52 protein-coding genes (1 of these 52 only partly in view) are annotated in these 47,652 nt (G+C 69.7%); 44 read left to right on the forward strand and 8 right to left on the reverse strand.

Features of this window, described 5'->3' with window-relative positions:
- The 3 genes in view from AW270_RS35180 to AW270_RS35190 are tightly spaced (each overlapping or abutting the next) and all read left to right on the forward strand, a layout consistent with a single transcriptional unit that may run on beyond the window.
- Window positions 1-712 carry the 3' portion of an efflux RND transporter periplasmic adaptor subunit gene (locus tag AW270_RS35180; RefSeq protein WP_061300462.1) on the forward strand. It extends 557 nt beyond the left edge of the window, so only the last 712 of its 1,269 coding nucleotides appear in the window; its start codon lies beyond the left edge, outside the window; it ends in the stop codon at window positions 710-712.
- Window positions 709-1,389, forward strand: a complete 681-nt coding sequence (locus AW270_RS35185; protein ID WP_061300463.1) for an ABC transporter ATP-binding protein — start codon at window positions 709-711, stop codon at window positions 1,387-1,389. Before AW270_RS35180 ends, AW270_RS35185 begins: the two co-directional genes overlap by 4 nt.
- Entirely contained in the window at window positions 1,386-2,570 is a 1,185-nt protein-coding gene (locus tag AW270_RS35190) for an ABC transporter permease (protein WP_061300464.1), read from the forward strand. Before AW270_RS35185 ends, AW270_RS35190 begins: the two co-directional genes overlap by 4 nt.
- Before the next feature lie 8 nt (window positions 2,571-2,578).
- Here the strand turns inward: AW270_RS35190 and AW270_RS35195 are convergent, their stop codons facing one another.
- On the reverse strand, window positions 2,579-2,959 hold the full coding sequence (locus AW270_RS35195) for a tautomerase family protein (RefSeq protein WP_061300465.1): 381 nt from the start codon (window positions 2,957-2,959) through the stop codon (window positions 2,579-2,581).
- A gap of 64 nt (window positions 2,960-3,023) precedes the next feature.
- Between AW270_RS35195 and AW270_RS35200 the strand changes: the two genes are divergently transcribed.
- The 7 genes from AW270_RS35200 to AW270_RS35225 all read left to right on the forward strand — a co-directional run bounded on the left by AW270_RS35200 (window position 3,024) and on the right by AW270_RS35225 (window position 8,139).
- The gene (locus AW270_RS35200) at window positions 3,024-3,575 is read left to right on the forward strand and encodes a MarR family transcriptional regulator (protein ID WP_082802090.1); all 552 of its coding nucleotides are present in this window, start codon (window positions 3,024-3,026) and stop codon (window positions 3,573-3,575) included.
- Window positions 3,576-3,596: 21 nt separating this feature from the next.
- Window positions 3,597-4,781, forward strand: coding sequence for an acetoin utilization protein AcuC (locus tag AW270_RS35205; protein WP_061300466.1), 1,185 nt, complete (start codon window positions 3,597-3,599; stop codon window positions 4,779-4,781).
- An 8-nt stretch (window positions 4,782-4,789) separates the two neighbouring features.
- Window positions 4,790-5,560 carry a phosphatase gene (locus AW270_RS35210; RefSeq protein ID WP_082802091.1) on the forward strand — a complete coding sequence of 257 codons (771 nt, stop codon included), beginning with the start codon at window positions 4,790-4,792 and terminating at the stop codon, window positions 5,558-5,560.
- 303 nt (window positions 5,561-5,863) lie between these two features.
- On the forward strand, window positions 5,864-6,067 hold the full coding sequence (locus tag AW270_RS35215; RefSeq protein ID WP_030456159.1) for a helix-turn-helix domain-containing protein: 204 nt from the start codon (window positions 5,864-5,866) through the stop codon (window positions 6,065-6,067).
- Window positions 6,068-6,206: 139 nt separating this feature from the next.
- Window positions 6,207-6,305: a 30S ribosomal protein bS22 gene (locus AW270_RS38245; RefSeq protein ID WP_018654693.1), complete on the forward strand. Its 99-nt coding sequence runs from the start codon at window positions 6,207-6,209 to the stop codon at window positions 6,303-6,305.
- Between the two features lie 29 nt (window positions 6,306-6,334).
- Window positions 6,335-7,321, forward strand: a complete 987-nt coding sequence (locus AW270_RS35220; RefSeq protein ID WP_369409017.1) for an NAD-dependent epimerase/dehydratase family protein — start codon at window positions 6,335-6,337, stop codon at window positions 7,319-7,321.
- Complete coding sequence (locus tag AW270_RS35225; protein WP_061300469.1) at window positions 7,318-8,139, forward strand: lysophospholipid acyltransferase family protein; 822 nt, start codon at window positions 7,318-7,320, stop codon at window positions 8,137-8,139. Before AW270_RS35220 ends, AW270_RS35225 begins: the two co-directional genes overlap by 4 nt.
- Here AW270_RS35225 and AW270_RS35230 read toward each other — a convergent pair.
- From AW270_RS35230 to AW270_RS35240, 3 genes are all read right to left on the reverse strand, one after another.
- The gene (locus tag AW270_RS35230; RefSeq protein WP_061300470.1) at window positions 8,136-9,020 is read right to left on the reverse strand and encodes an HAD family hydrolase; all 885 of its coding nucleotides are present in this window, start codon (window positions 9,018-9,020) and stop codon (window positions 8,136-8,138) included. The two genes, AW270_RS35225 and AW270_RS35230, sit on opposite strands and share 4 nt — an antisense overlap.
- Before the next feature lie 57 nt (window positions 9,021-9,077).
- A complete protein-coding gene (locus AW270_RS35235) occupies window positions 9,078-9,764 on the reverse strand; it encodes a DUF5667 domain-containing protein (protein WP_061300471.1) in 687 nt (228 codons plus the stop codon).
- 81 nt (window positions 9,765-9,845) lie between these two features.
- Window positions 9,846-10,481: a sigma-70 family RNA polymerase sigma factor gene (locus AW270_RS35240; RefSeq protein ID WP_061300472.1), complete on the reverse strand. Its 636-nt coding sequence runs from the start codon at window positions 10,479-10,481 to the stop codon at window positions 9,846-9,848.
- Window positions 10,482-10,647: 166 nt separating this feature from the next.
- On the opposite strand from AW270_RS35240, the gene AW270_RS35245 reads away from it, so the two are divergent.
- Window positions 10,648-12,234 (forward strand): putative quinol monooxygenase, encoded by a 1,587-nt coding sequence (locus AW270_RS35245; protein ID WP_061300473.1) that lies wholly within the window; start codon window positions 10,648-10,650, stop codon window positions 12,232-12,234.
- On the opposite strand, the gene AW270_RS35250 is transcribed toward AW270_RS35245, so the two are convergent.
- On the reverse strand, window positions 12,224-12,463 hold the full coding sequence (locus AW270_RS35250; protein WP_061300474.1) for a glutaredoxin family protein: 240 nt from the start codon (window positions 12,461-12,463) through the stop codon (window positions 12,224-12,226). The two genes, AW270_RS35245 and AW270_RS35250, sit on opposite strands and share 11 nt — an antisense overlap.
- A gap of 157 nt (window positions 12,464-12,620) precedes the next feature.
- On the opposite strand from AW270_RS35250, the gene AW270_RS35255 reads away from it, so the two are divergent.
- The 13 genes from AW270_RS35255 to ccsA all read left to right on the forward strand — a co-directional run bounded on the left by AW270_RS35255 (window position 12,621) and on the right by ccsA (window position 25,731).
- Entirely contained in the window at window positions 12,621-13,319 is a 699-nt protein-coding gene (locus AW270_RS35255) for a redox-sensing transcriptional repressor Rex (protein WP_174549915.1), read from the forward strand.
- Window positions 13,316-14,596, forward strand: coding sequence for a glutamyl-tRNA reductase (locus tag AW270_RS35260; RefSeq protein WP_061300475.1), 1,281 nt, complete (start codon window positions 13,316-13,318; stop codon window positions 14,594-14,596). Before AW270_RS35255 ends, AW270_RS35260 begins: the two co-directional genes overlap by 4 nt.
- Window positions 14,593-15,498, forward strand: coding sequence for a hydroxymethylbilane synthase (gene hemC / locus AW270_RS35265; protein WP_275477797.1), 906 nt, complete (start codon window positions 14,593-14,595; stop codon window positions 15,496-15,498). The genes AW270_RS35260 and hemC overlap by 4 nt, the downstream gene beginning before the upstream one ends.
- Entirely contained in the window at window positions 15,495-17,075 is a 1,581-nt protein-coding gene (locus tag AW270_RS35270) for a bifunctional uroporphyrinogen-III C-methyltransferase/uroporphyrinogen-III synthase (RefSeq protein WP_061300476.1), read from the forward strand. The genes hemC and AW270_RS35270 overlap by 4 nt, the downstream gene beginning before the upstream one ends.
- A gap of 22 nt (window positions 17,076-17,097) precedes the next feature.
- Window positions 17,098-18,084, forward strand: coding sequence for a porphobilinogen synthase (gene hemB, locus AW270_RS35275; protein WP_061300477.1), 987 nt, complete (start codon window positions 17,098-17,100; stop codon window positions 18,082-18,084).
- A 100-nt stretch (window positions 18,085-18,184) separates the two neighbouring features.
- Window positions 18,185-18,820 carry a bifunctional DNA primase/polymerase gene (locus tag AW270_RS35280; protein WP_061300478.1) on the forward strand — a complete coding sequence of 212 codons (636 nt, stop codon included), beginning with the start codon at window positions 18,185-18,187 and terminating at the stop codon, window positions 18,818-18,820.
- 11 nt (window positions 18,821-18,831) lie between these two features.
- Entirely contained in the window at window positions 18,832-20,121 is a 1,290-nt protein-coding gene (gene hemL, locus AW270_RS35285; RefSeq protein WP_061300479.1) for a glutamate-1-semialdehyde 2,1-aminomutase, read from the forward strand.
- Window positions 20,122-20,310: 189 nt separating this feature from the next.
- Window positions 20,311-21,231, forward strand: coding sequence for a LysR family transcriptional regulator (locus tag AW270_RS35290; RefSeq protein WP_061300480.1), 921 nt, complete (start codon window positions 20,311-20,313; stop codon window positions 21,229-21,231).
- A gap of 39 nt (window positions 21,232-21,270) precedes the next feature.
- Entirely contained in the window at window positions 21,271-21,897 is a 627-nt protein-coding gene (locus tag AW270_RS35295; protein ID WP_061300481.1) for a histidine phosphatase family protein, read from the forward strand.
- Between the two features lie 77 nt (window positions 21,898-21,974).
- Entirely contained in the window at window positions 21,975-22,553 is a 579-nt protein-coding gene (locus AW270_RS35300; protein ID WP_061300482.1) for a TlpA family protein disulfide reductase, read from the forward strand.
- Window positions 22,540-23,268 carry a cytochrome c biogenesis CcdA family protein gene (locus AW270_RS35305; RefSeq protein ID WP_061300483.1) on the forward strand — a complete coding sequence of 243 codons (729 nt, stop codon included), beginning with the start codon at window positions 22,540-22,542 and terminating at the stop codon, window positions 23,266-23,268. The genes AW270_RS35300 and AW270_RS35305 overlap by 14 nt, the downstream gene beginning before the upstream one ends.
- Window positions 23,265-24,812 (forward strand): cytochrome c biogenesis protein ResB, encoded by a 1,548-nt coding sequence (gene resB, locus AW270_RS35310; RefSeq protein WP_061300484.1) that lies wholly within the window; start codon window positions 23,265-23,267, stop codon window positions 24,810-24,812. Before AW270_RS35305 ends, resB begins: the two co-directional genes overlap by 4 nt.
- Window positions 24,802-25,731 (forward strand): cytochrome c biogenesis protein CcsA, encoded by a 930-nt coding sequence (gene ccsA, locus AW270_RS35315; RefSeq protein ID WP_061300485.1) that lies wholly within the window; start codon window positions 24,802-24,804, stop codon window positions 25,729-25,731. The genes resB and ccsA overlap by 11 nt, the downstream gene beginning before the upstream one ends.
- On the opposite strand, the gene AW270_RS35320 is transcribed toward ccsA, so the two are convergent.
- Window positions 25,732-26,028, reverse strand: coding sequence for a PLDc N-terminal domain-containing protein (locus AW270_RS35320; RefSeq protein WP_061300486.1), 297 nt, complete (start codon window positions 26,026-26,028; stop codon window positions 25,732-25,734).
- A gap of 135 nt (window positions 26,029-26,163) precedes the next feature.
- Between AW270_RS35320 and AW270_RS35325 the strand changes: the two genes are divergently transcribed.
- Together AW270_RS35325 and AW270_RS35330 are read left to right on the forward strand one after the other, a co-directional pair.
- Window positions 26,164-27,048 carry a hypothetical protein gene (locus AW270_RS35325; protein WP_061300487.1) on the forward strand — a complete coding sequence of 295 codons (885 nt, stop codon included), beginning with the start codon at window positions 26,164-26,166 and terminating at the stop codon, window positions 27,046-27,048.
- A gap of 11 nt (window positions 27,049-27,059) precedes the next feature.
- Window positions 27,060-27,308, forward strand: a complete 249-nt coding sequence (locus AW270_RS35330) for a hypothetical protein (protein WP_061300488.1) — start codon at window positions 27,060-27,062, stop codon at window positions 27,306-27,308.
- Between the two features lie 85 nt (window positions 27,309-27,393).
- Here AW270_RS35330 and AW270_RS38250 read toward each other — a convergent pair whose 3' ends face one another.
- A complete protein-coding gene (locus tag AW270_RS38250; RefSeq protein WP_030456135.1) occupies window positions 27,394-27,618 on the reverse strand; it encodes a BldC family transcriptional regulator in 225 nt (74 codons plus the stop codon).
- A gap of 240 nt (window positions 27,619-27,858) precedes the next feature.
- On the opposite strand from AW270_RS38250, the gene AW270_RS35335 reads away from it, so the two are divergent.
- On the forward strand, window positions 27,859-28,065 hold the full coding sequence (locus AW270_RS35335; RefSeq protein ID WP_061300489.1) for a DUF4229 domain-containing protein: 207 nt from the start codon (window positions 27,859-27,861) through the stop codon (window positions 28,063-28,065).
- On the opposite strand, the gene AW270_RS35340 is transcribed toward AW270_RS35335, so the two are convergent.
- The gene (locus tag AW270_RS35340) at window positions 28,066-29,280 is read right to left on the reverse strand and encodes an NHL repeat-containing protein (protein ID WP_061300490.1); all 1,215 of its coding nucleotides are present in this window, start codon (window positions 29,278-29,280) and stop codon (window positions 28,066-28,068) included. It abuts the gene before it with no gap.
- Window positions 29,281-29,380: 100 nt separating this feature from the next.
- Between AW270_RS35340 and AW270_RS35345 the strand changes: the two genes are divergently transcribed.
- The 17 genes from AW270_RS35345 to AW270_RS35425 form a co-directional block, all read left to right on the forward strand.
- A complete protein-coding gene (locus tag AW270_RS35345) occupies window positions 29,381-30,109 on the forward strand; it encodes a demethylmenaquinone methyltransferase (protein WP_082802093.1) in 729 nt (242 codons plus the stop codon).
- Between the two features lie 180 nt (window positions 30,110-30,289).
- Window positions 30,290-31,555, forward strand: coding sequence for a geranylgeranyl reductase family protein (locus AW270_RS35350; RefSeq protein ID WP_061300492.1), 1,266 nt, complete (start codon window positions 30,290-30,292; stop codon window positions 31,553-31,555).
- A 53-nt stretch (window positions 31,556-31,608) separates the two neighbouring features.
- Window positions 31,609-31,968 (forward strand): NADH-quinone oxidoreductase subunit A, encoded by a 360-nt coding sequence (locus AW270_RS35355; RefSeq protein ID WP_061300493.1) that lies wholly within the window; start codon window positions 31,609-31,611, stop codon window positions 31,966-31,968.
- Window positions 31,968-32,519: a NuoB/complex I 20 kDa subunit family protein gene (locus tag AW270_RS35360; protein WP_061300494.1), complete on the forward strand. Its 552-nt coding sequence runs from the start codon at window positions 31,968-31,970 to the stop codon at window positions 32,517-32,519. Before AW270_RS35355 ends, AW270_RS35360 begins: the two co-directional genes overlap by 1 nt.
- A complete protein-coding gene (locus tag AW270_RS35365) occupies window positions 32,516-33,169 on the forward strand; it encodes an NADH-quinone oxidoreductase subunit C (protein WP_061300495.1) in 654 nt (217 codons plus the stop codon). The genes AW270_RS35360 and AW270_RS35365 overlap by 4 nt, the downstream gene beginning before the upstream one ends.
- Entirely contained in the window at window positions 33,166-34,482 is a 1,317-nt protein-coding gene (locus tag AW270_RS35370; protein WP_061300496.1) for an NADH-quinone oxidoreductase subunit D, read from the forward strand. Before AW270_RS35365 ends, AW270_RS35370 begins: the two co-directional genes overlap by 4 nt.
- A complete protein-coding gene (gene nuoE / locus AW270_RS35375; RefSeq protein ID WP_061300497.1) occupies window positions 34,479-35,132 on the forward strand; it encodes an NADH-quinone oxidoreductase subunit NuoE in 654 nt (217 codons plus the stop codon). Before AW270_RS35370 ends, nuoE begins: the two co-directional genes overlap by 4 nt.
- The gene (nuoF, locus tag AW270_RS35380; protein ID WP_061300498.1) at window positions 35,129-36,415 is read left to right on the forward strand and encodes an NADH-quinone oxidoreductase subunit NuoF; all 1,287 of its coding nucleotides are present in this window, start codon (window positions 35,129-35,131) and stop codon (window positions 36,413-36,415) included. Before nuoE ends, nuoF begins: the two co-directional genes overlap by 4 nt.
- A complete protein-coding gene (locus AW270_RS35385; RefSeq protein ID WP_082802094.1) occupies window positions 36,412-38,799 on the forward strand; it encodes an NADH-quinone oxidoreductase subunit G in 2,388 nt (795 codons plus the stop codon). The genes nuoF and AW270_RS35385 overlap by 4 nt, the downstream gene beginning before the upstream one ends.
- Window positions 38,796-40,136 carry an NADH-quinone oxidoreductase subunit NuoH gene (gene nuoH, locus AW270_RS35390; RefSeq protein WP_061300499.1) on the forward strand — a complete coding sequence of 447 codons (1,341 nt, stop codon included), beginning with the start codon at window positions 38,796-38,798 and terminating at the stop codon, window positions 40,134-40,136. Before AW270_RS35385 ends, nuoH begins: the two co-directional genes overlap by 4 nt.
- Window positions 40,129-40,644 carry an NADH-quinone oxidoreductase subunit NuoI gene (gene nuoI, locus AW270_RS35395; protein ID WP_082802095.1) on the forward strand — a complete coding sequence of 172 codons (516 nt, stop codon included), beginning with the start codon at window positions 40,129-40,131 and terminating at the stop codon, window positions 40,642-40,644. The genes nuoH and nuoI overlap by 8 nt, the downstream gene beginning before the upstream one ends.
- Window positions 40,637-41,389, forward strand: coding sequence for an NADH-quinone oxidoreductase subunit J (locus AW270_RS35400; RefSeq protein ID WP_061300500.1), 753 nt, complete (start codon window positions 40,637-40,639; stop codon window positions 41,387-41,389). The genes nuoI and AW270_RS35400 overlap by 8 nt, the downstream gene beginning before the upstream one ends.
- Complete coding sequence (nuoK, locus tag AW270_RS35405; protein ID WP_061300501.1) at window positions 41,386-41,682, forward strand: NADH-quinone oxidoreductase subunit NuoK; 297 nt, start codon at window positions 41,386-41,388, stop codon at window positions 41,680-41,682. The genes AW270_RS35400 and nuoK overlap by 4 nt, the downstream gene beginning before the upstream one ends.
- A 69-nt stretch (window positions 41,683-41,751) precedes the next feature.
- Window positions 41,752-43,596, forward strand: a complete 1,845-nt coding sequence (nuoL, locus tag AW270_RS35410; RefSeq protein WP_061300518.1) for an NADH-quinone oxidoreductase subunit L — start codon at window positions 41,752-41,754, stop codon at window positions 43,594-43,596.
- Window positions 43,596-45,107 carry an NADH-quinone oxidoreductase subunit M gene (locus tag AW270_RS35415; protein ID WP_061300502.1) on the forward strand — a complete coding sequence of 504 codons (1,512 nt, stop codon included), beginning with the start codon at window positions 43,596-43,598 and terminating at the stop codon, window positions 45,105-45,107. The genes nuoL and AW270_RS35415 overlap by 1 nt, the downstream gene beginning before the upstream one ends.
- Window positions 45,104-46,654 (forward strand): NADH-quinone oxidoreductase subunit NuoN, encoded by a 1,551-nt coding sequence (gene nuoN, locus AW270_RS35420; protein WP_061300503.1) that lies wholly within the window; start codon window positions 45,104-45,106, stop codon window positions 46,652-46,654. Before AW270_RS35415 ends, nuoN begins: the two co-directional genes overlap by 4 nt.
- 12 nt (window positions 46,655-46,666) lie before the next feature.
- Window positions 46,667-47,652, forward strand: a 986-nt coding sequence (locus AW270_RS35425; protein ID WP_061300504.1) for a polyprenyl synthetase family protein, incomplete at its 3' end; no start/stop codon positions are given.

Raw genomic sequence — 47,652 nt, forward strand, 5'->3', positions numbered from 1 at the left:
GAAGGCGGCGGAGGAGACCGTCAAGGGGCTCACGGTCAAGGCGCCGTTCAGCGGTGTCGTCACGCTCGGCGGGGGAGGCGGGGCGGCCACGCCGTCGCTGCCGGACCTGTCGCAGCTCGTCTCCGGCGGCGGCGTCCCGGCCCAGTCGACCGGCGGTTCGGCGGGGACGATCGCCGAGGGCGTCCCGGTGTCGCAGGGGGAGGCGCTGCTGACCGTCACCGACGTCTCCGAGCTGAACCTGCGGGCCGACGTCGACGAGACCGACGTGCTGCTCATCGAGGACGGCACCCGGGCCGAGGTCGAGTTCGACGCCGTGCCGGGCGCGGTCTACGACGCCGAGGTCACCGGGGTCGGGGTCACGCCCCAGGAGGGCGCGACGGGCGGTGTCAGTTATCCGGTACGCCTCCAGCTCGCCGATGGCCGCTTCGACGACGGCTCCGAGGCGCCCGACCCCAAACCCGGCATGAGCGCCGTGGTCCGCATGATCGTCAAGGAGTCGCCGCAGGCCGTCGCGGTCCCGGCCGCCGCCGTGGTGACCAGCGGGCGCGACACCGTCGTCTGGGCCGTCGTCGGCGGGAGGGCCGAGCGCCGGACCGTCCGGCTCGGGGCCGAGGGCGACGCCTTCGTCGAGGTCGTCTCCGGGCTGAACGTCGGCGACCGGGTCATCACGCGCGGCGCCGACGGTGTCCGCCAGGGGCAGGAGATCCCGTGACCGCCTTCGAGGCGGCGGCGTTGACGAGGTCGTACCACCTCGAAGGCGTGACCGTGGACGCGCTGCGCGGCGTCGACCTGACCATCGGCGACGGCGAGTTCGCCGCGATCATCGGTCCGTCGGGGTCGGGCAAGTCGACCCTGATGCACCTGCTCGGCTGCCTCGACCGGCCGACCTCCGGCGTGCTGAAGGTCGGCGGCGTCGACGTCTCGACCCTCGACGACACCAGGCTGGCCGAGCTGCGCAACCGGATGATCGGCTTCGTCTTCCAGTCGTTCCACCTGCTTGGCCGCACCTCGGCGCTCGACAACGTGGCCCTGCCGCTGGTCTACCGGGGCGTGCCCAGAGCCGAACGCCGCCGCCGGGCCCGGGAGGCGCTGGAGGCCGTCGGCCTGGCCCACCGCCTCGACCACCGCCCCTCGCAGATGTCCGGCGGCGAGCAGCAGCGCGTCGCCATCGCCCGCGCCCTCGTCGGCGACCCCCAGGTCGTCCTGGCCGACGAGCCGACGGGCAACCTCGACACCCGCAACGGCGACGAGGTCATGGGCCTGCTCGAACGCCTCAACGCCGACCAGGGCGTGGCGATCGTGCTGGTCACCCACGAACCCGAGGTCGCCGGCCGGGCCCGCAGGCAGATCCACGTCCGCGACGGCCTGATCGAACGGGACGTCGCGTGAGGACCGCCGAGGCCTTCCGGATGGCGCTCGAAGCGCTGCGGGTCAACCGGCTGCGCAGCGCCCTGACCATGCTCGGCGTGATCATCGGCGTGTCGGCCGTGGTGATCCTGGTCGCCATCGGGACCGGCGCGAAGGACGCCATCGAAGACGAGATCTCCGGTCTGGGCTCCAACATCATCCTGGTGGTCCCCGGCCAGCTCAACTTCCAGGCCGCCCCCACCCAGAGCCGCCTCGACCTGGCCGACGTCGCCTACGTGCGCCGGGTCGTCGGCGACCCGAGCCGCGTCACCGTCTCGGTCCAGTCGGGCGAGAGCATGCGGGTCGGCCGCAACGAGGCCTTCGTCACGATCGTCGGCACCGACGAGAACATCCCCAACGTCTTCGAACGCCCGCTGAAAAGAGGCCGCTACCTCACCGAGACCGACATCGACACCCGCCGCCGCGTCGCCGTCCTGGGCTCGGAGGTCTCCGGCCAGCTCTTCGGCGACCTCGACCCGGTGGGCAGGCAGGCCACGATCGCCGGGGTGCGGTTCCGGGTCGTCGGCGTGTACGACAAGGTCGGCGCCACCTTCGGAGTCGCGCGCGACCGTGAGGTCCACATCCCGGTCACCACGGCCCAGCGGCTCCTCGGCGTCCAGCGCGTCAACGGCATCGCGATCGGCGCCTCCGGCCCCGACGTGATCGACTCCCTGGGGCAGAAGGTCGTGGACGCCCTGGTCGCCCGCTACCCCGGCGAGAAGTTCTCCGCCGTCACCCAGACCCAGCTCCTCGGCACGATCGGCACCGTCCTGGGCATGCTCACCGGCGTGCTGGCCGCCATCGCGGGCATCTCGCTGCTGGTCGGCGGGGTCGGCGTGTCGAACATCATGCTGGTCAGCGTCCGCGAGCGGACCAAGGAGATCGGCCTGCGCAAGGCGCTGGGCGCCCGGCAACGCGACGTCCTGGGCCAGTTCCTCATCGAGGCCGTCCTCCTCACCACGATCGGCGGCCTGATCGGCATCGCCTTGGGCGTCGGCGGCTCCCTGCTGATCGAGGCCCTCTCCCCGGTGCCCGCCTCGATCACCCTCTGGTCGATCCTGCTGGCCTTCGGCGTCTCGGCCGTCGTCGGCGTCTTCTTCGGCGTGGCCCCGGCCCGCCGAGCCGGCCGCCTCGACCCGGTGGTGGCGCTCCGCTCGGAGTGATCGGGCGGTCAGGGGGCGAGGAGACCGCCGACGAAGGTCCGATCAGGAGACGAAGCGAGGAGTTCGACCGTGGTCCCCGGGCGGAGTTCCTCGCCGAGGACGGAGGTGACCGCGTCGGTGAGGGCGGCTCCGAGGCGCGTGGTGATCTCGGCGGCGTCGGGACGGTCGAACACCCCTGCTCGGACGCCCAGAGTGACCGAAACGCTGGTGTCCACGGGCGCGCCACCCTGGGCGAAGCGGCCTGCGGGGACGCCGGACAGTCGGATGCTCACCAGCGGCCGCGCCCACTCGCCGTAGACGTGGACGATCGCGTCGGTCAGAGCGGTCACGAGCGCGGGTTCGTTGCCCGTCAGCCGGGCTTCGGCGATGTGAGCGGTCAGATGCGGCACAGTAGACCTCGTTTGCTTTGACCTTAAAAGCTTTGGAATCAAAGATATCGATGGGGGTTCGCGGATGTCCACCGAGCCGGGCGGCATCGCCGTCAACGAGGCCGTCCGTACGCTGCTGCTGCTCATGCCCCGGCTCGTGGGCCGGGCCAAACGTCTGCCGATCCCCCCGGAGCTGCGGGACCTCGACCTTGCGCCCCGGCATCTGGCCCTGCTGGCCCACCTGCAATACGACGGCCCCGCCAGCGTGAACGAGCTCGCCGATCGGCTGGAACTGGCGCCGACGACCGTCAGCCTCATGGTCAGCGACCTGGCGCGGCCGGGTGTCCTGGAGCGGACCGCCGACCCCGCCGATCGCCGCCGCCGCATCATCGCCATCGCCCGGCCTTACGCCGAACCGATCCGCGCCTGGCTGTCCGGCAGCGCCACCGCCTGGGAACACGTGATGAGCGGTCTGTCACCCGCCGACCGCGCGACCGTCGTCACCGCACTCCGCTCATTCGAAGCCGCGCTGGACCACCGAGAGCGGCAACCGAACGCCGAACCGCAGAACGCGGGGGAGCGCGAGGGGGCGAAGGCCCCTTCGCAGCGGGGGGTTCGGGGGGTCGTCCCCCCGTGACCTGGTGATAATTTGCTGGCTATGAGCGACTTCGCGCGTGGCGCCTGCGGACCCGTGCGGGTCGTCTGGGACGACGCCCTGACGTCGTACGACTTCGGGCCGCACCATCCGCTCGCGCCGGTTCGGGTCGAGCTGACCATGGCGCTGGCGCGGGAGCTGGGCGTGCTCGACGCGGTCGAGGTGGTGCCCTGCACACCGGCCACCGACGACGACCTGGCGAGCGTGCACAAGCGCGACTACATCGAGGCGGTCAAGCGGGTCTCGGAGAAGGGGCGGCCCGACGTGCGGGCCGGTCTCGGGACCAGCGACAACCCCGCGTTCGCGGGGGTTCACGAGGCGTCCGCGCTGATCGCGGGGGCCACGCTGGAGGCGGTGAAGCAGGTCCACCAGGGCGGTGCGATGCACGCCCTCAACGTCGCCGGGGGGCTCCACCACGCCATGCCCGCGACGGCCAGCGGCTTCTGCGTCTACAACGACCCGGCGGTGGCCATCGCCTGGCTGCTCGCCCAGGGGGTCGAGAAGGTCGCCTACGTCGACGTCGACGTCCACCACGGCGACGGTGTGCAGGCCATGTTCCTCGACGACCCCCGGGTGCTGACGATCAGCCTCCACGAGTCGCCCCGCACCCTGTTCCCCGGCACCGGCTTCGCCGAGGAGACCGGGGCCGAGGGCACCGCCGTGAACGTGGCGCTCCCGGCCGGCTGTGGCGACGCGGGCTGGCTGCGCGCCTTCCACGCGGTGGTGCCGCCGCTGCTGCGCGAGTTCGCGCCCGACTTCCTGGTCACCCAGCACGGCTGCGACTCTCACGCGCTCGACCCCCTGGCCCATCTCATGCTGTCTCTGGACGGCCAGCGGGCGGCGTACCGAGAGCTTCACAAGCTGGCCCACGAGACGGCCGGTGGGCGGTGGCTCGCCACCGGCGGCGGGGGGTACGAGCTCGTCCAGGTGGTGCCGAGGGCCTGGACCCACCTGATCGCCGAGGCGGCGGGCGCTCCCGTCGATCCCGGCACCGCCACCCCCGAGGCGTGGCGCGACTACGTCAGGGAGCGGACCGGCGACCTGCCGCCGCTCACGATGACCGACGGCCGCACCCCCGAATATCGGCCCATCTCGGAGGGTTACGACCCGGCCGATCCGATCGACCGCGCGATTATGGCCACCCGGAACGCGGTCTTCCCCTACCACGGTCTGGATCCCCTGCCATGACATCAGGCATGACGCGCGAAGAGCTCATCGACCACCTCGTCCGCACCCGCATCGCCGGTGACGTGGCCACCAGCCGCGAGAACAACCTCGACCACTACCGGTCGCTCGCGGTGCGTGACCCCCACTACATGTTCGGGCTGACCTTCGAGGGCGCCTGGGCCTACCGCGACGTGCTCGACCTGATGGCCAAATCGGCGGGCGTGGTGGCCGATCCGTCCCACCGGTCGGGCCAGGACACGATCGATCCCGAGCGGACGCTGACGGCTCTGGAGGCGATGGGCGACCGGATCGCGGCGGCCCTCCGGCGGCCGAACCCGAAGATGATCATCGCGACGGGCCACCCGACGGGGCTGATGGTCGTTCACATGGCTATCGCTCGTTTCGTCGTGACTCAGGGGGCGACTCTTCTTACTCCCGCGGAAGGGTGGACCTACCTTCCCGGTTCCTTCGGCCGTCGCCGCGCGATCCGCTACATCGACGACGTCGCGCTCCTCGACGACGGCGGTGCCCTTGTGCACACGCACGACTCCGCTCCGATGCGGAAGATGCTCGAGGAGCAGAGACCGGATTTCGTCATCGCCGACCACGGGTGGGCGGGCGCGGCCGGGGAGGCCGGCGTCGAGACGGTCGGGTTCGCCGACTGCAACGATCCGGCCCTTTTCGTGGGAGAAGCCGAGGGGAAGATCGCGGTGACGGTCCCGCTGGATGACAACGTGCTGCCCAGGTATTACGGACCGTTGACCGACCACCTGCTCCGGCGGGTCGCCGCAGGCCTTTAAGGGCGTCCCATTTGTGGGTTTTCGCGCCCGCTTTTGCACTGGTGTGTCGACCGGTTGCCAACTTTTTGGTGATCCTGGGCGACTCTAATGTGAGAGAAGTTGGTCCGTTCCAAGATCAAGGCGAGGGGCACGGTCCGGCTGCTGGCCAGCGTTTTTCGTGGTTTCGTGGGCACGCTTCCCAGAAGGCTGATGAAATGGGGGGTTTGCCTCTGAGAAGTCCCGACTTACGCTGACAGCAGTACACGTGCGTGAGCAATGGCACCAGTGGGGATAACCCGGATACACGTGCGGAAGAGGCGTCCGATGGGTGCAGGCGAAAGACCTCTCAGCGAGGTGAAGTTCCTGACGGTGGCAGAAGTGGCCACCGTCATGCGGGTGTCCAAGATGACGGTGTACCGGCTCGTGCACTCGGGCGAGTTGCCGGCCATCAGGGTAGGCCGGTCCTTCAGAGTGCCCGAACAGGCGGTGCACGACTATCTGAGGGACGCTTTCATCGAGGCTGGATGAAGTTGACCACTAGCGACTAGCAACACCAAGGGCCACGCGGGTCCCCCCGGGGGAACGATCAACCGTGGATCGCCGGTAGGCTGTTGTGCCGGTGTGCGCTCGCGCACCGGTACGACTGCAACCTTCACCTGGGGGTCCCGTGGGCTCTGTGATCAAGAAGCGCCGTAAGCGCATGGCCAAGAAGAAGCACCGCAAGCTGCTCAAGAAGACCCGCATCCAGCGGCGTAACAAGAAGTAGCCACCCGCGGTCCCTGCGAGGAAGAGTCCATGAGTCCCGTGACCCGGACGATCCTGGTCACCGGGATATCCCGACACATCGGCGCTCGTCTGGCGAGCGTCCTCGCAGCCGACCCGGCGGTCAGCCGGGTCATCGGAGTAGACACGGTGCCGCCGGCTTCACCGACGCGTGATGGCGGCGCCCAACTCAGTCCTCTGGACCGGGTTGAGTTCGTCCGCGTCGACCTGCGCAGTCCCGACATCGCCCAGGTCATCGCGGCGGCCGACATCGACACGGTCGTCCACATGAGCCTGATGAGCGGGCCGGCCCGCAGTCGCTCGGCGATGAAAGAGCACAACGTCATCGGCACGATGCAGCTGCTCGCCGCCTGCCAGCGCTCGGAGACGGTGCGCCGGGTCGTCGTGCGCTCCACCACCGCCGTCTACGGCTCCTCGCCCACCGATCCCGCCGTCTTCACCGAGGACAGCGAACCGGTGGAGGTCCCCCACACCGGCTATGGCAAGGACGCCTCCGAGGTCGAGGGTTACGTCCGCGGCTACGCCCGGCGGCGGCCCGACGTGGTGACGACGACTCTGCGGTTCGCGAACTTCATCGGACCCAGAGTCGACTCCCCGCTGACGCGTTACTTCCTGTCGCCGATCCTGCCGACCGTGCTGGGCTTCGATCCCCGGCTCCAGTTCGTCCACGAGGACGACGGGGTCGAGCTGCTCCGGCGGGTCGCGCTCGACGATCATCCAGGTGTCTTCAACGTCGCAGGCGAGGGCGTGCTGCTGCTCTCCCAGTGCCTGCGGCGGGCCGGGCGGCTCTGGCTGCCGGTCCCGGCGCCGGCCTTCCGCTTCCTCGGCGAGGGCGCCCGCGCGCTCGGCCGGATGGACTTCACCCCCGACCAGCTCGCCCTCATGAGCCACGGCCGGGTGGTCGACTCGTCGAAGGTGACCCACGAGCTCGGCTGGGCCCCCAAGTTCACGACGGCGTCGGCGTTCGACGACTTCCTGCAGACCAGAGGCGGTCGATGAACGCCGAGGAGGCCCTCACCTTCGCCGCCCGGCGCCTGTCCGGCCGCTACGAGGTCGACGAGTTCGGCTACGACGCCGAGCTCACCGACAAGGTCGTGCTCGAACTGTTGCGCCCGCTCTACCGCCACTGGTTCCGCGTCGAGACCGTCGGCCTCCACCACCTGCCGCCCGACGGCGCCCTCGTGGTCGCCAACCACTCGGGCACGGTCCCGGTCGACGCCCTGATGCTCCAGGTCGCCCTCCACGACGAGGCCGGCCGGGCGATCCGGCTGCTCGGCGCCGACCTCGTCCACCGGCTGCCGGTGCTGGGCCACCTGTCCCGCAAGACCGGCCACACCCTGGCCTGCAAGGAGGACGCCGACCGGCTGCTGCGCAAGGGCGAGCTCGTCGGGGTCTTCCCCGAGGGCTTCAAGGGCATCGGCAAGCCGTGGGACCAGCGATACAGGCTCCAGCGCTTCGGCCGGGGCGGCTTCGTCGCCTCGGCGATCAGGGCCGGGGTGCCGATCGTGCCGTGCTCGATCGTCGGCGCCGAGGAGATCTATCCGAAGCTCGGCGACCTGCCGGTACTGGCCCGGCTGCTCGGCCTGCCCTATCTGCCGATCACGCCGCTGTTCCCGTGGTTCGGGCCGCTCGGGCTGGTGCCGCTGCCGTCGAAGTGGCTGATCGAGTTCGGCGAGCCGATCAGGGCCGACGAGATCGACCCCGAAGAGGCCGACGACCCGATGGTCGTGTTCGAGCTCACCGACCAGGTGCGGGAGACGATCCAGCGCTCGCTCAACGCCCTGCGCCTGCGGCGCGGACCGGCGTTCTTCCTCTAGCCCTTCTTGTAGAGGCGGCGCAGCCGGTAGAGACGCCGCAGCGCGACGCCCGCGGCCACCCCGCCCGCCACCGCGCCGGCCGTGGCCGCGATGGGCAGGCCGATCATGGTCGCCTTGCGGGTGGTCCGGAAGTCGCGCACCTGCCAGCCCCGCTGCCGCGCGTGTTCGCGCAGCTCGGTGTCGGGGTTGATGGCGTAGGGATGGCCGACCAGCGACAGCATGGGCAGGTCGTTGGCCGAGTCGCTGTAGGCCGAGCAGCGGGTCAGGTCGAGCCCTTCGCGCCGGGCCAGCGCCCTGACGGCCTCCGCCTTGGCCGGGCCGTGCAGTAAATCGCCGACCAGATGGCCGGTGTAGGCGCCGTCCCTGGTCTCGGAGACGGTGCCGAGGGCGCCGGTCAGGCCGAGGCGGCGGGCGATCACGTGGGCGAGCTCGACCGGGGTCGCGGTGACCAGCCAGACCCGCTGACCGGCGTCGAGGTGGGCCTGGGCCAGCGCGCGGGTGCCCGACCAGATGCGGTCGGCCATCACCTCGTCGTAGATCTCCTCGCCGAGCAGGACGACCTCGTCGACCTTCAGCCCGGCCACGAACGCCAGCGCCATCTCCTTGGCCTTGGCGACGTGGTCGGGGTTCTCGTTGCCGCGGACCCGGAACATCGTCTGGCCCACGGCGAACTTGACCAGGTCGCCGGTGGTGAACAGGCCGCGCGCCGCCAGGCCCCGCGCGAAGTGGTAGATCGAGGCTCCGCGGACCATCGTGTTGTCGACGTCGAAGAATGCGGCGGCGGTCGGATCGGGCTCGGCGCTCGGGGCCGGAAGCGCGGCCGCGGCCGCCACCTCGCCCGCGAGTTCCGCCGCTTCCCGCCGTTTCAGTAGCCGCTTCATAGCCTCCGAGCTTAACCGCTGGGGTTCCGTCGGCCGGTTGCCCGCGCGTGAACAGCGCTAGTTGCCGGCCGCCCCGGCGTACCCGGAGATGAGGGAGAGGTACTGGTTGGCGATCTCGCGGTTCTCGGCGCCGAGCTTCGGCACCATCTTCTCCACGACCTTCTTCTGCTCCCGGGCGAACCTGCGGACCTTCGCGGGCGGTTTGGTGGGCTGTTTCACCCGCTCCAGCGCGGCCCGCGTGGTCGACTCCATGTCCTCCAGGGTCTGCCCGAGCAGTTCCTCGCTGTCGGGCGTGGCGGCCTTGAGTAGCTCCGCCGCCTCGGAGGCGCGCGAGCGGGCCACCGTCATCTGCCGGTCGGTCCGCTCGGCGTCGCTCGTGGTGAGCGTCAGCAGGGTCGACTCGGCCGCCCGCTTCAGCGGATAGAGCAGCTCACCGGGGACCGTCGAGTAGGTCACCACGGCCACCGACACGGTCGCCGCGACCATGCCGCCGAGCGCCAGCCACGGGCGCAGCCGCACCAGGAGGGGGATCCGCCGGATGCGCGGCCGTGCGTGGGCCGGGCCCGGACGCCGCGGCGCGGCGCGTTCCTCCTGGTGTGTACGGAGTAACTCGGCCCTCAGGCCCTCGCGGAACTCGGCCCGGGGGCCGGAGTCGGCAGGGTGGTCGTGGAACTGGCCCAGCTCGTCCAGCCGGGCGGTGACGCGTGCGGCACGCCGGGCACGCGAATGACCCCACCACCCCATCGCCAGAGCTCCCGCTCGAAGATCCACCCACCCCTGCGAATGGACCAACGACGCTACGTCGGAGGGGTTACGGGGTGTGTCTCAACTGAGATCTTTCGGGAGGGACCTGGCCAGCGCTTTGATCGCGCGGAACTGGAGGGCCTTGATCGCGCCGCTCTTCTTGCCCATCGCGGCGGCGGTCTCGGCGAGCGACATCCCGTACAGGAAACGCATGATCACGCACTCCTGCTGTTCCGGGCCGAGCTGCTGGACGGCCCGCATGACGTGCTCGTTCACCATGTTGGTGATCGCGGCGTTCTCGGGGATGTGGAGGCCGTCGAGCGGGGTGTCGAGGACCTCGGCGGTGGAGACCTCAAGGCGGCTGCGGCTCGACTTGAAGTGGTCGGTGATGAGGTTGCGGGCGATCGTCACGAGCCAGGCGCCGAAGTCGCGGCCCTGCCAGGTGAAGTCGGAGATGTTGCGCAGGGCGCGCAGGAAGGTGTCGCTCGTCAGGTCCTCGGCGAGGGGGTGGGAGCCCACGCGGAAGTAGACGTACCGGTAGACGAGGTCGACGTACCGGTCGTAAAGCTGCCCGAACGCCTCGGTGTCGCCCGTCTTGGCGCGCAGCACGAGGGTGCGCATCTCGTCGAACTCGGGCGAGACCGCCTCGGGTGGGGACTGCAACGCTCCAGCGGTGACCGCGGGGGCCAGCCCGGCTAACGACCAACTGTTCAGCATCCGGATATCCCATGGGAGAGGGGAAGTCGGCGTGCTCGCCACTCTAGAAATCTCCCATAAATTACACAATGAGGGCTGTCTCTGTAATCCCTTCCGTAACGGACGCTTGTGACGAGCTTCGCTGGCTGGGCGTGGGGACAGGGACAGGCCATAGAGTTGGTCCGTCATGGAACTCGTTGTCGCAGTCATCGCGTTCGCGGGGGCGATCCTCGCCGCGGTCACCACAGGCGTCCTGGTCGGGCGGATCCGTGAGGAGTCCTCCGGCTGGCTGCTGGCGTGGGCGGTCACCACGGTCGCGGTGTGCCTCGGGCTCGGTGCGACCGCCATCGGGACCCTCCTCGGGTTCGGTCCGCTGACCTTCCGGGTGTTCCAGATCGGCGGCGCGCTGCTCGCGCCGTTGTGGCTGGCGGGCGGACTGATCCAGTTGCTCGCGGAGTCGCGTTCCGCCCGGCTCGGCGGCTGGCTGCTGACCGGCGGCCTCAGCTTCGTGGGCCTGGTCATCATGGCCCTCGACCCGGTGCTGAGCGGCTTCAACAAGACGCTGCCGATCGGCTCCACCCACTGGGACATCTGGCCCGAGTGGCTGCTGCGCGGCGTCCACGGCCTCGACCTCGTGATCCTGTTCGTCGCGCTGATCGTGGCGCTGGTGCGGATGCGGTCGGGCGACGACTACGACGCCGACAACATGAACGCCACCGTCGTGCTGGCCCCGATCGGCATGGCAGTGATCGGCTCGCTGCTCTTCCTGGTGCCGGGCATCTTCGTCGTGGCGCTGCTGACCGCCGTCCCCGGCGGTGTCTGGTACGCCGTCACCCGCCCCCTCGCCCCTTATGACGACGAGGAGGAACCGGCCGCGGCCCCCCTGCAGCAGGGCCCGCCCAGCGGCCCGATGCCGGTGCAGCCGCAGCAGCCGATGTGGCAGGAGCAGAGCCTCGGCCGCCGGGTGGCCGGGATGCCGCCGCCCCAGCCGCCCCTGGCCAATCCCATGACAGGCCCGATGTCCGGTCCCATGCCCACCCCGATGGCGAGCCCCATGGGCAGCCCGATGGGCAGTCCTCCGATGCCCTCGACCGGGCCGCAGCCGGTGATCCCGCCCGGCGCCACCCGGTCCGGGCTCGGCGACCTGGTGGCCGAATACCGGGCCGGCGAACAGCAGGGCGGTTTCGACTACGGCGCCCGCATGCAGCCCCCGCCGCCCCAGCCGCCGAAACCGCCCGACTTCGGCGGTCCCGCGACCGGCACGCTCATGGCGGCCGACTCCTACAACCCCCAGGCGAACGACTACGGCATGCCGGTGCCGCCCCCGACGGCCTCCACCGAGTTCTCGATGCCGAACACCGGCGTGCTCTACCCCGGCCAGGTGCAGGCCCAGATGCCGCAGGTCCCGGCCCCCTCCGCCGCGACGGGTTCGGTCAGGCCCTCGCCCACCATCTACGGCGTGCTCACCGTCTTCACCCTGATGGACGGCGCCGGCGACGCCTTCGACAAGCTGGCCGAGGAGACCGTCGAGCAGGTGCTCCGCAACGAGCCCGACACGCTGCTGTTCGTCAGCCACGGCGTGAAGTCGGCCCCGCTCCAGCGGCTGGTCTACGAGCTCTACCGCGACCAGACGGCCTACAACGACCACCAGCGGCAGTCCCACATGGAGCGGTTCGCCACCGAGCGTCAGCCGTTGGTGCTGGCCACGAATGTGATCGAACTCACGGTCAACGCCGCCAAGGTCGTTCCGCTGCCGACCACGTTCACGTTGTGAGGGCCGCGCGCAGCCGGTTCTCGTCGACCCGCCAATAGTCGTGCTGCACGCCGTCGACCAGGGTGACCGGGATCATCTCCCAGTATTTCTCCAGGTCAGCGGGGTCTTGGGTGATGTCGCGCTCGTCCCACTCGACGCCGAGTTCGGCCGCGACGCGGGTGATGACCGCGCGGGCGTCGTCACACAGGTGGCAGCCGGGTTTGCCGAGCAGGGTGATGCGGTGGGCCATGTGCCTACCGTAAGGGCCGGATTCGTACCCGGGACCCACCCCTGACACCCTGGGAGAGAGCACGACAACGGGGTCGCTCGACTTTGTGCATCACTTCACAAAGGCACTAACCTGGAAGACGGCCCCGAAACCGATTCCCCCTCAGGAGTGCCGGCCTGTGATCCGCCGAATCCCGCAACAACCGCGTGACCGCGGCATCCCCGACGCGACCGTCGCCCGGCTGCCGCTCTACCTGCGCGCGTTGAACGGTTTGGCCGAGCGGGCCGTGGCCACGGTCAGTTCCGAGGATCTCGCGGTCGCGGCGGGGGTCAATTCCGCCAAACTGCGCAAAGATCTGTCGCATCTGGGATCTTATGGAACACGGGGCGTCGGCTACGACGTTCAGTACCTCATCTACCAGATCTCCCGAGAGCTCGGCCTGACGCAGGACTGGGCGGTCGCGATCGTCGGGGTCGGCAACCTCGGCCGGGCCCTCGCCAACTACGGCGGGTTCGTCTCCCGGGGGTTCCGGGTGGCCGGGCTGCTCGACGCCGACCCGGAGGTCGTGGGCGACCACATCGCGGGTCTCGTCGTGGAGCACAGCGACGAGCTGGAATCGGTGATCGCCAAGCGGGGGGTGTCGATCGTGGTCATCGCGACTCCGGCGACCGCCGCCCAGGCGGTCTGCGACCGGGTCATCGCGTCCGGAGTGACGAGTATCTTGAACTTCGCCCCCGTCGTGCTCACCGTCCCTGCGGGCGTCGACGTCCGCAAGGTCGATCTGTCCATCGAACTGCAGATCCTCGCGTTCCACGAGCAGCGCAAGGTGAATGGGGGGCCCGTGATGGGCGAGGAATGGGCGGGGGAGGTCTCATGAGCCTGCTGATCGTGGGGCTGAGCCACCGGAGCGCACCCGTCTCGGTGCTCGAGACGGTGACGATCTCCGGCGACGCCCTGGTCAAACTCCTCCACGACGTGCGGCAGGACGCCCACGTCGCCGAGGCGATGGTGGTGTCGACCTGCAACCGGGTCGAGGTCTACGCCGAGGTCGACCGGTTCCACGGCGGGGTGTCGGCGATCACCAGGCTGCTCGACCGCCACGCGGGGGCCGACCTGGCTCCCCATCTGTACGTCCACTACGAGGACCAGGCCGTCCACCACCTGATGTCGGTGGCCTCCGGGCTCGACTCCATGGTGGTCGGCGAGGGCCAGATCCTCGGCCAGATCCGGGCCGCGCTGCGGCTGGCCCAGCAGGAGAACGCGGTCGGCTCGATCCTCAACGAGCTGGTCCAGCACGCCCTGCGGGTCGGCAAGCGCTCCCACAGCGAGACCGGCATCGACCGCGCGGGCGCCTCCCTCATCGGCGTCGGCATCACCCTGGCCGAGACCGTGCTCGGGCCCATCGAGGGCCGCCGGGCGCTGGTCGTCGGCGCGGGCTCGATGAGCGCGCTCACTGCCGCGACCCTCGCGCGCGCGGGTGTGACCGAGATCGTCATCGCCAACCGGACCTTCGAGCGGGCCGAGCGGCTCGCCGAGACCGTGGGCGGCCGGGCCGTCCCCCTGTCGGAGATCGCGACCGAGCTCGCCACCGCCGACCTGGTCGTCACCTGCGTCGGCGCGGGCAGCCGCGTGATCACCCCCGAGATGATCCCCGCCCGGCGGGACCGGCTGTTCCTGCTCGACCTCGCGCTGCCCCACGACGTCGACACCGCCGTCCGGGCGCTGCCGCAGGTCACCCTGGTCGACCTCGAGGACATGCAGCAGTCTGGCGTCGGCTTCGACGGCGGCCGGGCCGCCGACATCGCGGCGGTGCGCCGGATCGTGGCCGACGAGGTCACCGCTTATCTCAACTCCGCCCGCGCGGCCAAGGTGACGCCTACTGTGGTGGCGCTGCGCAGCCGCGCGGCCCAGGTGGTCGAGTCTGAGCTCGGCCGGCTCCACTCCCGCATGCCCGACCTCGACGAGCGCCAGCGGGACGAAGTGGCACAGGCGGTCCGGCGGGTGGTGGACAAACTGCTCCACGAGCCGACTGTGCGTGTCAAGCAGCTCGCCGCGTCCCCGGCAGGCGATCATTATGCCGAGGCGCTGCGCGAGCTGTTCAACCTGGACCCGAAGGCGCCCGACGCCGTTTCCCGGATGGAGATCGAGCAGTGAACCTGAGGCTGGGCACCCGCAAGAGCCTGATGGCGACCACGCAGTCGCAGCAGGTGGCGGACCGGCTGACCGAGCTCACCGGCCGCGCCGTCGACCTCGTCGGGATCACCACTTTCGGCGACGTCACCAAGGCCCAGCTCGCCCAGCTCGGCGGGACCGGCGTCTTCGTCAGCGAGCTGCGCGAGGCGCTGGCCGCCGACGAGATCGACTTCGCCGTCCACTCGCTCAAGGACCTGCCGACCACGCCCGACCCGCGGCTCACGCTGGCCGCGATCCCGCGCCGCGACGACCCGCGCGACGCCCTGGTCGGCCCGCTGAAGCTCGCCGACCTGGCCCGCGGGGCCCGCGTCGGCACCGGCTCGCCGCGCCGCATCGCCCAGCTCAGGCTGCTGCGCGCCGATCTCGACTACGTCCCGATCCGCGGCAACGCCGACACCCGGATCGGTAAGGTGACCTCCGGTGAGATGGACGGCGTCGTGCTGGCCGCCGCCGGTCTGGCCCGCCTCAGGCGCGACGACGAGATCGCCAACTTCTTCGACACCGACGAGATGCTGCCGGCCCCCGGCCAGGGCGCTCTCGCGGTGGAGTGCCGGGCCGACCGGCCCGAGCTGATCAAGCTTCTGAGCACGCTCGACGACGCGCGCACCCGCGACGCCGTCACCGCCGAGCGTGCCGTCCTCGCCGCGCTGGAGGCGGGCTGCTCCGCCCCCGTCGGCGCCTACGCCGTCGACGACGGCCACACGCTCACCCTGACCGCCACCGTGGTGTCCATCGACGGCACCGCGGCGGTGCGCAAGTCCACCACCGGACCCCGCTCCTCGGCCATGGAACTCGGGCGAGAGCTCGCGGCCACCATGATCGCGGAGGGGGCCGGGCAATTGATGGGAGAGCAGGCCCATTGACCGCATCAGAGCATCACGAGACCGGCATCGGGGGCTTCGTCGCCTTCGTGGGCGCCGGTCCCGGTGACGAGAACCTGCTGACACTCCGGGGCGCCGACCTGTTGTCCAAGGCCGACATCGTCGTCGTCGACCGGGAGTCGTACGGCCCGTTGCTGCGGCACTGCCGGGCGTCGGTCGACGTGCGTGACGTCGTGGCCGAACCCGGCGCGCTGGCCGGCGCGGTGGGGGAGGCCAAGGCCGGGAAGCTGGTCGTCCGGGTGTGCCCGGGTGATCCGGCGTTCTTCTCCTCGGTGTCCGAGGAGGTCGCGGCCTGCGCCCAGGGCGAGGTCGACTTCGAGATCGTGCCCGGCGTGCCGCCGGCGACGGCGGTGCTGACCTACGCGGGCATCCCGCCGGCGTCGTCCGGGCCGGAGTTCCGGATCGTCGACGCGGGCCAGGTCGACGACTGGTCGAAGCACGCCTCGGTCGACGGCACGCTGGTGATCTACAACGGGGTGGCCGAGGCGCCCGCGATCGGCAAGGCGCTGATCGCAGGTGGCCTGCCCGACTACACCCCGGTCGCGGTGACCAGCGACGGCACCACCACCGAGCAGTACACCGTGGTCTCCTCGCTGGGCCGTCTCGGCCCCGACCTGAAGCACGCCGGGATGACCGAGCCCGCGCTCATCGTGGTCGGCGACGCCGTGGGGCAGCGCGAGAAGCACTCGTGGTTCGAGACCAAGCCGCTGTTCGGGTGGCGGGTGCTCGTGCCCCGGACGAAGGAACAGGCCGCGGGCCTGTCCGAGCAGCTGCGCAGCTACGGCGCGGTGCCCGAAGAGGTGCCGACGATCTCCGTCGAACCGCCGCGCACTCCGCAGCAGATGGACCGCGCCATCAAGGGCCTGGTCACCGGACGCTACGAGTGGGTGGCCTTCACCAGCGCCAACGCGGTGAAGGCGGTCAAGGAGAAGTTCGACGAATACGGCCTCGACGCCCGCGCCTTCGCCGGGCTGAAGGTCGCCGCCGTCGGCGACGCGACCGCCAGGGCCCTGGTCGACTTCGGCGTCAGGCCCGACCTGATGCCGACCGGCGAGCAGTCGTCGGAGGGCCTGCTCGAAGAGTGGCCGCCCTACGACTCGATGCTCGACCCGATCAACCGGGTGCTGCTCCCGAGGGCCGACATCGCCACCGACACGCTGGTCGCGGGCCTGACCGAGCTCGGCTGGGAGTGCGACGACGTGACGGCCTACCGGACCGTCCGGGCCGCCCCGCCGCCCGAGGAGATCCGCAACGCCATCAAGACCGGCGGCTTCGACGCGGTCCTGTTCACCTCGTCCTCGACGGTGCGCAACCTCGTCGGCATCGCGGGCAAGCCCCACAACGTCACGGTGATCGCGGTCATCGGGCCGCAGACCGCCAAGACGGCCGAGGAGTTCAACCTGCGGGTCGACGTGATGGCCGACAAGCCCTCGGCTTCCGCACTGGCCGCCGCACTGGCGGAGTATGGTGCCAAGCAGCGCCAGGCGGCCGTCTCCGCCGGCGAGATCCCGCGCCGCCCCTCGCAGACTCGAAGGGGTGCGCGACGACGTCCCAAGTGACCCCCACGAAGGTGGTTTTCGCATGAGTGCCGAGTTCCCGGTCGCCCGCCCGCGACGGCTGCGCCGGACCGCTCCGCTGCGCCGGATGGTGGCCGGGACCCGGCTCCACCCGGCTGAGCTGATCCTGCCGATGTTCGTCAAGGAGGGCATCGCCGAGCCGGCTCCGGTGGGGTCGATGCCCGGTGTCGTCCAGCACACCCGTGAGAGCCTGCGCAAGGCCGCCCACGAGGCGGCCGGGGCGGGCGTCGGCGGCGTCATCCTGTTCGGCATCCCGGCGGTCAAGGACGGCCGGGGCTCGGGCGCCGACGACCCCGAGGGCATCGTCCAGCTGGCTCTGGCCGACCTCAAAAGCGAGGTCGGCGACGACCTGGTGATCATGGCCGACACCTGCCTCGACGAGTACACCGACCACGGTCACTGCGGCATCCTGACCGAGGCGGGCGAGGTCGACAACGACCTGACCCTGGAGCGCTACGCCGCCGCCGCGGTCGCCCAGGCCCGCGCCGGCGCCCAGGTGATCGCGCCCAGCGGCATGATGGACGGCCAGGTCGGCGCGATCCGCGCGGCCCTCGACGCCGATGGCCACGCCGAGATCCCGATCCTGGGCTACTCGGTCAAGTACGCCTCCGCGTTCTACGGCCCCTTCCGCGAGGCCGCCGAATGCGCCCCCCAGTTCGGCGACCGCAGCGCCTACCAGCAGGACCCGGCCGGCCCGATCGGCGAGGCCATGCGCGAGATCAGGCTCGACCTGGCCGAGGGCGCCGACGCCGTCATGGTCAAGCCCGCCCTGGCCTACCTCGACGTCATCCACCAGGTCAGGGAGCTGGTGGACGTCCCGGTGGCCGCCTACCAGGTGTCGGGGGAGTACGCCATGGTCGAGGCCGCCGCCGCCAACGGCTGGATCGACCGCGACCGCGTGATCATGGAGTCGCTGATCGCGATCCGCCGCGCGGGAGCCGACCTGATCCTCACCTACTGGGCGACCGAAGTAGCGCGCAGACTGGCTTGAGGAAGGGTTTTCGAGGGGTCGCCCTGCGAAGATCCTGACTGTCCGGGCATTATCGGGGGCAACAGCCCGTTTTTTCTCTGTGGGGGAGGAACAGCATCAGATGGTCGGGGTCCCGCTCGCTCGCCGTTCGAAACGCCGCGCGCACCGAATACCGCACCGGCTCGAAGCGGTAGTCGACTACGCCCGGCTGGGCTGGGCGAGCTGTCTGGGGGCACATCCGCTGCGCGAGGGGCAGCGGGCGTGCTCATGTGATCGTGTGGGCTGTCCCGACCCGGGCGCCCACCCGCTGTCGCCCGCCTGGCGCATGCAGGCCACGACCGACACGGCCCAGCTCACCCGCTGGTGGGGGCAGGAACCAGAGGCCAACGTGGTCCTGCCCACCGGACGCGTCTTCGACGTGTTCGACGTGCCGGCGGAGATCGGAATGTCCGCCCTCACCTCGCTGGAGTCCTCGCTGGAGTCCTCAGGCCCGGTCGCCGTCAACGGCGGCCGGGTTCTTTTCTTCGTGGCCACGCGCGGCAACCCCGAGGACGAGGACGAGTGGTGGACGTCGTCGATCGACCACGCTCCGGAGACGATCGAGTCGAATCCGGGACTGCGCTGGCACTGCCGTGACTCCTACGTCCTGGCGCCGCCGTCGTCGCTGGTCGGCGGGGGGTCGGTGAAGTGGCTGAGGCCGCCTGACGGGCGTCCGCTGCCCGATCCGCTGCGCGTGCTGGACGTGCTCGCCGACTAGTCTCAGTGGGCGTGAGTCGTACCGACAATTCAGCGGCCCTGTTCGCGCGGGCCAAGGAGATCGTCCCTGGCGGGGTCAACTCGCCGGTCCGGGCGTTCGGCGCCGTGGGCGGCACGCCCCGCTTCATGGCGTCCGGCCAGGGCCCCTACATCACCGACGTCGACGGGAACACCTACGTCGACCTGGTCTGCTCGTGGGGGCCGATGATCCTGGGCCACCGTCACCCGGCGGTGGTGGAGGCCGTCACGAACGCGATGTCCGGCGGCTTCTCCTACGGCACGGCGACCGAGGGCGAGGTGCTGCTGGCCGAGGAGATCGTCTCCCGGGTGGCGCCGGTGGAGAAGGTGCGCCTGGTCAGTTCGGGCACCGAGGCCACGATGAGCGCGGTCCGGCTGGCCCGGGGGTTCACCGGCCGCTCGAAGATCGTCAAGTTCGCCGGCTGCTACCACGGCCACGTCGACGCCCTGCTGGCCTCGGCGGGCTCGGGCGTGGTGACCTTCGGCCTGCCCGACACCCCGGGCGTGACCGGCGCGGCGGCGGCCGACACGCTGGTGCTGCCCTACAACGACCTGGCGGCGGTCGAGGAGGCGTTCACCCTCCACGAGATCGCCGCCGTGATCACCGAGGCGTGCCCGGCCAACATGGGCGTGGTGCCTCCGGCGGGCGGCTTCAACCGTCGGCTGAAGGAGCTCTGCGCGGCCAACGGCGCGCTGCTCATCGTCGACGAGGTGCTCACCGGCTTCCGCGTCTCGGCCGCGGGCTGGTACGGCCTCGACCCGGTCGACGCCGATCTGATGACGTTCGGCAAGGTCATGGGTGGCGGTCTGCCCGCCGCCGCGTTCGGCGGACGGGCCGACGTGATGGCCCGGCTGGCCCCGGAGGGCCCGGTTTACCAGGCGGGCACCCTGTCGGGTAACCCGCTGGCCTGCGCGGCCGGGCTGGCGACGCTGCGCGCGTGTGACTCCGACGTCTACGCGCGGATCGACGCCGCCGCCCTGGCCGTGGGTGACGCCACATCCGATGCGCTCGCGGCTGAGGGGGTCCCCCATCGGCTGCAGCGGGCCGGGAATCTGTTCTCGATCTTCTTCACCGACGAGCCGGTGAGCGACTTCGCGTCGGCGAAGACCCAGAACACGGCCGCGTTCACCGCGTTCTTCCACGCGATGCTCGACCAGGGCGTCTATCTTCCCCCGTCGGCCTTCGAGGCCTGGTTCCTGTCGTCCTCCCATGACGACGGGGCTGTCTCGAAGGTCGTCGATGCTCTTCCGATCGCGGCCAAGGCCGCGGCTCAAGCTGGTTAGGCGCTGCGACCGCGGTTCTTGGCGCGCGACTGGCGGGCGTTGGTGGCGAGGGTCTCCAGGTAGGAGACGCGGGCGACGGTGGAGTGCTTCGTGAAGAGGTTGTTGATGATTCGCATGTCTTTATGATGCAACCACTTAACAGTTGAGGACAAGCGAGATTTTCTTGGGTGGACGCTTTAGACTGACTACATGTTGGACTTGCACCGGCTGAAGGCCCTCCACGCGGTCGCCACCTACGGCTCCGTGGGCGCGGCGGCCGAAGCGCTGATGGTGACCCCGTCGGCGATCTCGCAACAGCTCGCCAAGCTGGAGAAGGAGACCGGCGCGGTGCTGGTCGAGCGCAACGGCCGCGGCGTCAAGCTGACCGACGCGGCCGGGCTGCTCGCCGAACACGCCGAGAGGATCCTCGCGCTGGTCGAGACGGCCGAGGCCGACTTCGAGGCGCTGCGCGGCGCGGTGGTCGGGCGGCTGTCGATCGCGGCCTTCCCGACGGCCGCGCGCGGGATCTTCCCCGAGGCGCTGAGGCTGCTCAACGAACAGCATCCCGACCTCGGCATGCTCTTCTGGGAGCGCGAGCCCGAACGCCAGCTCCGCGAGGTCGCCCGGGGCGAGATCGACCTGGCCGTGGTGCAGGACTGGCTGAACCGCCCGATGGCGATCCCCGACGGCCTGTCGCGCCACGTGCTGCTCGACGACGTGGCCGACATCGCCGTGCCGGCCGACCACCCGCTGGCCGACCGGAAGGAGATCTCGCTGTCGGAGCTGCCCGACGACCGCTGGATCACCTCGGTGCCGGGCACGGTCTGCCACGACTTCCTGCTGTTCCTGGTGCGGTCGGCGGGCAAGGAGCCCGACATCGTCTGCATGGCCGACGAATATCCGACCCAGCTCGCCCTGGTCGCGGGCGGCCACGGCCACGCGCTGATCCCCAGGCTGGGCCGGGGCACGCTGCCCGAGGGGGTGCGGGCGATCCCGATCCTGCCCCGTCCGACCCGGCGCATCTACGCCCTGTGGCGGACCGACGCGGCCCGCCGCCCGGCCATCCGCGCCGCCGTCGACGCCCTGCGGACCGTCTGCGCCCAACTGGAGACCACGCTTCGGCTGGCCTGACGCCGTCTCGTCATGTCGTCCGAGTAGGCTGGCGCCACCATGACTGAGACGACCATCGTTCACCTCTTGCGCCATGGTGAGGTGTACAACCCGACCGGGGTCCTCTACGGCAGGCTGCCCGGCTTCCACCTGTCGGACAACGGCCGGGCGATGGCCGACATGGCGGCGAAGTCCCTCGCCAACCGCGACATCGTGACCCTCTGGAGCTCGCCGATGGAGCGCGCCCAGGAGACCGCCGCGCCCGCGGCCGAAGTGCTGAAGCTGCCGGTCTCCGTCGACGTCCGGCTGACCGAGGCCATGAACGTCTTCGAGGGCAAGAAGGTGGCCAACGACAACCGCGCCTTCTTCCGCGACCCCCGCAACTTCTGGCACTTCCGCGACCCCCGCCGACCGTCGTGGGGCGAGGCCTACCGCGACGTCGTGGCCCGCATGAAGTCGGTGATCGACGACGCCCGCGCCGAGTCGCGGGGCCACGAGGCGCTGCTGGTCTCCCACCAGCTGCCGATCTGGATCATCCGGCTGGCCACCGAGAGCAAGCGCCTGTGGCACGACCCGCGCCGCCGCCAGTGCAGCCTGGCCAGCCTGACGACGTTCACCTTCGACGGCGACCGCCTGATCAGCGTGGGCTACAGCGAGCCGGCCGCGGCCCTGCTCAAGGGCGTTTGAGGGACCGTTTGGGGGACCACGGCGATGCCCCGGTAGGCTGGACGCTCTACCGGTTGTAGTTCAAGGAGATCTCCTCCATGTCCCCCTTCTCGCGTGCCGTCGTCGCCGTGCTGTCGGTGCTGCTGCTGGCAGGATGCGCCGGAAACGTCGGGGGCTCGGGGCAGCCGGAGTCCGACGACACCCGCTTCGTCGCCGGTGACGGCAAGGTGCAGATCTTCGAGCCCGGCGACCGCAAGCCCGCGCCCGCCGTCGAGGGCAGGACCCTCGAAGGCGCGCAGACCGCGATGGCCAAGGGCAAGGTCACCGTGATCAACTTCTGGGCCTCGTGGTGCGCGCCGTGCCGGGCCGAGGGTCCGACGCTCAAGGACGTCGCCGCCCGCACCAAGGCCGACGGCGTCGAGTTCCTCGGCATCAACTTCAAGGACCAGCAGGCCGCCGCCACCGCCTACGACACGCAGCTCGCGCCGGGCTACCCGAGCATCCACGACCAGGCGGGCAAGGTCCTGCTCGGTTTCTCCGGCACGGTGCCGCCCGCCGCCATCCCCTCCACGCTCATCATCGACAAAGAGGGCAGGATCGCGGCCCGCGCCCTGGGCGCGGTGAAATACCAGGCGCTGCTCGACGCCGTGACCAAGGTCTCCAGTGAATCTCGCTGACACCGTCGCCTCGGGCTCGCTGCTGGTCGCCCTGCCGATCGCGCTGCTCGCCGGCCTGGTGTCGTTCCTGTCGCCCTGCGTGCTGCCGCTGGTGCCGGGCTATCTGTCCTACGTGACCGGCATGAGCGCCGACCCCCGCCGGGGGCGGCTGGTGCTGGGCTCCCTGCTGTTCGTGCTCGGGTTCGCCCTGGTGTTCGTGCTGGGCGGGGCGCTGTTCGGCGGGCTCGGGGCGGTGATGCTCGGCAACGCCGAGGTGATCACCCGGGTGCTGGGCGTCGTCACCGTCGTGCTCGGGCTGGCCTTCATCGGGATCATCCCGGGGCTGCAGCGCGACTTCCGCATCCACAAGCTGCCCGCCGCCGGGCTCGCCGGGGCGCCGCTGCTGGGTATCGTGTTCGGGCTCGGCTGGACGCCGTGCATCGGCCCCACGCTGGCCGTCGTGCTGACCCTGTCGGTCGACCAGGGGAGCGCGGCCAGAGGGGCGCTGCTCGCGTTCGGCTACGCCCTCGGGCTCGGGCTGCCGTTCGTGGTGGCCGGGCTCGCCTACCGCAAGGCGCTCCACACGTTCCGGGCGGTGCGCCGACACACCCTGCTCATCACGCGGATCGGAGGAGCCATGCTGGTCGCCGTCGGGCTGCTGCTGGTCACCGGTCTGTGGGGCGAGCTCATCGCCGGTCTCCAGACCTGGGCCGGCGGATTCGAGCCGGTGATATGACGCTGACCGAAGAGAAGACGACCGACAAGCGCCCGGCGGGGCTGGGCGTGGTCGGCTGGCTGCGCTGGGGCTGGCGGGTGCTCACCTCGATGCGCACCGCCCTCATCCTGCTGTTCCTGCTGGCGCTGGCCTCCGTGCCGGGGTCGCTGTTCCCGCAGACCGGGGTCGATCCGGGCGCGGTGGCGCGCTACTTCGAGAACGACCCCGTCAAGGCCGAGTGGCTCGACCGGTTCTGGCTGTTCGACGTCTTCACCTCGCCCTGGTTCGCGGCCGTCTACCTGCTGCTGTTCCTGTCGCTGGTCGGGTGTGTGCTGCCGCGCATGGGCGTGCACCTGAAGGAGATCCGGCGCACGCCGCCGCCCGCGCCGCGCAACCTCACCCGGCTGCCGCACCACGCCGACATCGGGGGCGACCTGGCCTCCGCCGAGGCCTACCTGCGGTCGAAGCGCTGGCGGGTGGCGACCGGCGACGGCTGGGTGTCGGCCGAGAAGGGCCACCTGCGCGAGACCGGCAACCTGCTCTTCCACATCGCGCTGCTGGTCCTGCTGGTCGCGGTCGGCGCGGGCGGGCTGTTCGGCTACCGGGGCAACGTGCTCGTGGTCGAGGGCGACGGGTTCTCCAACACCGTGGCCGCCTACGACCGCTACCTGCCCGGGTCGCAGGTGTCGCCCGAGGACCTCCAGCCCTTCTCGTTCACGCTGAAGGACTTCCAGGCGACCTACATCGGGCCCGGCCACGAGAAGCAGGGCCAGCCGCTCGACTACTACGCCAAGCTCGCCGTGCAGGACTCGCCGGGCGCGCCCGAGCGCGAGTTCACCCTGCGGGTCAACGAGCCGCTCGACGTCGACGGCGCGCTGACCTACCTGATCGGCCACGGCTACGCCCCCACGTTCAGGATCACCGGTGGCGACGGCAAGGTCGCCTTCGAGGGCGCGGTGCCGTGCCTGGTGAACAACACCTCGACCTACGAGTCCCAGTGCGTCATCAAGGTGCCCGACGCCGCCCCCGAGCAGCTCGCCTTCCTCGGCCGGTTCCTGCCCTCGACGGTTCCCGACGGCGAGGAATGGCTGTCGGTCTTCCCGGGCGCGGCCAACCCGACCGTGCAGATCTGGCCGTTCAAGGGCGACCTGGGTCTCGACGCGGGAACCCCCCAGTCGGTGTACGACCTGGGCGCGCACAAGAACCTCAAGCCCCTCGGCCAGATGACCGCCTCGCCCAAGCCGCTGGCCGTCGGCGAGTCCATCGACCTGCCCGAAGGCGCCGGAAAGATCGAATACACCGGCGTCAAGGAATGGATCACCCTCCAGACCACCTACGACCCGGGCCGTTTCCCGGCCCTGATCGCCTCCGGCGCCGCGATCCTCGGCCTGCTGCTCTCCCTCCAGATCCGCCGCCGCCGTGTGTGGGTGCGCGTAAGGGACGGAGGGGTCACGGTGGGAGGATTGACCCGCACCGAGGGCGGTGACTTCGGCGAGGAGTTCGCCGAGCTGACCGAAGCCCTGGAACAGCACGCTCGCCCAGCAGAGGTGAAGGATGTCCCCTGAAAGCTTGGCCACGTTGAGCGACCAGCTCGTGCTGGCCGCCATTCTCCTCTATCTGGCCGGGATGATCGGCTACGCGCTGGAGCTGGCCTTCGGCCGCGTCGCCGAGACGGTCGCCGAACGGAGACTCGTCGCGGTCGGCGCCTCCCATGAGGAGCCGGAGCCGGCGCCGGAGCCTCCGGCCGCACCCGCGCCCTGGGCGCTCCAGGCGGGCGCCATCGGCACCGTGGCCATGTGGCTCGGGTGGGCGGCCAACCTCGGCGCCACACTCACGCGCGGTCTGGCGACCGACCGGTGGCCCTGGGGCAACATGTACGAGTTCGTCGTCGCCATGCTGCTCGCGGCGGTGACGGTGTTCCTGCTGCTCCAGCTCCGCTATCCGGTCAGGTTTCTCGGCGCGTTCGTCGGCGTGGTCGGCGCGATCGGCCTCGGCTTCGCGGCCCGCGTCCTCTACACCCAGGCCGGCCCGGTCGTGCCCGCGCTCGACTCCTACTGGGTGGCCATCCACGTCACCGCCGCCGTCGCGGCCAGCGGCCTGTTCATCGTCGGCGGGGTCGCCGCGGCGCTGTTCCTGATCCGGGGGGACGGCCCGTCGCGGCTGCCGGCGCGCGCCGACCTCGAACGGGTCGCCCACCGCGTCATCGTCATCGCGTTCCCCATCTGGACCTTCGCCGTCATCTCGGGCGCGCTGTGGGCCGACAAGGCGTGGGGCCGTTACTGGGGCTGGGACCCGAAGGAGGTCTGGGCGTTCATCACGTGGGTGGCCTACGCCGCCTATCTGCACGCCCGCGCCACCGCCGGCTGGAAGGGCAAGGCCGCGATGATCGTCTCGCTGATCGCGTTCGCCTGTCTGATGTTCAACCTGGTCGGGGTGAACATCTTCATCGGCGGCCTGCACTCCTATGCCGACGTGAGCAAGTAACTAGTCTTCCTCGCGCAGCTTGCGTTCGAGGCTGCGCAGGAAGTCGGGGTCGTCGTCGGGACCCCTCGGCGCCTCGGGGGGCGGTGAGGGGAGAAGGTTCTGCCCGGGGGTGATCGGCTCGGGCACCGGTCGCCCGGCGAGCAGCCACAACACTCCGCCCATCGCCGGAATCATCACGACCAGCACCCACGCGGCCTTGGGGAGGGTCCGCACGATCTCGGGGGGAGTGGTGATGACGTCGAAGAGGCAGTAGAGCCAGAAGGCCAGCAGCGCCAGCCCGACAACCACGTTCGCCATTCCAACACGGTATGCCATGCCGTGGCCTGATCGTGTCCTGTCTGCCATAGCGGCCGACGAAGCGGGATGACTCGGACCAGACGGGCATCGTACTGTGGGCCGGTACAGCACCTTCCCGACCCAGAGAGAGGTGCGATGGCGCAGCAGGGCGACAGAGGCCGCCACCGGCGAGGGAATCGGTGGTGGCAGCGGAGCCACGCAGATGCCAGCTATGTCTCGCGTCGTGGGGCCGAGGCACCGCAGGACCGCATCGAGACGAAAGTCACCGAACGGACCGACTTCTGGGCCGAGACGCCCAGGGTCGTCGAGACCCCGGTGACCGCCCCGGTCATCGACCGGCCGCAGTACACCTGGCGCGACTTCGAGCTGGACGACCAGCCCGCGCGCGCCGAGCCGCACCACCCCGACAGCCCCGACTACCGTGACGGCCGCCGCAACTGCGGCGCGCTGGAGTCGATCCTCTACCGGCAGTGGGACGCGATGGACGGCCCGCCGCCCCCCGACGTCATCCGCGCGGTCGACAGCCTCGCCCGGCTGCCCGACCGGCTCAAGGAGATGCTCGCGGTCGGCCTCGACGGCATCTACATCGGCCCGGGTGGCGTCCCCGACCTCGACGACATGGGCTACCTTCGCGGCGCGCCGCTCCCGAGCGGCCGTGCCACCTGGGACATCTGCGCCGGCGCGTACGGCGATCGCAAGATCGTCGTCGGTGACCGGCCCAGCCCGACGCCCGATGTGATGATGCACGAAGTCGGTCATGCGCTGGACGACGTGGACTCCCGTCCGGGAGAGTGGGTCTCGGACTCACCCGAGTTCGCCGCACTCTACGACGAGTGCATCCCCCACCTGGCCTCGTCCTTCCACAAGCAGTCCGGAGAGCTCGGCCGCAAGGAGTTCTTCGCCGACGCCTTCGCCGCCATCGCGTCGAGGCAGCGTCCCGCCCTGATAGACATGCTGGGCGGAGACACCAGAACCGCGCTCAACGTCATGCTCTTCTTCAACAGGCGCTACGGAATCTAGGTAGGTCCCCGATGCACGTGATCCGGCTCGCTGACGGCACACTGCGGGTCCCGCAGTCGTTGACCAGCGACGACGGCCGCCTGATCGGCAACGCGTATGTCGAGATCGCGCCCGGCGAGCCTGATTACGACCAGTGGCTCGAAGAGTCCATCACCGAGGAAGAGGAAGCCGACCGCCGGCGTCGGTGGCAGGAAGAGAACGACGAGCTCGAACGTGAATTCCTGGCTTTCAAGGCGGAACAGGACTCGACCAATGGGTAATATTTTATAAGCTCATTCGGGGTCCGGAAAAACAGAAAAGGCGCGGCTCTTGGTCTGCCGCGCCTTACTGCTTCTTACCGCGAAGTCACCCGTTCGGCTTGTCAGCCGTCAGGACGTCTTCTCCGCGGAGAAGGGCGTGCACTTCCGACTCGCGGAAACGCCGGTGCCCTCCGGGGGTACGGATGCTGCTGATTCGCCCCGCCGCGGCCCAGCGAGTCACGGTCTTCGGGTCGACCCTGAAGAGGGCGGCAACCTCTCCAGGGGTCAGCAGTCGCTCGCTGCTACTCTCCACAATCTCTCCCCCTCGCATCCCGCGTCCTGCAGCGGGCGGACAGGTAACCAGTGTGCCGAGCGAAGCCTGATTTATCCGTGGTTTTCAGAGAAGATCACGGGATGTTACCGGCTCAGTGCCCGATTGTTATATGATAGAGCCTCTTTGGGGCGCTCGTGGGTGTTTCTTTACGAAAGCGCCGTGATGGGCACACTAGCAGCGCTCGCGACGGATGCGAAGAGAGTCCGCCATACGGGACAGTGACGTAACCTCTACGGCGTGCATCCGGTAATCGTCTACACCCTGTCCCGCCTAGGCCTGTTCGCCGTCGCCCTGGGCGTCCTCTATCTGCTGGGGCTGCGGTCCGTCGCGTTGCTCGCCGTGGCCGTGGTGCTGAGCGGGCTCGCCAGTTACGTCCTGCTGTCGAAGCAGCGGGACGCGGTCAGTGAGCGGATCAGCGAGAAGAGGCACCAGCCCGAGAGCTAGTCAGGGCATCGGGAACATTCCGACTCGGGCATGGTACTCGTGACCGAGCTTCGTGGTGTCGCTTCCCACCAAAAGGCCCTTCTTTACCGCGAGAAAGGCCTTCACCCCGATTCCCCTCTCGCGGCCGGGATTCCATCCGAGCGCCTTTCCGGTGGTCGGATGGATCGCCGCGATGCCCTCTCGCGGGACCGCTCCCGGCCCGGCGGTGTCCTTTCCGAAGGGGTTGTCCATCCAGCGCTGATGGCCCCCGACGTAAACGGCCTTGCCGGTGATCGCGACGCTGTAGAGCGAATCTCCGCCGGTGTGGTTGACCCACGTCGGCTTCACCTTCGCGCCTTTCGCGTACGTCTCGAAGCGCGCCGCCGTGTCGCAGAGTTTTCCCGTCTTGGGCGCGGCGCCGCCGGTGGTGACGACGACGAAATAGCTTCCGTCGGGGGAGACGTCGAGTCCGCGTACATAAGAGGGAAAACCGTCGCGGCAATGGGGGACATAGGCGTCGGTGCGCCACGAGGCCACCTTGCCGGTCCTGAGGTCGATCTGGCCGAGCTGGTCGCGCGGCCGGCCGTCGAGGGTGGTGAACGAGCCGTCGAGGATCAGCCGGTCTTTCGTGGCGGCCATCGCGTGAACCTTGGGTTCGCCCTCGGAGCGGCCTCCCCCCGGGGTGACGGTGAACCGCGGGTCGACCGCGCCGGTGGTGGCGTCTAGGCGGGCCAGGGCGGTGCGCTGCGCTCTGCCGATGTGGGAGAAGTCGCCGCCGACATAGAGGTGCGCGCCCTGGCGTACGAGAGCGGTGATCTCGCCGCCGTAGGCGGTGGCCCCGAACGACGGGAGCGGGGCTCCCGACGGGACCGAGAACGCGGCGAGGCCCCGGGAGAAGGAGCCGCCGGCGTAGACGGTGCCGTTCGCCCCGGCGGCCAGCGCGTTGACCGGGCCGTCGAGATAGGGGGCGAAGGGGGAGACGCGACCGGTCGTCAGGTCGAAGGCGAACAGGTTGGAGCGGCGGTGGGTGGTCGTGCCCGACCTGACGGAGGAGAACTCCCCGCCGACCACCACCGTGTTCCCCACCAGCGCCAACGCGTTGACGATGCCGTCGAGCACATGCGGCGTGGAGTTCACGGGGTTCGCCGACACGACCGACGGATGACGGACTCCCGCCCAGGCCGGCCCGGCGACGAGCGCGAGAGCGCTTACTGTGATCATGAATCTGGCACGCATGGCCAAGTCCTAGCAGACGCAGAGTAATCAACGCACTACGTTGCGCACATTCGACCGGCCGTGGCATGACGGTGTGTGAGGGAGTCCTAGGCTGGGCACCATGACGCGCGCTTCGCTGGACAAACAGCCCCATGAGGTCGCGGCCATGTTCGACCGCACGGCCGCGCGCTACGACCTGGTCAACGACGTGCTGTCGCTCGGCCAGGACCGGCTGTGGCGGCGGGCCACCGCCGCCGCGGTCGACGCGGGGCCCGGCGAACTCGTGCTCGACCTGGCGGCCGGCACCGGCACCTCCACCGACACCTTCACCCACCTCGGGGCGCGCGCCATCGCCTGCGACTTCTCGCTCGGCATGCTGCGCACGGGTGTCGAGCGGCGCGGTTCGTCGGGGCTGACGGGCGGCGTCGCCGGTGTGACGTTCGTCGCAGGCGACGCGCTGAGGCTGCCGTTCGCCGACGGGGCGTTCGACGCGGTCACGATCTCGTTCGGGCTGCGCAACGTCGCCGACACCGGTCAGGCGCTGGAGGAGCTGCTGCGGGTCACCCGTCCCGGCGGGCGGCTGGTCGTCTGCGAGTTCTCGCGGCCGAGGCCGAAGGCGTTCGACACGCTCTACACGCAGTACCTCATCCGGCTGCTGCCGGTGGTGGCGCGGGCGGTCAGCTCCAACCCCGACTCCTACGAATACCTCGCCGAGTCCATCCGCGACTGGCACGACCAGCCGAGCCTGGCGAAGGTCATCCAGGGCGCGGGGTGGAAGCGGGTGGCGTGGCGTGACCTGAGCATGGGGATCGTGGCGCTACACCGTGGAATCCGCCCGGAAATGTCATGAAAATTGCACCCCAGCGCCAGGGCAGGCGATCTTTTCGCCAGGATGGTGCATGTTTACCCGTCGGTAGCCCTCTACCCCCTGACGAAGGTGTCGGGGGAGGGACTAGACTGCGGCGCGACAAGTTTGTGAAGTAGTTCACAAAGGCACGAAAGAACTCAAAAGGACAGGACAGGTCCCCTCGTGAGCGAGCCAGCCCTTGCGGCGCGGCGGAGCGAGACCGATGCCGATGTGATCGTCGTCGGCGCCGGCCCCGCCGGATCGACGACCGCGTTTTATCTGGCGCAGTCCGGGCTGTCGGTTCTCCTCCTCGAGAAGACGACCTTCCCCAGGGAGAAGGTCTGCGGCGACGGCCTCACCCCGCGAGCGGTCAAGGAACTGCTCGCGATGGGCGTCGACGTCGACGCCCCCGGTTGGATCCGGAACAAGGGCCTGCGCGTCGTCGGCGGCGGCCTGTCGTTCGAGCTCGACTGGCCGGAGCTGTCCAGCTTCCCCGACTTCGGGCTGGTCCGCACCCGCAAGGACTTCGACCAGATCCTGGCCGACCACGCGGTGAGCCGCGGCGTCACGATGCTCCAGGGCGTGAACGTGACCGCCCCCGTGCTCGACGAGCGCAGCGGCCACGTCGTCGGCGTGAAGACCGCCTCCGGCGACGTCTACCGCTCCCGCCTGGTGATCGCGGCCGACGGCAACTCGACCCGCATCTCCCTGGCCATGGGCCTGCACAAGCGCGAAGACCGCCCCATCGGGGTCGCGGTCCGCACCTATTACCTGAGCCCGCGCCACACCGACGACTACCTGGAGACCTGGCTGGAGCTGTGGGACGGCGAACGCCTGCTGCCCGGCTACGGCTGGGTCTTCGGCGTCGGCGACGGCACCTCCAACGTCGGCCTCGGACTGCTCAACACCAGCGAGGCGTTCAAGAAGATCGACTACCGCGACCTGCTCCGGCGCTGGACCAAGAACATGCCGGCCGAGTGGGGCTTCGTCGAAGAGAACATGGTCGGCCCGATCCGTGGCGCCGCGCTGCCGATGGCGTTCAACCGGCAGCCCCACTACACCCGTGGCCTGGTCCTCGTCGGCGACGCCGGTGGCATGATCAACCCCTTCAACGGCGAGGGCATCGCGTACGCGATGGAAACGGGCCGCATCGCGGCCGACGCCGTGGTGACCGCACTGGCCCAGCCGACCCCCGCCGCGCGCGAGCGGGTCCTGCGCGCCTACCCGCGGATACTCAAAGACGCGTACGGCGGCTATTTCACACTGGGGCGGGCCTTCGTCGAGGCGATCGGCAAGCCCGGCGTGATGAACTTCCTGACGCGACACGCGCTGCCGCACCCCCGGTTGATGAAGGTCGGCCTGAAACTCCTGGGCAACCTCACCGACCACGATGGTGACGCGTCAGACCGGATCATCAACGCCCTGTCGAAGGTCGCGCCGTCGGCATGAGACCACTGGATCGAAGAATCATGACCACAATCACCGAGAGGACGCCTTAAGCGATGGAGCTCTACGCCCCCATCCTGGTGCTCGCGGTTCTCGCGGCGGGATTCGCCGTCTTCTCCGTGAGCATCGCCCCGTTCACCGGGCCGAAGAGGTGGAACCGCGCCAAGCTCGACGCCTACGAGTGCGGTATCGACCCCACGCCGCAGCCGATCGGCGGCGGCCGGTTCCCGCTGAAGTACATGATCACAGCGATGCTCTTCATCGTCTTCGACATCGAGATCATCTTCCTCTACCCGTGGGCCGTGGCCTTCGACAAGCTCGGGGTCTTCGGTCTGGTCGAGATGGTGCTGTTCATCGTCACCGTGCTCGTGGCGTACGCCTACGTGTGGCGGCGTCGCGGATTGGACTGGGACTAATGGGCCTTGAAGAGAAACTGCCCAGCGGCTTCGCGCTGACCACCGTCGAGGCGCTCGCCGGGTGGGCGCGCAAGAACTCGGTGTGGCCGGCCACCTTCGGACTGGCCTGCTGCGCGATCGAGCTCATGTCCACCGGTGGCCCCAAACACGACCTGGCCCGCTTTGGCATGGAGCGCGCGTCCGCGTCGCCCCGCCAGGCCGACCTGATGATCGTGGCCGGTCGCCTCTCGCAGAAGATGGCGCCGGTGCTGCGCCAGATCTACGACCAGATGGCCGAGCCCAAGTGGGTCATCTCGATGGGCGTGTGCGCCTCGTCCGGCGGCATGTTCAACAACTACGCGGTGGTCCAGGGCGTCGACCACGTCGTGCCCGTCGACATCTACCTGCCCGGCTGCCCGCCGCGGCCCGAGATGCTCATCGACGCGATCGTCAAGCTGCACGACAAGATCCAGAACATGAAGTTCGGCGCCCACCGGGAGAAGCAGGTCGAGGAGCTCGAACTCCAGGCGCTGCGCACCCTGCCGCTCATCGACCAGGGAGGGCACAAATGAGCGAGAACCTTCCTGAGGTTCCTGAGCAGCCGATCGCCCGCACCGGCATGTTCGGCGCCTCCGGCACCGGCGACACCTCCGGCTACGGCGGGCTCGTCGTCCGCCGCCCGGTCCCGGTCTCCAGCCCGCGCCCCTTCGGCGGCTACTTCGACGAGATCGTCGACGGCCTCGACCACGAGGGCGTCGAGCGGGTCGTCGTCGACCGGGGCGAGCTCACCCTCCACGTCGCGCGCGAGCACCTCGTCGAGGTCATGAAGAAGCTGCGCGACGACCCCGCCCTGCGGTTCGAGCTGTCCCTGGGCGTCTCGGGGGTCCACTACCCCCACGAGACCGGGTCGGAGCTGCGCGCGGTCTACCACCTGTGCTCGATCACCCACAACCGCCGCGTGCGGGTGGAGTGCTCGACGCCCGACGACGACCGCCACATCCCGTCGACCGTCTCCGTCTACCCGACGCACAACTGGCACGAGCGGGAGACGTTCGACTTCTTCGGCATCATCTTCGACGGGCACCCCGCGCTGACCCGCATCGAGATGCCCGACGACTGGGATGGCCACCCGCAGCGGAAGGACTACCCGCTGGGCGGCATCCCGGTCGAATACCGCGGCGCCGAGATCCCCGCGCCAGACCAGAGGAGGTCGTACGCATGACCACGGAAGCGACCGAGGGCAAGGTCTACGACGTCGCCGGTCAGGACTGGGACAAGCTCACCGAGGCGGTGGCCGAGTCGTCCGAGGAGCGGCTGGTCATCAACATGGGCCCGCAGCACCCGTCGACGCACGGCGTGCTTCGGCTCGTGCTCACCCTCGACGGTGAGACGGTGACCGAGGCCCGGACCGTCATCGGCTACCTGCACACCGGCATCGAGAAGAACCTCGAATACCGCACTTGGACGCAGGGCGTCACCTTCGTGACGCGGATGGACTACCTGTCGCCGATCTTCAACGAGACGACCTACTGCCTGGGCGTGGAGCGCCTCCTCGGCATCGAGGACCGCATCCCCGACCGGGCGCAGGCGATCCGGGTGCTCACGATGGAGCTCACCCGCATCTCGTCCCACCTGATGGCGATCTGCACCTACGGCATGGAGCTCGGGGCCACCACCCCGTTCCTCTACGGCCTGCGCGAGCGCGAGATGGTGCTCGACATCATGGAGTACATCACCGGTCTCCGGATGAACATGGCCTACATCCGGCCGGGCGGCGTCAGCGTCGACCTGCCGGCGGGCGCCGTCGACAAGATCGGCGAACTGCTCAAGGTCATGCCCGAGCGGATCAAGGACATGCGCAAGATCCTGGACGCCAACCCGGTCTACACCCGGCGTACCAAGGACATCGCCTACCTCGACCTGACCGGCTGCATGGCGCTCGGCATCACCGGCCCGGTGCTCAAGGCCGCCGGCCTGCCGTGGGACCTGCGCAAGTCGCAGCCCTACTGCGGCTACGAGACCTACGACTTCGAGATCGCCACCGAGACCAGCTGTGACGTCTACGGGCGTTACCAGGTCCGCGTCTCGGAGATGGAGGAGTCGCTGAAGCTGATCGAGCAGGCGCTCGACCGGCTCACCGGCCCGCTGAAGAACCAGCCCGTCATGATCGAGGACAAGAAGATCGGCTGGCCGGCGCAGCTCGCGCTCGGCCCCGACGGCCTCGGCAACTCGCCCGACCACATCGCGCACATCATGAGCAGCTCGATGGAGGCCCTGATCCACCACTTCAAGCTGGTGACCGAGGGCTTCCGGGTGCCGGCGGGCCAGGCCTACGTGCCGGTCGAGTCGCCGCGCGGCGAGCTCGGCGCCCACGTGGTGAGCGACGGCGGCACCCGGCCCTTCCGGGTCCACTTCCGCGACCCGTCCTTCACGAACCTGCAGGCCGTGCCCGCCATGTGCGAAGGCGGTTACATCGCCGACGTCATCTCCGCGGTGGCCTCGCTCGACCCCGTCATGGGAGGTGTGGACCGATGACCTACTCCCCGGAGGTCCGCGAGCGTCTCGAACTGGACGCCAAAGAGATCATCGGCAAGTACCCCAAGGCCCGTTCGGCGCTGCTCCCGCTGCTCCACCTGGTCCAGTCGGAGGACGGCTACGTCTCCGACGCCGGCCAGGAGTTCTGCGCCGAGATGCTGGGCCTGTCGAAGGCCGAGGTCGTGGGCGTCTCGACGTTCTACACGATGTACAAGCGCAAGCCCGCCGGTGAATACCACGTCGGCGTCTGCATCAACACCCTCTGCGCGGTGATGGGCGGCGACCAGATCTGGGAAGAGCTGAGCGAGCACGCCGGCATCGGCCACGAGGAGGCCACCGCCGACGGCAAGGTGTCGCTGGAGCGCATCGAGTGCAACGCGGCCTGCGACTTCGCCCCGGTGATGATGGTCAACTGGGAGTTCTTCGACAACCAGACGCCCGAGACGGCCAAGCAGCTCGTCGACGACCTGCGGGCGGGCAAGCCCGTCGTCCCGACGCGCGGCCCCGGCCGGCTCTGCTCGTTCAAGGAGACCTCCCGGGTGCTCGCGGGACTGCCCGACGAGCTCGCCGGTGAGGGCCCCTCGGCCGCCGGCGCCTCGCTCGAGGGCCTGCGCGTCGCCAAGGCCAACGGCTGGGAGGCCCCCAAGTGACCACGCTGACTCCGGTCCTCACCAAGAACTGGGACCTGCCCAACTCCTTCACCCTGGAGGGCTACGGCGACTACTCCGCCGCCCGCTCCGCGCTCGGGATGGACCCCGACGCGATCATCCAGTCGGTGAAGGACTCGGGCCTGCGCGGCCGCGGCGGCGCGGGCTTCCCCACCGGCATGAAGTGGGGCTTCATCCCGCAGGGTGACGGCAAGCCCCACTACCTCGTCGTCAACGCCGACGAGTCGGAGCCGGGGACCTGCAAGGACATCCCGCTGATGATGGCCAACCCCCACTCGCTGATCGAGGGCGTCATCATCACGGCCTACGCGATCCGGGCCAACTACGCCTTCATCTACATCCGGGGCGAGGTCGTCCACGTCATCCGGCGGGTGCAGGCGGCGGTCCGGGAGGCCTACGAGAAGGGCTACATCGGGCGCGGCATCTTCGGCAGCGGCTACGACCTGGAGATCGTCGTGCACAGCGGCGCCGGGGCGTACATCTGCGGCGAGGAGACGGCGCTGCTCGACTCGCTGGAGGGCTTCCGGGGCCAGCCCCGGCTCAAGCCGCCGTTCCCGGCCATCGCGGGCCTCTACGCCGCGCCGACGGTCGTGAACAACGTCGAGTCGATCGCCTCGGTCCCCTCGATCGTGGCCAACGGCGCCGACTGGTTCGCCGGCATGGGCACCGAGAAGTCCAAGGGCTTCGGCATCTTCTCGCTCAGCGGCCACGTCACCCGTCCTGGCCAGTACGAAGCGCCGCTGGGCATCACCCTGCGGGAACTGCTCGACATGGCGGGCGGCATCCGCGAGGGCCACCGGCTGAAGTTCTGGACGCCGGGCGGCTCCTCGACGCCGATCTTCACCGACGAGCACCTCGACGTGCCGCTCGACTTCGAGTCGGTCGGCGCCAAGGGCTCCATGCTCGGCACCCGCGCCCTGCAGATCTTCGACGAGACCACCTGCGTGGTCCGGGCGACGCTGCGCTGGACCGAGTTCTACGCCCACGAGTCGTGCGGCAAGTGCACGCCCTGCCGTGAGGGCACCTTCTGGCTCAAGCAGGTGCTCAAGCGGCTGGAGAAGGGTCAGGGCACCGAAGACGACCTGACCACGATCACCGACATCGCGGACAACATCCTGGGCCGGTCGTTCTGCGCCCTGGGTGACGGCGCGACCAGCCCGATCTACTCCTCGGTGCAGCACTTCCGCGACGAATACCTCAAGCACTTCGAGATCGGCGGCTGCCCGTTCGATCCCGCACTCGCCACCGTGTGGGGGAGCAAGTGACCATCCAAGCAACCCAGCCCGAAGAGCGGGCGGTCGTCGAGATGGTCACGCTGACCATCGACGGTTTCCAGGTCAGCGTGCCGAAGGGCACCATGATCATCCGGGCGGCCGAGCTGCTGGGGATCCAGATCCCCCGCTTCTGCGACCACCCCCTGCTCGACCCGGCGGCCAACTGCCGCCAGTGTCTCGTCGACATCCCCGACGCGGGCAACGGCCGGGGCTTCCCCAAGCCGCAGCCCTCGTGCGCGATCGAGGTCGCGCAGGGCATGGTCGTGCAGAGCCAGCTCACCTCGCCGGTCGCCGAGAAGGCGCAGCGCGGCGTGATGGAGATGCTGCTCCTCAACCACCCGCTCGACTGCCCGGTCTGCGACAAGGGCGGCGAGTGCCCCCTGCAGAACCAGGCCATGTCCAACGGCCAGGGCGAGTCGCGGTTCGTCGAGCAGAAGCGCACCTTCGAGAAGCCGATCGCGCTGTCGACCGAGGTGCTGCTCGACCGTGAGCGCTGCGTGCAGTGCGCGCGCTGCCTGCGCTTCTCCGACCAGATCGCGGGCGACCCGTTCATCGAGTTCTTCGAGCGCGGGGCCAAGGAGCAGGTGGGCGTCGCCGACGGCGAGCCGTTCCAGTCCTACTTCTCCGGCAACACCATCCAGATCTGCCCGGTGGGCGCGCTGACCGGCGCGGCCTACCGCTTCCGGTCGCGCCCGTTCGACCTGGTCTCCCAGGGCACCGCGTGCGAACACTGCGCCTCTGGCTGCTCGCTGCGCACCGACCACCGGCGCGGCAAGGTCACCCGCCGCCTCGCCGGTGACGACCCGCAGGTCAACGAGGAGTGGAACTGCGACAAGGGCCGGTGGGCGTTCTCCTACGCCACCCAGCCCGACCGCCTGCGCACCCCGCTGGTCCGCGACGAGCACGGCGTGCTGGTCCCGGCCTCCTGGCCCGAGGCCCTCGCGGCCGTCGCCGCCGGGCTCGCGGGCCGCAAGGCCGGTGTCCTGACCGGCGGCCGGCTGACCGTCGAAGACGCCTACGCCTACAGCAAGTTCGCGCGGATCGCCCTCGGCACCAACGACATCGACATGCGGGCCCGCCCCCACTCCGCCGAGGAGGCCCAGTTCCTGGCCCACTCGGTGGCCGGCAAGGGCATCGAGATCTCCTACGCCGACCTCGAGAACGCCCCGGCCGTGCTGCTGGCCGGGTTCGAGCCCGAGGAGGAGTCGCCCATCGTCTTCCTGCGGCTGCGCAAGGCGGCCCAGAAGAAGGGGCTCAAGGTCTACGCGGTGGCGCCGTTCGCCACGCCGGGCCTGGCCAAGATGGGCGGCACGCTGATCCGCACCGTCCCCGGCGGCGAGGCCGACGCGATCGGCGAGCTGATCGACGACGGCGTCAAGCTCCCCGCGGGCACGATCATCATGGCGGGCGAGCGCCTGGCCTCGGCCAAGGGCGCCCTGTCGGCCCTGGTCCGGCTGGCCGGTTCGACCGGCGCCCGGCTGGCCTGGGTGCCGCGCCGGGCCGGTGAGCGCGGCGCCATCGAGGCGGGCGCGCTGCCGAACCTGCTCCCGATCGGCCGCCCGGTCGACGACGAGGCCGCCCGCGCCGAGGTGGCCCGGGTCTGGAACGTCGCCTCGCTGCCCGACCAGATCGGCCTCGACACCGAGGGCATCCTGCGGGCCGCCCTCGACGAGCGGCTCGACGCGCTGGTCGTGGCGGGCGTCGACCCCTACGACCTGCCCGACCCCGAGCTCGCCCTGCGGGCCCTGGAGAACACGCCGTTCATCGTCAGCCTGGAGATCAGGGCCAGCGCCGTCACCGACCGCGCCGACGTGGTGCTGCCGGTCGCGGCGGTCGCCGAGAAGGCCGGCACGTTCGTCGACTGGGAGGGCCGTGGCCGGTCCTTCGAGGCGGCCGTGCCGCAGCCCGGCGTCATGAGCGACCTGCGCGCGGTCACCGCGATCGCCGACGCGATGGACGTCCACCTGGGTCTGCCCGACCTCGCCGCGGTCCGCCGCGAGCTGGGCTCCCTGGGCGCCTACAAGGGCGTGCGCCCGGCCGCGCCGAGCGTCACCGGCGGCACCGCCGCCGAGCCCGGCGTGGGCGAGGCCGTGCTGGCGAGCTGGCACCTGCTGCTCGACGACGGCAAGCTCCAGGACGGCGAGCCGTTCCTCGCGGGCACCGCCCGCGACGCGGTCGCGCTGCTGTCCCCGGCCACCGCCGCCGAGATCGGCGCGGTCGACAAGGTCACCGTCAACGGCGCCACCCTGCCGCTGCGGATCGCCGACCTGCCCGACCGGGTCGTCTGGGTGCCGGCCAACTCCGGCGGTGTCTCGGTCACCCGCGACCTGCGGGCCGAGGCGGGCGACGTCGTCACGATCGGAAGTGCCTCATGAAGTTCCTGGCGAGCCCGACGAGCCCCGGCCCGTCGCTGTCCGACTTCGGCCACGATCCGGTGTGGATCAGCATCATCAAGGCCGTCTTCCTCTTCGTCTTCCTGATGCTGGGCGTGCTGTTCGGCGTGTGGACCGAGCGCAAGCTCATCTCGCGCATGCAGCACCGCTACGGTCCCAACCGGGCCGGCAAGTTCGGTCTTCTTCAGACCGTCGCCGACGGCCTGAAGATGGGGCTCAAGGAAGACCTGATGCCCCGCAAGGTCGACAAGGTCATCTTCTTCCTGGCGCCGGTGATCATCTCGGTGCCGGCGTTCCTGGCCTTCTCGGTCATGCCGTTCGGCCCGGTGGTCTCGATGTTCGGGGTCAAGACCCCGCTCCAGCTCACCGACCTGCCGGTGGCGGTGCTGCTGATCCTGGCGATGTCCTCGATCGGCGTCTACGGCATCGTGCTGGCTGGCTGGTCGTCCAAGTCGCCCTACGCGATCCTCGGCGGTCTGCGCTCCTCGGCCCAGGTGGTCTCCTACGAGATCGCGATGGGCCTGTCGTTCGTGGCGGTCTTCCTGTACGCCGGGACGCTCTCCACCTCGGAGATCGTCGCCAAGCAGGCCGACGGCGGCACCTTCACGCTGGGCGGGATCGACATCCCCCTGCCGAGCTGGTACGCCATCCTGCTGATCCCGTCGTTCCTGATCTACATGCTGACGATGTTCGGCGAGACCAACCGCGTGCCCTTCGACCTCCCCGAGGGCGAGGGCGAGCTCGTGGCGGGCTACCACACCGAATACAGCTCCTCGCTGAAGTTCGCGATGTTCCAGCTCGCCGAGTACGTGAACGTGTTCACCGTCTCCGGCGTGGCGATCACCCTGTTCCTCGGCGGCTGGCGGGCCCCCTGGCCCATCTCGCTGTGGGACGGCGCGAACGTCGGCTGGCTGCCGATGCTCTGGTTCTTCACCAAGCTCGTGCTGCTGTTCTGCTTCTTCGTGTGGGTCCGCGCCTCGCTGCCGCGCGTCCGCTACGACCAGCTGATGCACTTCGGCTGGAAGGTCCTGATCCCGCTGAACCTGGCCTGGATCCTGCTGGTCGCCACCTTCCGCGCGCTGCGCGTCGACAACAGCCCCGCGGTCATCGCCCTGATGGCGATCGTGGTGGTCGGCGCACTCGCGGTCTTCTTCCGCTTCGACACCGTGCAGCAGCGCCGCCGCGAGGCCCGCGCCGAGCAGGTCGAAGAGGAGTACGAGCAGCTCCGCGAGGAGCCCACCGCCGGTGGATTCCCGGTCCCGCCGCTGGATCTGCCGCACTACCACGGGGCGAATCGCAAGGAGGTCCCCAGTGCCTAGTTTCGACTGGCTGAACCCCGTCAAGGGGTTCGGCGTCACCTTCCACCACATGTTCAAGAAGCCGGTCACGGTGAACTACCCGGAGGAGAAGCGGCCCACCGCGCCGCGTTTCCACGGGCGTCACCAGCTCAACCGGTGGCCCGACGGCCTGGAGAAGTGCGTCGGCTGCGAACTGTGCGCGTGGGCCTGTCCCGCTGACGCGATCTTCGTGGAGGGCGCGGACAACACCGACGAGGAGCGGATGTCTCCCGGTGAGCGTTACGGCCGGACGTACCAGATCAACTACGCGCGCTGCATCCTGTGCGGCCTGTGCATCGAGGCGTGCCCCACGCGGGCGCTCACGATGACCAACGAGTACGAACTGGCCGACTCCAGCCGCGAGGCGCTCATCTACACCAAGGAGATGCTGCTCGCCCCGCTCACCGCAGGGATGGAGCAGCCGCCCCACCCGATGCGCCTGGGGGAGACCGAAGAGGACTACTACCGACTGGGACGCGACAATGGGTGAGACCATCACGTTCTGGGTGCTCGCCGTCGTCTCGGTCAGCGCGGCACTCGGGCTCATCTTCAGCCGCAGAGCGGTCTACTGCGCCCTCATGCTCGGTGTGGTCATGCTCTCGCTGGCGGTCCTCTACGCCGTCCAGGACGCGCCGTTCCTCGCCGCCGTGCAGATCATCGTCTACACCGGCGCCGTGATGATGCTGTTCCTGTTCGTGCTGATGCTGGTCGGCGTCGACTCGTCCGACTCGCTCGTCGAGACGATCAGGGGCCAGCGCTTCTGGGCGGTCATCGTCGGGCTCGGCTTCGCCGCCCTGGTGGCGCTGGGCGTCGGCAACGTGGTGTTCGCCCCGTCCACCGGCCTCGGCGCGGTGAACGCGGCGGGCAACGTGCCGTCGCTGGCCGAGCTGATCTTCACCCGCTACGTGTTCGCCTTCGAGGTCACCTCGGCGCTGCTGATCACCGCCGCGCTGGGCGCGATGGTGCTGGCCCACCGCGAGCGGCTCGAACAGCGCGCCTCCCAGCGGGAACTGTCCCGCGAACGCTTCGTCAAGTACGGCGAGGAGGGCCTCGACCCCTCCCCGCTCCCCGGCCCCGGCACCTACGCCCGCGCCAACGCGATCGACATGCCCGCGCTGCTGCCCGACGGCAAGATCTCCAAGCTGTCGGTCAACCGCTACATCGCCAGGTACGAGGCCGAAGAGGGCACCATCGACCCGAAGGTGGCCGAGATCCTGGAAGGTGACGGCAAGTGACCACCCACTACCTCGTGCTCAGCGCGCTGCTGTTCGCGATCGGCGGGATCGGCGTCCTCGTCCGGCGCAACGCCATCGTCGTGTTCATGTGCGTGGAGCTCATGCTCAACGCGTGCAACCTGGCGTTCGTCACCTTCGCCCGCCAGCACGGCAACATCGACGGCCAGGTCATCGCCTTCTTCGTGATGATCGTGGCCGCCGCCGAGGTCGTCATCGGCCTGGCCATCATCGTGACGATCTTCCGAACCCGCAGGTCCGCGTCGGTCGACGACGCCAGCCTGCTGAAGTACTAAGAGGCGGCCGTGGAACCCGTAGAGATCCTGTCGCACGCCGGGGGCGGTGCGATCAGCCTGGCCTGGCTGATGATCGCGCTTCCGCTCGCCGGCGCGGCGATTCTCCTTATCGGTGGCCGCGCCACGAACAAGTGGGGCCACCTTCTCGCAGTGCTCATGTCGGTCGGCGCCTTCGTGGTGGCGGCCCTGGCGTTCTTCCAGCTGATCGGGCTCGACCCCGCGCAGCGCCGCCAGTCGGTCGGCCTCTGGGAGTTCATCCCGGGCGTGGCGAACATCGGACTGCTGATCGACCCCCTGTCGATCTCCTTCTGCCTGCTGATCACGTTCGTCGGCTCGCTGATCCACATCTACTCCATCGGCTACATGTCGCACGACCCGGACAGGCGGCGCTTCTTCGCCTACCTGAACCTGTTCGTCGCGGCGATGCTGCTGCTGGTGCTGGCCGACAACTACGTCGCCCTGTTCATCGGCTGGGAGGGCGTGGGTCTCGCGTCCTACCTGCTGATCGGGTTCTGGCAGTACAAGCCGTCGGCGGCGGTGGCCGCGAAGAAGGCGTTCGTGGTCAACCGGGTCGGTGACTTCGGCCTGCTGGTCGCGATGTTCCTGATCTTCGCCCAGTTCGGCTCGCTCCAGTTCGCCGAGGTCTTCCCGGCCGCCGGGCAGGCCTCGCAGGGTGTGTCGACCGCGATCGGCCTGCTGCTCCTGCTCGGCGCGTGCGGCAAGTCGGCGCAGCTCCCGCTCCAGTCGTGGCTTCTCGACGCGATGGAGGGCCCGACCCCGGTCTCGGCCCTCATCCACGCCGCGACGATGGTCACCGCCGGGGTCTACCTGGTGGTCCGCTCCGGCGCCGCGTTCTTCCCCGAGGGCAGCACGGCCGCGCTGGTCGTGACGATCGTCGGTGTGGCCACGCTGCTGGCCGGTGCGATCATCGGTACCGCCAAGGACGACATCAAGAAGGGCCTGGCCGGCTCGACGATGTCGCAGATCGGCTACATGATGCTCGCCGCGGGCATCGGCCCGGCCGGTTACGCCTTCGCGATCGCCCACCTGATCTCCCACGGCTTCTTCAAGGCCGACCTGTTCCTCGGCGCCGGCTCGGTCATGCACGCCATGAACGACGAGGTCGACATGCGGCGGTACGGCGGCCTGCGCAAGCTGCTGCCGATCACCTTCGTGACCTTCTTCATCGGCTACCTGGCGATCATCGGCTTCCCGCTGCTGTCCGGTTACTTCACCAAGGACGGCATCATCGAGTCGGTCATGCACCACAGCGCGATCCTCGGCTGGCTCGCCGTCGTGGGCGCCGGCATCACCGGCTTCTACATGACCCGCATGGTGGTGATGACCTTCTTCGGCCCGAAGCGCTGGGACGAGAAGGCCCACCCCCACGAGTCGCCGGCCGTGATGACCTGGCCACTGATCATCCTGTCGGTCTTCTCGATCGGCCTGGGCGCCTACCTGGTTCTCAGCAACCGCCTGCTGCTCTTCCTGGCCCCGGCCGTCGGGCAGCCCGAGGAACTGCCGCACTTCGCGCCGTTCGCGGTGACCGGCCTGGCCACCCTGGCCCTGGTCGCCGTCGGCGCCGCGATCGCGATCGTCAAGTACGGCCGCTCCGAGGTGCCCGTCGTGCAGCCGCGCGGCTCGTTCCTCACTGTCTTCGCCCGTCGTGACCTCTACGGCGACGCCCTCAACGAGGCGCTGTTCATGCGCCCCGGCCAGTGGCTCACCCGCCTGGCGGTCTTCTTCGACAACCGGGGCATCGACGGCGTGGTCAACGGCCTGGCCGCCGGTGTCGGCGGATCGTCCGGCAGGCTGCGGAAGATCCAGACCGGTTACGTCCGGTCGTACGCCCTGTCGATATTCGTCGGCGCCGCCGTGCTGGCCGGCGCCTGGTTCGTGGTTGGGACCCTGTGATGACCGCCATCCCGTGGCTTTCGATCCTGATGGGCGTGTCCGTCCTGGGCGCGCTCGGCGTGTCGTTCCTCAAGAACGACAAGCTCGCCAAGCAGGCGACGCTCGGCGTCTCGCTGCTCGTGCTGGTGCTGGCCGTCGTGATGACGGTCGGCTTCAGCCCCAACGGCGACCGGTTCCAGTACGCCGAGACGTATGACTGGATCCCCTCCTTCGGCGTCCACTACGCGGTGGCCGTCGACGGTGTGGCGCTGGTGCTGATCCTGCTGTCGGCCGTCCTGGTCCCGATCGTCGTGCTGGCCTCCTGGCACGACGCCGAGCAGGGCAAGCGCTCGGTCCGGACCTACTTCGCGCTGCTGCTGGTCCTCGAAGCGATGATGATCGGCGTCTTCGCGGCGACCGACGTCTTCCTGTTCTACGTGTTCTTCGAGGCCATGCTGATCCCGATGTACTTCATGATCGGGTCGTACGGCGGCGCGCAGCGGTCCTACGCGGCGGTCAAGTTCCTGCTCTACTCGCTGTTCGGCGGCCTGCTGATGCTGGTGGCCGTGATCGCGCTCTACAACGTGGCCGACAAGAACAGCTTCCTGTTCCCCGACCTCATCGGCGCGGTCACCGACCCGACGACGCAGAAGTGGCTCTTTCTGGGCTTCTTCATCGCGTTCGCGATCAAGGCCCCGCTCTGGCCGGTGCACACCTGGCTGCCCGACGCCGCCGCGCAGGCCCCGGCCGGCGCCGCGGTGCTGCTCGTGGGCGTGCTCGACAAGGTCGGCACCTACGGCATGCTGCGGTTCTGCCTGGAGCTGTTCCCCGACGCGGCCAAGTGGGCGACCCCGGTCGTCATCGCGCTGTCGGTGATCGGCATCGTCTACGGCGCCATCGTGGCCATCGGTCAGACCGACATCAAGCGGCTCATCGCGTACACCTCGATCTCGCACTTCGGGTTCATCACGATGGGCGTGTTCGCGATGACCACCACGGCGGCCTCGGGCGCGACGCTCTACATGGTCAACCACGGGTTCTCGACCGGTGTGCTGTTCCTGGTCGCGGGCTTCCTGATCTACCGCCGCGGCTCGCAGTTCATCGCCGACTACGGCGGCGTGCAGAAGGTCGCCCCGCTGCTCGCGGGCGCGTTCCTGATCGCCGGCCTGTCGGGTCTGTCGCTGCCCGGTCTGAGCACGTTCGTCAGCGAGTTCATGGTGCTCCTGGGCACCTACCAGCGCTACGCCGTGCCGGCCATCATCGGCACGACCGGCGTCATCCTCGCCGCCATCTACATCCTGTGGATGTACCAGCGCACCATGAACGGCCCCACGGCCGAGTCGGTCGCCGAGATGAAGGACCTCAACGGGCGCGAACGCTGGGTCGTCGCGCCGCTGATCGCCCTGATCGTCGTCTTGGGCTTCTTCCCCAAGCCGCTCCTCGACGTGATCAACCCGGCTGTCAAGGAGTCGCTCGTCAACGTGAAGGTCACCGACCCGGCTCCGGTCGTCGCTGTTAAGGAGGGCCAGTGATCACGGCTCCCACCATCGAGTACTTCGCACTGGCCCCGCTGCTGGTCATCTTCGGCGCGGCCATCATCGGGGTGCTCGTCGAGGCGTTCGCGCCTCGCTACCTGCGGCGGGCGATCCAGATCCCGCTGACGCTGCTGTCGCTGGTCGGCGCGTTCGCGCTCGTCATCCTCCAGACGGTCCGGGGCGTCCCGACGACCCCGGCGGCGATGGGCTCGGTCGCGGTCGACGGCCCGACCCTGTTCATCTGGGGCACCATCCTGGTGCTGTCGTTCGTCAGCGTCCTGCTGATCAACGACGAGGACCAGTTCGTCCCCTCCGCGGCGGCCGTTCCCGGCTCCGCCGAGGAGGAGAAGGCGATCACCGAGGGCGCGGCGCACACCGAGGTCTACCCGCTGGCGCTGTTCGCCATCGGCGGCATGCTCCTCTTCCCGGCCTCGAACGACCTGCTCATCATGTTCGTCGCCCTTGAGGTCATGTCGCTGCCGCTCTACCTGCTGTGCGGCCTGGCCCGCCGTCGCCGCCTGCTGTCGCAGGAGGCGTCGGTCAAGTACTTCCTGCTCGGCGCGTTCTCCTCGGCCTTCTTCCTGTACGGCACGGCGCTCCTGTACGGCTACGCCGGCACCGTCGACCTGGCCGGGATCTCCCAGGCCCTGGCCGTCGCGGGCGGCACCGAGACCCTGCTGATCGTCGGCACGGCCCTGCTGGGCGTCGGCCTGTTCTTCAAGATCGGCGCCGCGCCTTTCCAGGCGTGGAAGCCCGACGTCTACCAGGGCGCCCCGACCCCGATCACCGCGCTGATGGCGTCGGGCACCCTGGTGGCCGCCTTCGGCGCGGTTCTCCGGGTCTTCTGGGTGGCGCTGGGCAACGACAGCTGGAACTGGGCACCCATCATGTGGGGCGTCGCCGCCCTGACGATGGTGGTCGGCTCGATCCTGGCGATCACCCAGACCGACATCAAGCGCATGCTGGCCTACTCGTCGATCGCCCACGCGGGCTTCCTGCTCATCGGCGTCATGGCCGTCGGCGACCGGGGCCAGAACTCGCTGGCGCTGTCGGGCCTGCTGTTCTACCTGGTCACCTACGGCATCACGACGGTCGGCGCGTTCGCCGTCGTGACGCTCGTGCGTGACCCGGGTGGCGAGGCGTGGCACCTGTCGCGCTGGGCGGGCCTGGGCAAGCGGTCGCCGAAGCTGGCGGGCCTGTTCGCGTTCTTCCTGCTGGCCTTCGCCGGAATCCCGCTCACCAGCGGCTTCTTCGGCAAGTACGCCGTCTTCAGCTCCGCCGTGGCGCTCGGCCAGGGCTGGCTGACCGGCCTGGTCGTGCTCGCGGTCGTGGCCTCGGCGGCGGCGGCGTTCTTCTACGTCCGGGTCATCGTGCTGATGTTCTTCAGCGACCCCTCGGCCGACGGCCCCACGGTCGTCACGCCGTCGTGGGCCACGTCGGCTGTGGTCGGGGTGTCGGCATTCGCTACGGTAGCCTTGGGGGTTTTCCCGCAGCCTGTCCTCGATCTGGCAGAAAAGGCTGCGAAGACGCTGTTCGTGCAATAAGGGAGCTTTTCTATGGCCGCGCCGCCCGTTGTTGACCTGCCCGTCGCCGACGAGCGGCTGGCCGAGGACATCTCCGCGGGCCTCGCGGCCGTGGAGAAGCAGATCCGCTCGGCGGTGGAGAGCGAGGACGCGTTCGTCACGGACGCGTCCAAGCACCTCATCGAGGCCGGCGGCAAGCGTTTCCGCGCGATGCTGGTTCTTCTCGCCGCCCAGTTCGGCGACCCGACGGCGCCCGGGGTCATCCCGGGCGCCGTCGTCATGGAACTGACCCATGTGGCGACGCTCTACCACGACGACGTGATGGACGAGGCGACCGAGCGGCGCGGCAAGCCGTCGGCCAACGCCCGTTACAACAACACCGTGGCCATCCTGACCGGCGACTACGTGTTCGCCCAGGCCGCCGACATCATGGCCGACCTGGGGCCGGAGCCGGTCCGCATCCAGGCCAAGACCTTCGCCCGGCTGGTCCGCGGCCAGATCCGCGAGACCGTCGGCCCGGCCGAGGGCGCCGACCCGATCGAGCACTACATCGACGTGCTGGCCGACAAGACCGGGTCGCTGATCTCTACCTCCGCGCGGCTGGGCGCGATGCTCGCCGGCGCGCCCCACGAGGTGGTGCTGCGGCTCACGTCGGCCTGCGAGGCCATCGGGGTGGCGTTCCAGCTCGGCGACGACATCATCGACGTCGCCTCGGACGTCTCGGGCAAGACCCCCGGCACCGACCTGCGGGAGGGGATCCGCACCCTTCCCGTCCTCTACGCCCTCGCCTCGACCTCGAACACCGACGCCCGGCTGCGGTCCCTCGTCTCGGGCCCGGTGCCCGAGACGGACATCGAGGAGGCGCTGGAGCTGCTGCGCGCCTCCGAGGCGCTCAAGATGGCCCGGGCCGAGCTGGAGCGCTGGGCCGACCGGGCCAAGTCGCAGCTCGCCGACCTGCCCGACATCCCCGCCCGCGCCGCGCTGCTGTCCCTGTGCGACTTCGTGGTGGAGCGCTCGGC

The sequence above is a fragment of the Herbidospora cretacea genome (genome assembly GCF_001570605.1).
Taxonomy (GTDB): Bacteria; Actinomycetota; Actinomycetes; order Streptosporangiales; family Streptosporangiaceae; genus Herbidospora; species Herbidospora cretacea.

Excerpts from the sequence above, each read along its gene's own strand:
- AW270_RS35200 (WP_082802090.1), top strand. The coding sequence starts at position 3,024 with ATGTCCACCGAGCCGGGCGGCATCGCCGTCAACGAGGCCGTCCGTACG.
- AW270_RS35205 (WP_061300466.1), top strand. The coding sequence starts at position 3,597 with ATGAGCGACTTCGCGCGTGGCGCCTGCGGACCCGTGCGGGTCGTCTGG.
- AW270_RS35210 (WP_082802091.1), top strand. The coding sequence starts at position 4,790 with ATGACGCGCGAAGAGCTCATCGACCACCTCGTCCGCACCCGCATCGCC.
- AW270_RS35215 (WP_030456159.1), top strand. The coding sequence starts at position 5,864 with ATGGGTGCAGGCGAAAGACCTCTCAGCGAGGTGAAGTTCCTGACGGTG.
- AW270_RS35220 (WP_369409017.1), top strand. The coding sequence starts at position 6,335 with ATGAGTCCCGTGACCCGGACGATCCTGGTCACCGGGATATCCCGACAC.
- AW270_RS35225 (WP_061300469.1), top strand. The coding sequence starts at position 7,318 with ATGAACGCCGAGGAGGCCCTCACCTTCGCCGCCCGGCGCCTGTCCGGC.
- AW270_RS35230 (WP_061300470.1), bottom strand. The coding sequence starts at position 9,020 with ATGAAGCGGCTACTGAAACGGCGGGAAGCGGCGGAACTCGCGGGCGAG.
- AW270_RS35235 (WP_061300471.1), bottom strand. The coding sequence starts at position 9,764 with ATGGGGTGGTGGGGTCATTCGCGTGCCCGGCGTGCCGCACGCGTCACC.
- AW270_RS35240 (WP_061300472.1), bottom strand. The coding sequence starts at position 10,481 with ATGCTGAACAGTTGGTCGTTAGCCGGGCTGGCCCCCGCGGTCACCGCT.
- AW270_RS35245 (WP_061300473.1), top strand. The coding sequence starts at position 10,648 with ATGGAACTCGTTGTCGCAGTCATCGCGTTCGCGGGGGCGATCCTCGCC.
- AW270_RS35250 (WP_061300474.1), bottom strand. The coding sequence starts at position 12,463 with ATGGCCCACCGCATCACCCTGCTCGGCAAACCCGGCTGCCACCTGTGT.
- AW270_RS35260 (WP_061300475.1), top strand. The coding sequence starts at position 13,316 with ATGAGCCTGCTGATCGTGGGGCTGAGCCACCGGAGCGCACCCGTCTCG.
- hemB (WP_061300477.1), top strand. The coding sequence starts at position 17,098 with ATGAGTGCCGAGTTCCCGGTCGCCCGCCCGCGACGGCTGCGCCGGACC.
- AW270_RS35280 (WP_061300478.1), top strand. The coding sequence starts at position 18,185 with ATGGTCGGGGTCCCGCTCGCTCGCCGTTCGAAACGCCGCGCGCACCGA.
- AW270_RS35290 (WP_061300480.1), top strand. The coding sequence starts at position 20,311 with ATGTTGGACTTGCACCGGCTGAAGGCCCTCCACGCGGTCGCCACCTAC.
- AW270_RS35295 (WP_061300481.1), top strand. The coding sequence starts at position 21,271 with ATGACTGAGACGACCATCGTTCACCTCTTGCGCCATGGTGAGGTGTAC.
- AW270_RS35300 (WP_061300482.1), top strand. The coding sequence starts at position 21,975 with ATGTCCCCCTTCTCGCGTGCCGTCGTCGCCGTGCTGTCGGTGCTGCTG.
- resB (WP_061300484.1), top strand. The coding sequence starts at position 23,265 with ATGACGCTGACCGAAGAGAAGACGACCGACAAGCGCCCGGCGGGGCTG.
- ccsA (WP_061300485.1), top strand. The coding sequence starts at position 24,802 with ATGTCCCCTGAAAGCTTGGCCACGTTGAGCGACCAGCTCGTGCTGGCC.
- AW270_RS35320 (WP_061300486.1), bottom strand. The coding sequence starts at position 26,028 with ATGGCGAACGTGGTTGTCGGGCTGGCGCTGCTGGCCTTCTGGCTCTAC.
- AW270_RS35325 (WP_061300487.1), top strand. The coding sequence starts at position 26,164 with ATGGCGCAGCAGGGCGACAGAGGCCGCCACCGGCGAGGGAATCGGTGG.
- AW270_RS35330 (WP_061300488.1), top strand. The coding sequence starts at position 27,060 with ATGCACGTGATCCGGCTCGCTGACGGCACACTGCGGGTCCCGCAGTCG.
- AW270_RS38250 (WP_030456135.1), bottom strand. The coding sequence starts at position 27,618 with ATGCGAGGGGGAGAGATTGTGGAGAGTAGCAGCGAGCGACTGCTGACC.
- AW270_RS35340 (WP_061300490.1), bottom strand. The coding sequence starts at position 29,280 with ATGCGTGCCAGATTCATGATCACAGTAAGCGCTCTCGCGCTCGTCGCC.
- AW270_RS35345 (WP_082802093.1), top strand. The coding sequence starts at position 29,381 with ATGACGCGCGCTTCGCTGGACAAACAGCCCCATGAGGTCGCGGCCATG.
- AW270_RS35355 (WP_061300493.1), top strand. The coding sequence starts at position 31,609 with ATGGAGCTCTACGCCCCCATCCTGGTGCTCGCGGTTCTCGCGGCGGGA.
- AW270_RS35360 (WP_061300494.1), top strand. The coding sequence starts at position 31,968 with ATGGGCCTTGAAGAGAAACTGCCCAGCGGCTTCGCGCTGACCACCGTC.
- AW270_RS35365 (WP_061300495.1), top strand. The coding sequence starts at position 32,516 with ATGAGCGAGAACCTTCCTGAGGTTCCTGAGCAGCCGATCGCCCGCACC.
- AW270_RS35370 (WP_061300496.1), top strand. The coding sequence starts at position 33,166 with ATGACCACGGAAGCGACCGAGGGCAAGGTCTACGACGTCGCCGGTCAG.
- nuoE (WP_061300497.1), top strand. The coding sequence starts at position 34,479 with ATGACCTACTCCCCGGAGGTCCGCGAGCGTCTCGAACTGGACGCCAAA.
- nuoH (WP_061300499.1), top strand. The coding sequence starts at position 38,796 with ATGAAGTTCCTGGCGAGCCCGACGAGCCCCGGCCCGTCGCTGTCCGAC.
- AW270_RS35400 (WP_061300500.1), top strand. The coding sequence starts at position 40,637 with ATGGGTGAGACCATCACGTTCTGGGTGCTCGCCGTCGTCTCGGTCAGC.
- nuoL (WP_061300518.1), top strand. The coding sequence starts at position 41,752 with ATGATCGCGCTTCCGCTCGCCGGCGCGGCGATTCTCCTTATCGGTGGC.
- AW270_RS35415 (WP_061300502.1), top strand. The coding sequence starts at position 43,596 with ATGACCGCCATCCCGTGGCTTTCGATCCTGATGGGCGTGTCCGTCCTG.